This window comes from Sinomonas gamaensis (genome assembly GCF_005876955.1).
Lineage (GTDB): Bacteria > Actinomycetota > Actinomycetes > Actinomycetales > Micrococcaceae > Sinomonas > Sinomonas gamaensis.
The window spans coordinates 1-50,030 of record NZ_SSCL01000021.1; the positions used below are offsets into that span (position 1 = coordinate 1).

Genomic DNA, 50,030 nt, shown 5'->3' on the forward strand with positions numbered 1-50,030 from the left:
GACTCCTACCGCACCCGCCAGCGCCGAGAACTCCTCGCCAAGGAGAACCGCGCATCCAACAGCTAAGCCTCGCGAGGGGTCAAAATTCAGACGTCGCCAGGGGGTCAAAATTCAGAAGTCGTTGACAACCCTGCCTCTCCCCTGGCTCCTGCTGATCAGGTAGCCGTGGATCTCTCCGTGGTGGGTGACGGCGATGATCCGGCATGGCAGCCAGACTCCATCCCAGAGCGCCCCATCTTCAGGGCTGCCGGGACTGTGCTGCGGGGTGCTCTCCATGGTGCCCGGTGACCATCATTGGGCCCTGGCCCGGTCCGCACCTTACCCGGCCGCCGGACGGCGCCAGGCCGCGTAGGCCGTGCGGGTGATGGCCTCCGCCGCGGCCACCACCTCGTCGGCCTCCATGCCCAACGGGAAGTCGAGCTCGATCTGTTCCGCCTGCACGACCAGCCGAGCGAATTCGGGCAGCCGTGCCCGGTCGAGCTTCACCACGAACGCTGCCGGACTCAGGCCCGAAAGGACGTGGACCACCACGCCGAGGTCACCCCTTGCCGCTCTAATCTGCGCCATTGCAGGATCGCGCACCTCGCGTCGGAAACGCACCCGCTCCCCCACCGCGAACAGTGCGCCCTCAGCGGCGCGTTGCTCCTGTGCCATGCAAAGTCCTCCCCCGACTGTTTCCGCCCCCGAGGCCCTGGCCCCAGGCGGTGCACGAGGGCCCAATTTATCCAGCGTCTTGAGTGGGGGTGGAGGGACTTTGGTCCCGACCGGGCATGACAGTTGCGGTCACACAAGACGACGCGGTGCGTTCTCCGTAGCGGGGGAGGTCGACAGCTAGGCTCGTCCTGCTTGGCCCGTGGCGGGTGTTTCCTGCGTTTGCCACCGGGCACTCAGCCCTGCCCCGGTCCTCTGAGCGGGTGCGGGCTCGCCACTGGGGGTTGGGCCCCGCTACTTGCCCGGCGCCCAGGCGAGCCCGCACCAGTCACATTCTCAGCGCAGCACTTCCGCGAGTCTCAGGACCAAAGGCTCTTGATCTGGCGGCGGCTCCGGTCTGCGGCTACGGAATCTCGAAATCCATAACCGGGGTGAAGGGGACACCCTTCTCGGGCTTTCCGAGGTGGCCCCCGCCCAGCCCGAGCGTCACGGTGCCCGGCTCGGGCCGGACGAAGGCCGTCGACCAGCTGCCGAACCGCTCTCCCCCGCCGCCACTCCCTTGAATCATCCGGGCGAAGGACCCGTCCGACAGCTGCAGGGCTGGACGGTCGTGGATCCCTCGGAGCTGGACGTCAATCAGCGCGATGTTGACCCGGACGAAGACGTTCCAGATCTCGTAGCTGGGCACGTAGCCGTGCACGATGACGCCCTCGGGGACGGCGACCCGGAACTCGAGCCGCTGCGGCAGAAGCACCTGCTCGAGCGCCGGCGCGGGCTTGCCCCGCCATTGCCAGCCGCCAAGGATCAAGTTCATCCGGCGTGTCCTGCCTCTCTGAAGGGCAGGGTCTCGACGACGGCGTACTTGGAGGCGGCACGGGCTCGCGTCGTTACTCCCCCGCTACGCGCCGCCTCCTGCTCGCGGAGATGGCGGTAGAGGGTGGAGCGGGACCAGCCGATCGCCTTGGCGGCCTCCTTCGCAGAGGCGTTCTGGGCGAGCATGCTCTTGGCGATGGCGAGCTTGGCGGCGATCGTCTTCGCGTCCGGGCCCTTGCGGCCGAACTTAACCCCGCGGGCGCGGGCAGCGGCCATGCCGGCCTTCGTCCGTTCGGAGTTCAGCTGCCGCTCATGCTCCGCCAGGACGGCCATGAAGTTCAGGATGAGCCGCCCGTTCGGGGTGTCAGGGTCGATCTGCTCGACCAGGGAGCGGAGCTTGACGCCCTTCTCCTGGAGGAGCTCCACGGTGGCGACCATGTCGGCGACGCTGCGCCCGAGCCGATCTATCCTCCACACAAGGAGTTCATCCCCTGGCCGCAGATAGTCCAGCAGCTTCGCCATCGCCGGGCGCGCGGCCGCAGCGGAGGCACCGGTGATCTCGTCGGAGAAGATGTGCTTCTCGTCGACGCCGGCGGCCAGCAGTGCCCGCCGTTGCAGCGCCGCGTCCTGCAATACGCTGGAAACTCGGGTGTAGCCGAAGATCATGTCCTATTCACCCCTAGGGATTGCGGGATTCTCCGATAGGACGAATTCTGGGACAGTCCACCGATATTTCACGTGCACTCCACGAAGTGTCCCAATAGGGGTTCCCCTCTTGGACGGTGTCCGACAGCCACTTCGGACGGCTTTGCGGGGCACCCTGGCGAGGGCAGCTCGGCTACCGTCGCCCGGATTGACCGAGCAACCTCAGCAGGTCAGCGGCCGTTGCCGTCGCCGTCGCTGTCGCCGCCGAACGGTTTGCGTCGGAGACCGCGGCGAGGATCTCCTCGCGCTTGATCGTCACGTCCCGCGGGGCGTCGATGCCGATGCGGATGCCTGCCTGGCCCTTGTCCTCGAGGACGGTGATGACGATGTCATTGCCGATCATGATCTTCTGGCCGGGTTTGCGGGTGAGCACGAGCATGGTTCCTCCTCAGCCCTGGTCGCCGTCGGGCGTTGTGTCGGCGGCGAGGGAGTTCAGCACGTCCTCGAACCGGGGCTCCTCCGTGGACAGGTGGACCTGGCCGAGGCCGGGGGCCTGGTCGGCTGCGTCGGCGTCGGCCAGCAGGGCGGCGATGCCAAGACGCTCGCTGAGCCCATACCCGGGCTCAGCCGGCTTCGGGGGGTCGGGGGCTTCGACCAGGACCTCGACGTGCTGGCGGCCGAGGAGGCCGCGCAGCCCCTTGTCGTAGACCCGCTCGGCCTTCACGATCCGGGCGGTGGGCCCGTACTCGCGCAGCGCCTTCGCCCGGGCTTCCTCGAGGGTGGGGGCATCAAGCTGGAACTGCCGCGGCACAGCGGACCACCCCGATCGTTTCGATGTTCACTTCGGTCGAGGTGACCTCCGCGTAGGACAGGACCGGGATCCCGGCCGGGGCGCGGGGACGAGCCGACGGAGGGCGGGGCGCAGCATCGGGGCGCACACCAGCACGGGGCTCTTGCCGGCCTGCTCGGCGGCGGCGACCGCGCGCTGAGGGAGGCCATCATCCCGTCGAGCTTGGCCTGGTCCATGACCAGCTGGGTGCCGGTCTCGGCAGGCCTGAGGTCCTGGACGAGTGACTGCTCGAGGACCGGGTCGATGGTGATGACCGTGAGCCGGTCTCCGTCCATGAAGCGGCGCACCAGATCGGGCCCGAGCGCGGCGCGGGCGGCCTCGACAAGGCCCTCCGGGTCGGTGGAAGCCTTGGCCCGGAGGGTGAGGGCCTCGTATATGCGGGTGAGGTCGTTGATCGGGACCCGCTCGGCGAGCAGGCCCTGCAGGACCCGGTGGATTTCGGCGAGGGAGAGCTGGGCGGTGGTGAGCTCCTCGACGGCGGCCCGGCTGGTGGCCTTGACGCCTTCGGTGAGGACTCGGACCTCCTCCCGGGAGAGCAGCCGGGCGTCATCGGGTTCACGGCCCCGAGCTGGGGCAGGATCGTGTCCGCGGGGATGGCGAGCGTGGCCGGGGCCGGGGTGTCTCCCACGAAAATGGTGAAGCCGATGACGACCATGAGGTCAGTGGTGGCGGCGGCCTGGGCGAACTGGGAGTTGTACTGGATGCTCTCCACCGCCCTGGTGCCGGTCATGATCCTGGCGAGGGAGTAGGCGAGGTCTTCGAGGGCGGCGTCCATCGTCTGCTTGATGAGGGCGTGCTCCATGGGGGTGAAATTGCGCTCGATGGGGCCCTTGTCCTGGTGGCCGCCGCCCATGCGCGCGACCCAGCCGAGGGCCCGCCGCGGTGGGGAATTGGAAGACCATCTTCGCCCCGATGCCCTCGAGGGCGCACAGGACCATGGAGGTGGTCCCGGGCAGGGAGGAGACGTAGTCGTCGTAGGTTTGCATGATCACCGATTCGACGGTGACGGTGGACTTGACCCGGACTTTGGCGGTGAGCTGGGTTCCCCATTGGCGGGCGAAGGGCTCGAACCCTACTTCGAGAATGCGGGAGTGCTCGCGGGCGAGGGCGGTGTGGCGGCGGAAGTCGTAGAGCTCGACCGCCTTCTGGGATGATTCGGGGGCTTTCGTGCTCACGGCTGCTGCCCCCTGGAGGCAGGGGTGATCGGTGACCGGTTTGTCATGCCACACCATGTGTGCGGACTACCCGAGACCTCTCACCGAAGTCAGTCAGGGTTCTAGCAAAACTGGTCCCTCGGGGAAGAGGGTTGGCGGGATCCACAGCTCCCGCGGGAGCCGTACTACCTGGGTATCGGCCGGCCAGCTGTTGTTTATCCCATCGATGATGGCAAGGAAGGACCGGCGCTTCTCCATGAACTCCTGAGCTATCTGTGTCGACGACAGCGTATTGAGTTGGTTGAGCAACTGCATCCACTCCAGGTATTGGATCCCGGGAATGTCTTGCAAGAGCTTCCGAAGGCGTCCAGCGGCTGTGTGGATGAAGCGGAGGTACTCGATTAGCTCGTCGAGCGGGAGCTTCGGGTAGTCCTCCTCGGGAGTCGTCTCAAACGAACTGCTAGCAAGGTATTTGGAGGCCACAGCCCGAAGCATCACTCCAACATTGGCATCTTCGTACCAAGGAATCTTGACATCGAAACGCCTTCTGAGCGCAGCCTTGACTTCACTGGCGCCAACCGGGGTTGACCTCAACTTTCTATGGAGTTCACGTAGCTGGTGAAGTAAGCGGTTCTGAAGTCCTTGGATTTGAAGAGCTCGGGAAACGAAATCGCCGCTGAACACTTCTGCGAATTTGGGGCGCATGCCAGAGTCCCATTGACGAAGGTCTTCAATGCCGTCCATCTCAATGTTCCACCTCGCGTCATGGACTGGGCGAGCTTCTGACCGCAATCTGCCCAGTACAAGGCGATGAACCGCATGGTGGCCTCAGTCTCGGCTTCGCCTTCAGGATCCTTGTCATCATCCGTCAGTTCAGCGATGGCACACGCCACTGCTGGGCAGGAGCGCTGCGAGATTTCATCGGATCTTTTGAGAAGGCGCAGTGCGTACTTGGGCGCCCCGATTGCGAGAGATAGCCTAGCTGCCATCAAGGCCGCCACCGAGCCGACATCCTGCTCTCCGTTGGCCGAGTACTTGACGGCATTTTCGAAGTGGACCATGGCCTCGTGGCCGTTGTTAAGCGCGAGCGACGAGACAGCGGCTATTAGGTGCGGGGTCGCTCGGAATCGGTAGGCCGCTATGCTCGCTTCTGCCTCCTTCAGCGCATCGTCATACCAGAGTTGCGAGAGGGCGAGAGCGGCGTGTTGGCAGTGTTCTGCTCCGGCAGTCTCCGCAGGCCGCCTAAGGATGTCTGCGATCTCTGATGTCCTTGCACCGAGATCCTCGATAGCGTCAACCACCGGCTGCAGATTGACTACGATCTGTTCCTTGTCGTCCTCTTCATTGAGTCGATCGAGGACGTCTAGGCCGACGTCAGTGACGAAGTCGAAAATCTGAAGAATGGTGTCGAAGTCGAGCATGGCGCACCGCTTCCCGAATCAACCTTGCCGTTAGGGAATTACAGCGCCGAATGGAGTAATAGGCAACGCGGAGAGGACTACGACATCGCAGACACTGTTAGTCACCCTCAGGGGCGGGGAGATCCGGGCGTCGTCGGCCGGGCCTCCCCGGTCTATTTGCCGGCGGCTTCGGCCTTGAGCGCCTCGGGGATGAGGGCCCGGACGGCCTCCGGCTGGTCGGAGAGCACCACGACGTCGACACGGCGGTTCTGCTCGTAGTCGGCGGCGCTGGTGCCGGTGTTCGCAGGCCGGGAGGACCCGTAGCCGGAGGCGCCGATCCGGTTCCCGGGCAGGCCGTCGCTCTCGACCATGTACCTCAGCACCTTCACCGACCGCTTGGCGAGAGCTCCCATCCTGAGGGGTAGTTGGTGCCACGTTGGCGGCGTGGCTCTCGATGGAGACCTGCATCGCGGACCTCACCGTCGAGCAGATCGTTGTCGCAACGCTCGAGGGCTTCGCCTAGGCTCAGGGCGCGCCGAACCAGCGCAAGGCGGCAATGAGGCGAACACGGCGGGATCCGTCAGGGCAGCATGGTCTTCCCCGACTGGCGCAGCCCGAATCCTTGCCCAGGCCTCGCCCCAACCGGGAACAGCTGCAAGAATTCGGTTAGAGCCAAGCCGGCAATTTGGGAGGCATGATAAACATGGCTGGGGAGCAGAACGAGGCCCCACTCCTCCCGCGTCGTCCGGCGAGCAGCTATGACCGGCGCGTGCAGGTAGCCGCTGCTAAGGCTCGGGTGACAATCGACGCGCGGCTAGGTGTCGACACGCCGCAATGGATTCGGGAATTGGCCGAGGAGAAGCCGCAACGGCAGCCGGACGTGCAGAAACCCTAGGCGCAGCCTGCCAACTCGCCTTGGCTTAAGGCCGTCCCCGCGGCGCCCAAGGGCCCTGACTGGCAGGCGGAACCCAAATGAGATGGCTACCGCGGCAGCGCGGTCGTTGAATATGGCCGCGTGCGGATCTGGCGGACCGTCTGATATGCACTCTCGGTGCCGGCGGCGGCACTGTTAGGAGCGCCGCGGTCCTCGTAATGCATTGCGGCAAAGCAGGGAAAATTGGCGCGCCTGAGGCGTAATAAGGCGTTGGACGTGTACAGATGGAGGTCGACCCTGCGGTGCGACGGACCGTCCGGGTCGCACACCTGTTACGCATTCCTAGGGGGAATCTTGAGCAAGAAGACCTTTGTAGCCGCTGCCCTGCTGGCAGTGGCGCTGTCCGGCTGTTCCTCAGCCACCCAGACCGGGGGCGGGAGCAGCACTCAGGCGCCGTCCCAGTCCGCAGCCCAGTCGGCGGCGCCGGCCGCAGAGGTGAAGCCCCTGACGATCGACGATGTCGTCGGCCAGGGCTGGCTGGCCGGGACCGCGAAGCCGCAATTCCCGGCAGGCACGCCCGGGAAGACCGACGTGGTGGCATCTGCGCCGATTGTCCCCGGCCATGGTGGAACGAGCGTGGCTATCGCGGTCAGGAACAACACCTCGAGCCCCGTCCAGAGCGTCGAGGTGACGGCCGCGGCGAAGGACGCCGGCGGGAAGATCGTAGCCTCGGGCCGCAGCCAGGTCATGAGCCCGGAGGTGATCCCCGCCGGGGGAATCGCCCTGGGCTACGTCTACTTTGCGCCGAACACGACTATTGCCGCCGATTCGAAGCTCTCCTTCACGGTCGCGTCGAAGCCGGTGAGCGGAAAGCCGTACAACCAGGACCTGAAGGTCGACCAGGCCAGCCTCTCCGGCGAGAACATCGTCGGCCAGGCCACCAACACATCGAAGGCGACCCTCAAGTCCCCATATCCGGTAGTGGTGACCTGCTTCGACGAGAAAGGCGGACTGCTGGACAGCCAGATGAACTTCGGGAGCCCGGACGCGGACCTCGCGCCCGGCGAGAGCGTCACGTTCCAGACCGGTCTCTACGGCAAGTCCTGCCCATCGTTCCTAGTGGGCGTCTCGGGGCACATGTCGCTCTCTTAGCGGCTGCCGGCACGACCTCGCGGAGGAGGGGCCTCATCCCTGGTGGCCTCTCCTTCGTACTTTATCTTCAGCCTAAAATCGATAGTTGGCTATCTGTATTTCCGTTTCAGGATTGACCGCTGCTGCAGCACCTGGTCGGACATGGTGATGATGCGAGCGTTGGCCCTGGAAGCCGCGCTGGGCGACGACCAGGTTCGTGAATTTCTGCCGCAGGTCCACACGTTGGACGTGCGGGAGCGATCGTTAGCTGTCGGGGCTTCATGCCTCCTCTATGCGCCCCGCCCTCCCACGGGTGGGGGCTCCGTCATGAACGGCGCTGTTGCGCGCGCCGTCGGGCACCGGCCCGTGGCCGGTGGTACAGGAGAAGGGACCGGCCGCGCGGCCGGAGAAGAATGGGGAACCACACCATGCGCAAGCGCGCCATAGCGCTGTGGCTGACGCTGCCCGCCCTGCTCGCAGGGTGCGCCGGCGGCACCGCTGCCGCCCAGCCCACCGTCACCGTCACGCAGACCGTCACCGTGACGGCCACCCCGAGCCCGACGCCCACGCCGACGCCCACGCCGACCCAGTCGGGGCCGCTGCAGCTCGGCACCGCGTACAAGCTCCCCAATGGCGGGACAGTTACGGTGTTCGAGCACCGCAAGAACGTCGAGCCGCAGGACCCGAACCAGGAGGCGATCGACATCCAGGTGTGCGTCCCGGCGGGCGGTTCCGGCGCCAATCCGACGATCAGCGACCGGTTCTGGTCCGTGCGCGATGCCGCCGGGCACAGCTACGGTGCGGCCAGCACGACGTGGCGGCATCCCGGGGCCACCCCAGGGTTCTGGCCGCCGGAGCAGCAGGTCAAATGGGGCGAATGCTACCGGGCGTGGGTAATCATCGAAGGCTCGAAGGACACTCCGATGACGACCGCCCGCTACAACAACGACCAGTCGGGAGTGATCGTCGACTGGGCCCTTCCTCAGTAGCCTTGCTGGCTGAATCAGGGTTGGATCGGCTGCTCAGCTTCGCGCTCACAGAAGGTTCTTCTCGTCGATGATGATTCCCGCGGGAACGCTCATGAGAGAACCCCTTGGCTATTGGCGCATGCCGCGGGGATTCTCCGGGCCGAGGCTGGTGCGCTTGCCCTTCTCGATAGCCCTCGCAGACGCGAGCGAGGGGTAGTTCCTCCTTGGGGGGATGCCCTTCTCGGCGAGGTAGTTGTCGAAGACCTCGGGGTTGCGTAAGGCGAACCGGAGGATCCTGTGCTGGTGGCACTGTGGCGGCCTGCCGAGGTACTCCCAGGCTTGGCGGCCTGCGCGCTTCCGGCGGATCGAAAACGTGCTGAACGCGAAGATGGTCACCAAGAGCAGCACGACAATTGCCACCGTACCCAGGATGCTGAACCAGAGTGGCATCGTCCGCGAGAGCATTGCTGCCACAGCAATGCCAAGCACGATTGCCCAGACTATGAAGAAGAGTCGGATGTACTGGTATGCGCTCTTGAGTGTCCGTGCGGCTTCGCTGCCGATCCGTGGTTCCCAGTCTTCGAAGACCATGGCACTCCTTCCTTCCACTCTCACGTGAGGTAGTTAACCTTCAGGCAGGAGAGCGCGTCTATGGCGAATCCTGCGGTTCCGAATATGCCGCCGCCGACGTCCCAGCCGGCTCTATTGCCTGCGGCCACCTCCTTTGGCCCGAATACTGCTTCTCCCCCCGCTTTTGCGACGGATCCGAGCCCTAGGGTCAGGAGGCCGAGGGTGAATCCGGCACAGGCGGATGTGTCCGTTTCTCCGGGTGACGCGTGGTGCCAGAGACACGCCGCGCCGTCGAGGGCTGTGCTGGCGCCTCCGGCGACCATTGCCACCGTTCCGGCTGTTTCCGCGATCGCTGCTGCACCAGCAACGCCTGCCGCGCCTAGTTCTGCGACGAGGCCTACGCCGGTCGCCGCGAGAGCAACGGCCCCAATGATGACGCCGACTGTCGCAACGACTTTCCAGGTGTCGCTTGCCCAGGTGGCCGGGTTCCACCAGTCGTCGAGCCCTGTTGGGTCGGCGCTGTTCAGCGGGTTGTTGCTGGCGTAGTCGTACATGGCCTTGGTGAGGGCGGCGAGTGGGTCGGTGCTGAGGAATTGGGCGGTTTGGGGGTCGTAGTAGCGAGCGCGGAGGTAGTAGAGGCGAGTGTCGGTGTCCTGGACCTGGCCGTTCCAGCGCAGGACGGTGTCGGCGGTGCCGGTCTTGGCCGCGAGGTTGCCGTACGCGTCGTATGTGTAGGTTGCCACGACTGCCCCGCTGCTGTCTGTGAGGAGCCGCGTCGAGCGGCACTGGTCGTGCTGGTAGTAGAGGGCGCTTCCTGTGGCGTCAAGCTGTTCCACAGGATTGCCTGCGTCGTAGCCCACGGTCTGGCCATTGCCGTTGGTCTGGGCGGTCAGGCGGCCGAGGGAGTCGTAGGTGCTGGCGGTGGTGCCGGTGGCATCGGCCATGGTGGCCTGCTGGTTGTGCGCTGTGTAGGTGTAGCACTCGGCGTGGGTGGTGCCGTCGGAGTAGGTGGTGCCGGTCTTGTTCCCGGCCGGGTCGTATGTGTTAGTGGCGGTCTTCCCCGCAGGGTTGGTGACACCTGTGAGGTGACCGGCCTTGTCGTAGGCGTATGTGGTGGACCGGTTGATTGGGTCCGTCGACGAGGTGATCCGGTCCAGCGGGTCGTACGCGTAGGTGGTCGTGTGGCCGTTCGCGTCGGTCGTGCTCGTGGCGTTCCCGTCCACGTCGTACGCCGTCGTGCTGAAGGTCCCATCGGAGTTGGTGACCTTGGTGGGGTGCCCGTCGGGGTCGTAGGCGGTGGTCGTGGTGTGGCTGTTGGCGTCGGTGACCGTGGTCCGCAGCCCGGTGGGGTCGTACCCGTAACTCGTGACGTGGCCCAGGGGGTCTGTGACCGCGGTGAGCCTCGAGTCGGCGTCGTAGGCGTACGAGGTGGTGTTCCCGCGCGGGGTCTTGGAGGTGAGCATCCGCCAGATCGCGTCATACGTGTAGCTAGTCGTGTCCCCGAGCGGGTCCGCAGCCGTGATGCGATCACCGGCGGCGTCATAGGTGAATTTGCTGGCGCGCCCGTCCGGATCTGTCACTGACGTCACGTCACCGGGGTGAGTGGAGTCACCGTAGCTGTAGGTGGCGATCGCGGTCTGGCTGGTACCGGTCAGGGGGGTGGACTTGGTGACCGGGTTCCCGGCCTTTGGTAGCCGTAGGTGGTAGTGACGCCGAGCGGGTCGGTGGCCGTGGCGACCTCGTTGAACGCGTTGTATACCCAGGTACTTGTGCGGTTGTTCGCGTCGGTGCTGCTGGTCTTGTTCCCGTTCTCGTCAGTAGGCCGCCGTAGGGATCCACGGCCCGGAGGTCCGGCCTATGCCCCCGCTCGTTGCTCTCGGTCTCTTCCGGGTCCCATGCCTGAGCCCCGGCTGGGTAGACATTGGGCGCGACGTAGCGGTCGTCGTTGAACGGCTGGAACCAGTCGTCGAAGGCCATACTGGCCGCCCCGCTCATCTCCAAAGCCTGCTCCAGCGAATGCTCCATGGTCTCTGGCGGCGGTCTCACGGCGCTTGGCCGCCTCCTTCTGAAGGAGGGACGTCAGCTGGGCGTCGTCGAGCTCGACACGGGTCTTGCCGGACTTCTCGCGCGTTTCGATCTCGCCGAGGACATTGCGGACGGTTTGGAGTTCGAGCTTCGCGCCCACGCGCATGTGCGCGACAACGTCCTGCTGCAGCTGGGCCTTGACGGGCATGGTGGGTCTTCCTTCGATCAGGGTGCCGCCGCTGATGACGACGCCCCGGTCATGTGTGCGGAGGAAGCGGAGCCCATATGCCCCTATTGATGGCACATGAGCACTAAAAATGCGATACCTCTTCCATTCAGCTCGCTGGCGTTTGCGTCAATTCCTGCGAATGCACCTCTCGCGAGGCAACGGACAGCACCTCGTTCAATGTGTTCTCGGCACCTTGACTCACAAGTGCTTCAAGTTTCGCTCGGGCATGCTTGACCCGGGCCGCCTCTTCGATGAGCTCCATGAATTCATCGACACCCGAACGATCAGTTCCACAACATGGGCCCGTAATGGGAAACCGTTCCTCAATGCCGAGGGCAAGGATTACATCTTTCGCGAAAAGGCACTTACTAATGTCCAGCGCAGGAGCGAGCAGGGCTTCAGTCGTGCTGAGCCCTAACCCAATGAGCAGCAGGGCAGCACTAAACGCGGTCGCGACAAGGTATGGGCCAAAGGTCAGGCTGGCTTGTTCAGCGCAGTAGTCCCACGCCTGATAGAAGCGCAGACCTCCTTGATTCCAGACGGGGTAGCCGTGGGCCAGGGCTCCACCGCAGATCACCTCCGCACTTCCGTTGGTCCGCACGATCGGCAGTGCGGCGCCTGTACTGAAGGAGATCACAATGGCAAGGAAGCCGAGAGCGCTAAGGAGTTTCCACGAATACCTGAGCATCTGCGCCTCCTCGAGTGCTGATGTGACCTGATGATAAGACGGCTAGGGGCGAGAAGCTAGCTCTCAATTCTTTTACCAGCCTCAGATTTGGACGGTCAATATGTGACAACACTGTCACTGGGCTACCGGACCGCCGGCTGAAATGAAGCGACTCCTTTTCAGAATTCAGCAGAGCAAACTGTCATATCGGGAAACCTCTCGAACCATTTACTCCGGGTCGGAATCGCTCTACCGTTCACCTCACTCCCAGATACATCGCTGGGAGCGGTTTACCCTTTTCGAGGAGCCCCGCCATGTCCGCTCTACCCGTCTCGGAAGAACCTCCCCAACGCCCGCCCGCCAAGGTCATTCCCCTGCGCCCGGTGGCGAGGAAACGCTATCGTCTCCACCGCTTCTTCCGTTTTCTGGTCCGGCTCTTCGTCAGCATGGCTGTCCTCAGCGTCTGCGTGACGATTCCTCTCAACTGGCTCACCCCGTCAACAACGTCGTACATGATCCAGGCCGGTGCGCCGGTCGTGCAGCAAAACGTGTCCGTCGATCACATCAGCCGGTTCCTCATCGCCGCCACGGTCGCTCACGAAGACGAGCAGCTCGGTACTCGCTTCGGCGCATTTGACTTCAACGATTTCTTCTCACGCGCCCAGGCCTACGCGACGAACCAGGCCGACCCCAGTGGCTCGACTATCCCCCAGCAACTGGCCAAGAATCTCTACCTCTGGCCGAGCCAAGACTGGGTCCGTAAGGGTGTCGAAGCGGTGCTGGCCGAGGAGCTGGACTTCGGGCTGCCCAAGAAGCGGATCGTGGAGCTGTACCTCAATTACGCGCAGTTCGGCCCAAAGCTCTTCGGAGTGTGCGGGGCGACCTGGTACTACTTCAACACGCCACCGTCGGCAGTGACCCAATACCAAGCCGCTCAGCTCATGGGAGTCTTGCCAGATCCCGAGAACGTGAGGCGGGCCGCAAACGGCGGCCTCGATCTCAGTTCTGCCGCGGATAAGACGGCGGTGGATCTCATCAACGGTGCCGCGAACGTGTGGGTGCCGCGCCAGCTTGCCGGTATGGGTGGCTGGCAAATGGCCGTCGCGACGATTGGCATCACCGACACGGCGTCGATGCACGCAGACACGCAGAATGCCGCCGACGCCTGCTCGACCATGCCGCAAGCCGTAGCCGACCGGCTGAAGGCCGAGGGCGCTATCAAGTAGCTTCCCCCAAGGACGGAGAGGGTCGTGCAGTAGCGGGTGCGGCCCTCTCCTTCGGGCCATTTAGCCTTTGAGCTTGTCCCAGTGGTACGTCGCGAGCGCCTCGTCAATCGTGGAGCAACCGTTGCCGAAGCCGCGCCGCGTCGGATCGCTCTCGACCCAGGCATCAATGGTGTAGCGGTAGTTGCCATCTGTCAGGCGGTCGTAAATACAGACAGTGATCACTTCACCACGGAGGTAACCGCTGTACTGGCCAATCAGCTTGGCCACCTCCTCAGCACCGCTGTGGCGCGTGATGCTCTCGATGATTGATCCGCTTCCATCTCCCCCGGTGATCCGGACCGCCGACGACCCGCTAGACCCTGACGACTCCTTAGAAGCCGTCCTCCATCTCCAAGTTGCGTTGACTGCGGCTACGGCCGCCTGGACGCGTTGAGCAGATGGCGAGCGAGGCGCTGGGCTCGCGACCCTCGATTGCCATTGACGGAGCTACCTATTGGGCAATCAGGGCATCCGGAACGTAACGTGACTCCCCTGCCCCTTGGCACGGGCGTCGGTGAAAGGTCAGATGGGTCCTGTGGCCGTCCTCGCCTTGCGGGCCCACCCAGCGGAGAGTGGCAGTTCGCGCTCTTGTCGCTAGCTTTGGTCTGCTCCGCTGCACACGGCCGTCACGGGCTAGGACGCATAGAAGCTGGCGTGAAGCATTCCGATAAAGCTCCAGAGAACCCGCAGTCCCGGCCACTGGGAATAGACGAGTACGTCGAACGGCTCATGGCTTCAGCCCCGCCTCTCACGAATGGGCAAGCGACGCTCATAGCGAGGTTGTTCTCAGAAGGGATCGGCGAGAAGGAGACGGCATGATCGAGTGCGCAGCCGGTCAGACCTTTGGGCGGTCGTCGTCGGGGCGAGGAGGGCCTCGTATGCATTTCATGACTGTCGCCGGTGGCCGCGCGCCTTCGCGGACCCTTTGAGGGCTGCGCCCGCGAGGCACGGTCCTGGGATTGCTCGACGCAGACCTCGGAGAGGCGCGGCGCACGACACGCCAAGAATGGCGGGAGAAGGCACGGGGATCGTGGACGCCGCCTTGGAGGTCCTCGCCTACGACAACCTCTACGCGAGGCGATGACTGCCCAGGTCACCTGCGGGCAACGCCAGCTAGACTCAGGCAGCCCTGGCCTTCAGGCTCGCGGACCGTCTCGCATGACGGCCTAGCCTTTCAGGTTCTTTTTCATCACCTTCGCATCCTCGAAGTGGTCGGTATTGACCTGCCCGTCGATCTTCTCGGCCGTGGGACTCGTACTCGTAGCCCTGCCTGCCGTCGGCGGTCGCCTTTCCAATGATCTCGACTGCTCAGGTCCTGACGATGCGCCGTGAAATCAGTAGGGCAAGGTGGACAACCGGCACGGCCTGCTATGCATGTCGGGCGGCCTTAGTCAGACCTCCGCGAAGTTCAGCCCTATTCGGTGCGCCACTCAATGATGATCGACTGGGGATCGAAGCGTACGCCTTTCGCACGCGCCGGCATGACCCGCACCTGCACCAGAGAACGAATGATCTCGCGTTGGTCACGGAGCGGGAGATCATCCCACTGAGCCGCGGTTTCCCCTGGGTTGGGGATCGTTATCCGGCGCGGCGTCCGCAGAGCCCTCAGCTTCTGACGGGCGGCGTCTAGTTTAGCCAGCACCGATTTCTCGACCTGAGCTAATCCCGCCGGGCTCAACGAGCCGTCAGCTGCCTGCTCATAGAGGCCCGCTAGCCGCGATTCAAGCGCAGCGACCTCACCTGCGGCGCCGCTCACGTCCGGTGCTGCATGAGCGTGGATAGCTTCCAGCGCGTCGGACTTCGACAGGCGGGCTTTCAAGACGGCGACCACGAGTTCGTCAGTTTTTGGTTGCGAGCGTGCAACACAGTAGTTTTCGCGACAGATGTAGGTTGGGTATTTCCCACGATTAACCAACCGAACGACATGCTCGTCGCAGACACCGCATCGTGCGATTCCGGTCAGCAGATGGGCAGGCTCACTGCCGTGAAACTTTCCCCTCTTGGGATCTGAGAGGATCCCTTGAAGAACGTCCCACTTCTCGGGATCTATTAGAGCAGGCCATGTGGCCTCGCCAATCACCGCACCGCGATAGACGCGCTTGCCGGCATAGGTTGGGGAACGAAGCAAGCGAGCTATCTGCAAGGGGGTCATCGAAGTGTGACCACGTGCCCGATAGTCCTTGCTGATTGAATAGATTGATTCGCCCGTGATCACGCGGTTTGCAGCTTCAGTGATGAGCGGGCCCCGCTCAGGATCAGGGACCTGCCGGAGTAAGGAACCAGACGAAGGGTCGTATTCCCTCAGGTATCCGTAGGGCAGCCGGCCATGAGGTTTGCCAGCTTGGGCGAGCCTTCGGACCTCGCGTTGGACCCGGTCGGACACCTGGCCCGACTCGCGCTCGGCGACGATCAGATCAAGAGCCGTTGAGAACGCGTCATCTACTCGCGAGAAATCGTAGAGGCGGCCGCTGTAGCACCATTGGACCCCGGCTTCTCGACACGCGGCTCTCATCCGTATGTATACCGCGAGATCACGCGTTGCTCGAGACGCTTCCCAAGTTACGATTACATCGAACTGCGTCAGGTCTCCCAGCAGCCGCTCGAACTCTGGCCGCCCCTTCCGGGCGTACCGCGAAGCGGAACGGTCGTTATCGCTGTAGGTCGAGGTGACGTCCCACCCATTTCGCGCACAGAGCGCGCGGCACTCGGCTTCTTGCGATGTGACGGAGCGCGACTGGCCGGACCTGTCGCGTGAAACTCGAGTGTAAATGGCTGCGCGCACTCTAATAAGTATAGGCCAAACATCACTTCGCCCCGCTGACCGCCGTGAGGTGGCTCAGTCCGGCGGCCCGAAGGTCCGCTTCGAGCTGAGGGTCGAGGACGCTCCGGTCTCCCACGGCGAGGGCGGGAAGCAGGCCGGCGGCATCCGGAGGCAGGCCCGAGGCCTGAGTCCTCAGGGCTTCGCGCAGGGCGGCTGTCGGATACGACTGCGGCGAACTGCCGGTCCGTTTGGGGGTACCCCTCAGCGAGACGAATCCGGTGCCGTCGGAGCGACCGCCCTCGACGCGCGCCGGGGCCTCGACAAGGTCCCCTCGGCGAAGACCATTCAGGGCGACTCCCACGACCACGACCCGAGCCGACCCAGTGAATCGCAGGCCCATGCGGGTGCCGGCAACGAGTCGAGCATCGGCGATGTATCGAGGTGCCGAGGAATACGGTCCACCCGATTGCTGGCGGCGTGGTTCACCGAGCAGTTCCAACACCACCTGGGCGTCTCCTCCCTCTGCGAGGAGCCGACCCGCCGGGCCAGCTGTGTCGTGCGCGAGCCGTGCCGCACCTGCCCCGAAACCTCCAGCCCACGCGAGGGCGGCGACGACGACCGCGAGCTTGACCGCCCTCAGGCGCAACAGCGCCGCGGCGAGCAGGCCGCCCCCAAGAACGCCTCCGGCCCACCCGGCGACGGACGGAAGGGCCAGGCCCGCTGCCGGCCCGATGACTGCCCAGGCGGCGCCGGCCCAGACGGCGACGGCGACTGGCAGGAGGCGTAGGTCACGCCAGCCGAGAAAGCTCTCGGCAGAGGCGGATGAGTCCTGGGCGCCCGCCCTCGCCCACTCCCGCACCGCCTGTCCCGCGCGCTCAGCCGCCGTCCGCCAGCGGGGCACGGGAGTGGATTGCTCGGCTTCCCCGAGCTCCTCCCCCGCCGCTGAACGCCCAGCGCCCAGCGTTGCTGACTCGACATAACGCGCCCAGTTCTCCGAAGCGGGTTCTCCCATTCGCCGCCTCACTTCACGACCACCAGTGGAAGCAGGGACTCGAGCATCTTTGCGCCGACTCCTGGAACGGCATCGAGGTCCTCAGGCGAGGCGAAGCGACCGTGCTGTTGCCGGTACTCCACGATGCGCTGGGCGAGGACGGGACCGACGCGTGGGAGGCCCGCAAGTTCCTCCGCGCTGGCGCTGTTCAGGTTGACCTTGCCACGCGATGATGCGGTCCCGCCAGAACTGCTCGCCGGAGCCGAGGGAGACGTCTCGACCGCGTCGCCCGGACGCGGGACGAGGACTCTGATGCCGTCCTCGAGCGGCGCCGCCAAATTCAGCCGATGAAGGTCAGCCTCGGGAATCGCACCGCCAGCTGCACCGATGGCGTCATGGATCCTGCTGCCGTTCGGCAGGCGATAGACCCCGGGCGACACCACGGCACCGGCAACATGAACCACGAGGACGGGACCGCCGTCGCCCGCAGCCCCGCTCGGCTGTCCGCCGCTGGCCTCTCCCCCGCTGCTCGATGGACGGGGGCCGGGAGCGTCGACCGGCTGGACCTTCGGAGGGGACGAAATGGTGGACCACCACCAGAGGCCGCTCGCGGCACAGAGAACGCAGACCACAACGGCAGCGACAGCCGAGGAAAGCCCGAAGCGAGGTCGTGAGCGGATGCGCTCGACGCCATCGTCCGCATTTTCGCCGCCGGGCCCGTCCAAGAGTCCTGCCATCCCTCCCTCGACGGGGCGGCCCTCGCTGCCGAGAACGTCGGTGAAGTGCTCCCAGCGGTGACGGGCCGCAAGGGATCCTGTGCGCGCTCGTCGTCCCATGCCACCAGCGTCGCAGGAACCATCGGAGAGCCTTGGCCCGCGGACGCGCTATGTGGATAGACGGCCGAAAGGAGCGCCTGTGAGGGGAGAGTCCGAACCGCGGCGGGCTTCGGTGACGACGACTGCCAGGACGCCGACCCCAGTGTGTGCGGCAAGCGAGCCGGGGAGCGGCGAGACCACCACGTCCGCGTCACCGCCAAGGGCCTCCCCGAGCTGCCCGGCAATGGCATCTGCCTCGCTCCGATTGCCGAAGTAATGGACGGCGAGCCGGGGCTGCGCTCGGGTCCGCGCGTCGCGAACTGAGAGGTCGACGAGACGTGGAATGGCGCGCGCAGCGGAGCGGATCCGCTCAATGGGGACAATTTGGCCATCTCGGATGGCAAGCAAGGGCTTGATCGACAGCATGGTCCCTACCCATGAGGCCGCGGCACCGATCCGCCCACCCCTCCGGAGCTGCTCAAGGCTCGGAAGGAAGAACCTCACCTCGGCGCCCGCAAGCGCTTCCCTGGCCACCGCCAGGACGGCGTCGGGCGCCTCCCCCGCCCGCGCGGCTGCTGCGGCGGACTGCACCGCGAAGCCCTGAGCGAGGCCGGCGGTCCGCGTATCCAGAACATGCACCGGAATCCCGACCTTCTCCGCAGCCAACCGTGCCGCGTCGACTGTTCCGGAGAGCGCGCCGGACAGATGGATGGAGGCGATCGCCGCGAAGCCGCGGCGCTCGAGGTCTCGGTAGATCCGTTCGAAAACACCGGGCGCCGGGCGGGACGTCTTGACTGGGCGTCCCGCCGCCAGCGCGATCCCCAATGCCGCTTCTGCCTCCGGGCCGTCGGCGAAGATCTCCTCGCCAGCCAGCACTGACAACGGGACGGTCTCGAACCAGGGCGCGGCCTCCGCTTCGGCCAGCCAATCGGCAGGCAGCCCCGCCGCGCTGTCTGTGACGACGGCGGTGCGCACCTTCGGCTGCGCCGGCTGGCGGGACGCGATCCGGAGCCGCCCCCAACGGTCCCAGATGGGACGGCTCCTGGGCCGCCCGGGCGCCGAAGGACCGGTCATGGCCATGCCGCTCAGGCGGGGACGATGTTCACGAGCTTGGGTGCCCGCACGATCACGGTGCGAATGCCCCGCCCGTCGAGGATGCGCTGGACGTTCGGCGAGGCGAGGGCCAGCTCTCGCAACTCCGCCTCGGCGATGTCCGGCGAGACCTCGAGCCGATCCCTGACCTTGCCCTGGACCTGGACGACCGCCGTGACGGTGTCTTCGACGAGCAGCGCCGGGTCGTACGCGGGCCACGACGCGTTCGCCACCGACGGCTCGTGTCCGAGTGCGGCCCAGAGGTCCTCGGCCGTGTACGGCGCGACGAGGCTCAGGATGATGGCAACGGTCTCCACTGCCTCGCGGACGGCGGGATCGGATCCTCCCGGCCCAGCGTCGATGGCCTTGCGCGTCGCGTTGACGAGCTCCATAGCCTTGGCCACCACCACGTTGAACTTGTGGGCCTCGACGAGCTCACCGGCCTCGGCGATCGTCCGGTGCGTCACGCTGCGCAAGGCGCGGTCACCTTGCGCGGGGTCCACACCGGGTTCGCTCGTGACGTCCTGCCCCAGGCGCCAGGCGCGAGCCAGGAACTTCGCGGAGCCCGACGGCGAGACGTCGGCCCAGTCGACGTCGTCCTCCGGCGGCGACGCAAACACCATCGTGAGGCGCACAGCGTCGACGCCGTACTGATCCAGCTGCTCGCCGAGGTCCACTCCGTTGCCGAGCGACTTGCTCATGGCCTTTCCGCCGTTGAGCACCTGCCCCTGGTTCATGAGGGCGGCGAAGGGCTCGTCGAAGTCGACAAGCTCCATGTCCTTGAGGACCTTGGTGAAGAACCGGCTGTACAGCAGGTGCAGGATCGCGTGCTCGACTCCACCGACGTATTGAGCGACTGGCATCCAGCGCTTCGCTGCAGCAGTGTCGAAAGGGCCCTCCGTGTAGTCGGGCGAGAGGTACCGAAGGTAGTACCAGGACGAATCCACGAACGTGTCCATGGTGTCGGTATCACGGCGCGCGGGCCCGCCGCACTGGGGGCAGGCCACGTTGACCCAGTGCTCTGCCGCGGCGAGCGGTGACGTTCCCTTGGGCGCGAGCTGTTCCCCGCGCAGGTCGTCAGGAAGGCGTACGGGCAGCTGATCGTCCGGTACAGGCACCTCGCCATCCACCTCGCAGTGGATGATCGGGATCGGCGCTCCCCAGAAGCGCTGGCGTGACAGCAGCCAGTCCCGCAGGCGGTAGTTGACGGTCCCCTCACCGGTGCCGGCGGCTTCGACGATCTCGATCGCCTTGGCAATACCCTCCGCCTTCGACAGCCCGTCGAGCGGCCCCGAGTTCACGATGGTGCCCTCGCCCGCCGTCGCCATCCCCGTCGCGGCCGGATCTTCGTCACCCGTGTCCAGCACCGCACGGACCGGGAGTCCGAAGGCGCGGGCGAAGTCCAGGTCGCGCTGGTCGTGGGCTGGGACGGCCATGATCGCGCCCGTGCCGTAGTCGGCGAGGACGTAGTCCGCCGCCCACACGGGGAGCTTCTCGCCGCTGAGCGGATTGACGGCATAACGGCCCAGGAAGACGCCCGTCTTCTCGCGGTCGGTGTTCTGACGCTCGATCTCGGAAAGCGCCTTGACGCGGTCCTGATACTCGGCCAGAGCGGCGGCCTGCTCGGGAGCCACCAGCTCGCTCGCGAGGTCGGCGTCGGCAGCGACCACGAAGAAAGTCGCGCCGTACAGCGTGTCCGGCCGGGTCGTGAAGACGGTGACCTTCTGCTCGGACCTGCTGCCGTCCCCGGTCGCCTCGATGGTGAAGTCCACGTGGGCGCCCTCGGAACGACCGATCCAGTTGCGCTGCATGGCGAGGACACGCTCGGGCCAGTGGCCTTCGAGCTCCTTCATGTCATCGAGCAGCCGGTCAGCGTACTCGGTGATCTTGAAGTACCACTGGTTGAGCGCCTTCTTGGTGACGGGGGTGCCGCAGCGCTCGCACGCGCCGTTCACCACCTGCTCGTTGGCGAGCACCGTCTGGTCCTTGGGGCACCAGTTGACCGGGTGATTCTTGCGGTAGGCGAGCCCGCGCTCGTAGAAGCGCAGGAACAGCCACTGCGTCCAGCGGTAGTACTCGGGGTCCGAAGTGTGCAGGCGCCGAGTCCAGTCCAGGCTCAGGCCGTAGCGCTTGAAGGACGCGGCCTGGGTGTCGATGTTCTTGTACGTCCACTCCGCCGGATGGGCGTTGCGCTTGATCGCCGCGTTCTCAGCGGGAAGGCCGAATGAGTCCCAGCCGATTGGGTGCAGCACGTCGTAGCCCTTGAGCCGCCAGTAGCGCGCCACGACGTCGCCCATGGCAAACGCCTCGGCGTGGCCCATGTGGAGGTCGCCCGAGGGGTACGGGAACATGTCGAGCACGTAGCGACGCTCGCGGCTTCCGTCGTCCTTCGGCGTGAACACGCCGAGTTGATCCCACACCGCAGGCCACTTGGCCTCAATCGCCGCGAAGCTGTAGGCATTCTCTGCCGTGATGGCGGCATCTGCCCCGCTGGCTGTCGCGTTCCCAGCCGTCTGCTGTTCGCTCACCGTGCTTCTCTCCACTGTTCGTCTCGTTCTGGCACCCGTCACCACTCGACTCCTGACACACAAAAGCCCCTCGCAGGGAGGGGCTGCCGCTCAATCCGAGCGGCTATCGACCCCGGAGGATGCCTTGAATACCGCCAATCCTAGCGCAGGCCCGGTACCCACCTCGTTGCGCCGTCACACCCTGCGGACGTGACGGCGCAACGAGGGGGGACGTCGCCTCAGCGCACGTCGTCGTCCACCCAGTCCATCGACTTCGTGACGGCCTTCTTCCACAGGCGCATCTGGCGGTCGCGCTCGGCCTCGTCCATCGTGGGGCTCCAGCGCCGATCCTCGCGCCAATTGGCCGCGAGTTCCCCGAGGTCGCTCCAGAACCCGACCGCCAGGCCCGCGGCGTAGGCGGCGCCGAGCGCGGTTGTCTCGATCACCCTGGGCCGGACCACGTCGACTCCCAGGATGTCCGCTTGAAACTGCATGAGCGCGTCATTGGCGACCATTCCGCCGTCGACCTTGAGCTCGGTCAGCGGCACACCGGCGTCGGCGTTGACCGCCTCGAGGACCTCGCGCGTCTGGAAGGCGGTCGCCTCGAGCGCGGCGCGGGCGATATGCCCCTTGTTGGCAAAGCGCGTGAGTCCCACAATCGCTCCCCGTGCGTCCGGGCGCCAATAGGGCGCGAACAGGCCGGAGAATGCGGGCACCACGTAGACGCCGCCGTTGTCCTTGACCGACCGGGCCAGGTCCTCGACCTCGGGGGCAGTGCGGATCAGGCCCAAGTTGTCGCGCAGCCACTGGATCAGGGAGCCGGTGACGGCGATCGACCCCTCGAGCGCGTAGTGGGGCTTCGCGTCCCCGAGACGGTACCCCACCGTGGTCAGCAGGCCGTTCTTGGAGTGGACGATCTCCTCCCCCGTGTTGAAGATGAGGAAGCAGCCCGTGCCGTAGGTGTTCTTGGCCTCGCCGGGCCCGAAGGCTGCCTGGCCGAAGGTCGCCGCCTGCTGGTCGCCGAGGATCCCGGCGATGGGGACCTCGCGGAGCAGCTGGGACGTATGGACGTGGCCGTAGACCTCCGACGACGACCGGATCTCGGGCATCATCGATTCCGGGACTCGGAAGACCTTGAGGATGTCCCGGTCCCACGTCAATGTCTCAAGGTCCATGAAGAGCGTCCGGGAAGCATTCGTCACGTCGGTGACGTGGATTCCGCCCTCTACCCCGCCCGTCAGATTCCACAGGACCCACGAGTCGGTGTTTCCGAAGAGCAGGTCGCCTGCCTCCGCCCTGTCGCGTGCGCCCGGGACATGGTCGAGGATCCAGCTGATCTTGGTGCCGGAGAAATAGGTTGCGAGCGGGAGGCCGACCGTGCCCTTGAACCGATCTACCCCGCCGTCCGCAGCCAGCTCGTCGACGATCGGCTGCGTGCGGGTGTCCTGCCAGACGATGGCGTTGTACACGGGCTCTCCGGTCGTCCGGTCCCAGACGACCGCGGTCTCCCGCTGGTTGGTGATGCCGACGGCGGCAATATCGTGGCGCGTCAGGTTCGCCTTCGAGAGGGCTTGCCCGATCGCCTCGCGGGTGTTGTCCCAGATCTCCTTGGCGTCGTGCTCCACCCAGCCGGCCTGCGGGAAGAGCTGTCGGTGTTCGAGCTGGCCGGTGGACACGATGGAACCCGCGTGGTCGAAGACGATCGCTCGGGTGCTCGTGGTGCCCTGGTCGATGGCAATGACGTACTTCTCAGACATTCACGGCTCCTTCGGGTCGGACACACCCGAGCGTATCCGCCTGGACCCGGTGAGAGACGGCGAGAGTCCGCAGGGCGTCGTCAACCTCTGCGGACACCCGCTCGCCGTCCCACCCGAGGAGCGGCGCGAGCTCCTGAGCGATCTCGCTAAGGACGTCGGTGGTGACGAGGCCTCGGAAGGCGAGGGAGGTGCGGCGGATCAGCACGTCGAGGAGGTGCCCGATCTGCTCGTGCTCGGCCATGTATGCCAGCTCGCGGACGCTGAGCTCGGCGGTGCTCTCGAGTGGCCGGTCATCGCCCTTGCTGAGGAAGGCCATCACGTCCTGCGCTCGCGTGCCGTAGCGTTCGAGGAGGACTTCTGCGCGAGCTCGGTCCTTCGTGGTCGCGCCGTCACCCGAGGCATGGTAGGCAAGCCACCGTTCCCGCGCCTCGGCGTCGCTGGGGTAGGCGGCGCCCCCTCCGATGGGAAGCTCCGAGGTGCTGATCCTGCGCTCGCGGCCGAGTTCGGCCAGCACGCGGTCTGCCAGATGCTCCGACAGAGCCCGGAAGGTGGTCCACTTCCCGCCGACGAGGCTGAGGACCACGGGACCATTGCCCAGGCGGGCCGAGCGCTCGATCCGATAGTCCCGCGAGACGAAGCCCGGAGCGGTTGCGTCGTGTCGCGGAAGCGGGCGGACGCCCGAGAAGGTGTAGACAATCTGGTCGCTCGAAACGCTGAGTCCCGGGAAGACGTGCTGGATCAGGTCGAAGAAGTACGCGATCTCGTGCTCGGTGCACACCGGTTCGAGGTCTTCGCCCGCATCGATGTCGGTGGTGCCCACGAGCACGCGGTCCCCGATGGGGTAGATGAGGACGATCCGGCCGTCGGTGTGCTCGAAGAAGATCTCGCGCCCACCCGTCGCCGCAAGGAGTTCCGGCGCATCCAGCACGATGTGCGAGCCCTTCGTGCCGCCCATGTATCGCGTCGCTGCGCCGAGGGCCTCGTTGGTGCGATCCGTCCAGGCGCCGGTGGCATTCACGACGACGTCCGCAGCGAAGTCGAATTCCTCGCCGGTGAGCTCATCGCGCAGCCGCGCAACGCCGTCGTGCATTCCAACCGCGCTCACGTAGTTCGCCGCCCGCGCGCCGGCACCAGCCTCGAGCCCGTCGCGCAGCACGTCGAGGGTCAGCCGCTCCGGGTTGTGCACCGAGGCGTCGAAGTAGGTCGCCGTGTATTTGACGTCAGGCCGGAGGCGAGGCAACTCGCGGAGCGAGCGCTTGCGTCCCACGAAGCGGTGCCGCGGAACGCTGCGGCCCTCGCGGGAGAACGCGTCGTAGAGGGAGAGTCCGAGCTTGATGAGGAGTGCGCCGCGCTCTTGGGGCTTCCCCGATCGGTGGGTGAGGAACCGCCGTGGCGCGTTGAGCAGACCGGAGAACGTGCTGAAGACGGGGATGGTGGTCTGGAGCGGCTTGACGTAGTGGGGTGCGATCCGCAGGAGGCGATTGCGCTCGACGACGGACTCGTGGACCAGCCTGAACTCGCCATTCTCGAGGTACCGGATCCCGCCATGGATCATGTGGGAGGACGCCCCGGAGGCTCCTTGGCAGTAGTCTCCGCGCTCGACGAGCGCGACGTCGATTCCCTGCAGCGCGAGATCGCGGAACGTCCCTACACCGTTGATTCCTCCGCCGACGATGAGCACTTGTGCGCGGGGGCGCCCGCGCAGGGATTCGACGGTGGGACGGGTCGCAGGGGCAGCGGGCACGGATTCCTCCTGGAGAAGTCGGGATGGAGCCATTCTGGGAAGGCCTGAGAAGAAAGTTCAAGGCGAGTGCACAAACGTGCAAAAATGGGCTGCATGAGCCTGCCTGCGCCGCTCTCCCCGTCTGCCGAGGACGGAGAATCCGCACAATCTCCCGGTCCTCCCTCCGGTGCGAGGAAGCAGCGCGAGGCCCTTCTGGCGGCCCAGCTCTACTACCTCCAAGACCTCACGATGGACGCAATCGCCCGCGAGCTCCGAACGTCGCGCTCCACCGTCTCGCGGCTCCTGGCCTTCGCGCGGGAATCGGGCCTCGTCCAGATCCAGATCTGGAACCCCCTCGAGTCCTCCGCCGAGCTCGAGTCGGCCATCGCAGAACGCTACGGGATCCGCGCTCACGTGGTCCCGCACGCCTCGAACCTCAACGAGGCGGAGACCCGGGACCGGGTCGCCATGTATGCGGCCCGAACCCTGACACCGTTGGTGACGTCCAATGCCGTGATCGGCGTGGCCTGGGGCTCGACCCTCACGTCGATGAGCCGCTACCTGAATCGGAAGGCGACGCACGGGAGCACCGTTGTCCAGCTCAATGGCGCCGCCAACACCCAGACGATGGGGCTCGGGTACGCGAGCGAGATCATGAGGCGGTTCGCCTCGGCCTACGACGCGGCAGTCGAGGAATTTCCGGTCCCGGCGTTCTTCGACCGCGCCGAGACAAAGCGGCTGATGTGGCAGGAACGGAGCGTTCGCCGCGTGCTCGACGTCCAGGAGCGCATGTCCGTGGCCGTCTTCGGCGTGGGGTCCCTCCACTCGGACATCCCGAGCCACGTGTACACGGGCGGTTATCTCGACGCCGGCGATCTCCGGTCTCTCGCCCGCGAAAGGGTCGTAGGCGACGTTGCGACCGTCTTCTTCCGCGACGACGGAAGCGGCGACGGGATCGCTCTCAATGACCGGTCCACGGGACCCGAGCACCGGCTGATCCGCTCCGTCGAGCACCGCTTCTGCGTCGTCTCGGGCCCGTCGAAGGCCAGGGCGCTCCGAGGAGCACTGAACGCCCGCCTCGTGACAGTACTCATCATCGACGAGTCGACCGCCCGCTCCCTCTTGGCGCTGGAGGCCTGAGCGCCTGAACGGCAAAGTCGACGCCTGCCGGTAGAGTCGAAACCATGACTTCCAAGGCGGCGACCGCTCCCAAGGGGTCCGCGGGCCACCCCGAATTCCTCTCGCCCATGCTGGCGCAGCGAGAACGCCGGACCACCGTAGAGGTACTCGGCTCGCAGACTGCGGTCTTCGCCTACGAGCCCGTCTCAGGCGCCAGAGCGGACGCTCCCACAATCCTCGCGGTGCATGGGTTCCGGGGCACGCATCACGGGCTCCTCCGCATCGTCGACCAGCTCCCGGAGATCCGCGTGATCATGCCCGATCTGCCCGGTTTCGGGGACTCAGGGCCGCTTGCGGGCCGCCACGACATCGACGGCTACGCCGCGTGGCTGGGCGAACTTGCCGAGGCCCTGACGCTTCCCAGCGAGACCGTGCTGCTGGGCCATTCCTTCGGCTCGATCGTCGCGGCCAGCTTCTGCGCGGACAACCCCAAGCGGTTCTCGCGCCTGATCCTCGTCAATCCCATCTCCGCGCCCGCGCTCGAAGGGCCGAAGGGGATGCTCAGCCGACTGGCAGTCGCCTACTACCGAGCAGGAGCCAGCCTTCCCGAAAGGACCGGATCCGCGCTCCTGCGGCATCCCGCCCTCGTGCGCCTGATGAGCGAAGCGATGGCGAAGACCCGGGACGGGGCACTGCGCAGCTTCGTTCACGGCCAGCATGCGGCCTACTTCTCCCGCTTCGCGAACCGGGACCTGCTCCTTGAGGCCTTCAGGGCCTCCGTCTCCCACACCGCCGCCGAAGCCGGAGACCGCCTCATGCTCCCCGTGCTCCTCGTGGCCGGCGACCGAGACGAAGTTGCGCCCCTGCCCGCTGTCCGCGCCTTCCACGACCGCCTGCCGGATTCCCGGCTCACGGTGATCCCCGGCGTCGGGCACCTGATCCACTACGAAACCCCGCAGCCGGCTGCGGACGCGATTCGCGCCTTCCTTGCCGAAGGAGCGGCCGAATGAGACTCCTCGTCGACGCCCGGTTCACCCGCACCGACCACCACGACGGCATCAGCCGGTACGGGGCAAGCCTCATCGAAGCCGTCGCATCGCGGACCGAGACGGCCATGCTCATCAACGACGAGCGGCAGCTCGCGCTGCTCCCCGATGTGCCTCACGTCAAGGTGTCCAGCCCGCTCTCCCCCGCCGAGCTGTTCATCGCGGCCCGCGTCAACGGCCTCGAACCTGATGCCGTCTTCTGCCCCATGCAGACGATGGGAACGTGGGGCCGGCGGTACCCCCTCATCCTGACGCTCCACGACCTCATCTACTACGAGCACCCGGAACCGCCGGGCTTCCTGCCCGCACCGGTCCGCGTCCTCTGGCGGCTCTACCACAAGGCCTACTGGCCGCAGAGGCTCCTCCTTGACCGAGCCGACGTCGTCGCGACGGTGAGCCATACCACCAAATGGCTCATGGCGGAGAAGAAACTCACAAAGCGGCCCGTACGCATCGTGGGCAACGCGCCCCAGGGCGATCGCGACGTGCGGGACCCGTTGGCCGAACCGGCACGAAGCCTCATCTACATGGGCTCGTTCATGCCCTACAAGAACGTCGAAACCGTCATCGCCGGGATGGCCTCGCTGCCTGAGTACACCCTGCACCTCCTCAGCCGCATCTCCCCTGCCCGACGCAGGGAGCTTGAATCCCTGGTTCCCTCGGGGGCGCAGGTCGTCTTCCATGGCGGGGTCAGCGAGGAAGAGTACGAGACGCTGCTGCGGGAGGCCACGGCGCTGGTGAGCCTCTCGCGGTCCGAGGGCTACGGCTTGCCGCTCGTCGAGGCGATGTCCGTCGGGACGCCGGTCATCGCGAGCGATATCCCGATCTTCAGGGAGGTCGGCGGCGACAGCACGCGCTTTGTCGATCCGGACTCCCCCGACGAGTTCGCGGCGGCCGTCCGCGAGCTCGAGCTTCCCGGCAGGTGGGGCGAGGCGTCCCGGGCGGCCGCGCAGCAGGCAGCCAAGTTCAGCTGGGATCAGTCGGCGCAAGCACTCTTGGAAGCGGCGGAAGAGGCCATCGAGCTGTTCGGCCGGCGCCGCCGCTTCGGCAAGCGCCGCATCAGATCAGCTCGGTCCCGTCGAGCCTGAGCTGCACCGGCTCGGAGCCGCGCCGAGCAGCTTGCGCGATGCGCGCCGCGCGGAGGCCCCGGGTCACCTCCGGGCCGTCCGCGACCGGGAAGAAGACCAGCAGCCGCCAGGAAGCCTGCGGCGTCACGCCCGAGAGCGGTACGGGGCCGGCGGTGCGCACGCCGGGGCGCCCGAGTATGTCTGCGCTGGCCTGTGCGAAGGCTTCCACGGCCGTCCGCGTCCCCGTGGCCGCGGCAACCCGAACTGCGGGCGGTAGGCCCAGCGACCGCCGGAGACCGAGCTCCCGCGCCGCGAAACCGGACGGATCCCACCGCACGAATGCCGAAACGGCCTCGTGCTCGCTGGCCGTGATGACCACGCTTCCGCCCTCGGCCGCGGGCCGCACGAGCGCGGCCGCGTTGAGCCATCGCCGGAGCGCTTCCTCGCCGGCCCGCAGGCTCTCGCGGCCCAGCAGGGAGTCGCCGTCGAGCAGCAGGGCCGCGGCATAGCCCGACGCGACAACGGGCTCGGCCCCGACGGTCGCCACCACGAGCGCGGGCGTGTCCGGCACCTCGGACTTGACCTGCTCGCGCGACGAGGTCACCACGACCGCCCCGGGGAAGGCCCGGCCCAGCTCCTCCGCGGTTCGCAGCGCACCCACAGCCGTCCTGCGGAACGTCTGGCCCCCGCAATGCGGGCACGACCAGCTCCCTGCCGGAGTCCCGCACCATCGGCACCCGATGGTCCTTCGCCCGCCGGAAGCGGACTCCGCGAGCGGGCCCGCACACACAGCGCATCTCGCTGGCTCCCGGCACCGCTCGCAGGCCAGCGAGGGCGCATAGCCGGCCCGGGCCACCTGCACAAGGACCGGCCCTCGCTCGAGGGCTTCCCTCGCGAGCTGCCACGCGGCGTGCGGCAGCCTGGCGATGCGCGCATAGGGGTCGCGGGCGCTCTCGAAGCTGTCCGACGTGCTCACTGCGCGAGGCAGTCGGCGCCGGAGCTCGGTCCTCGAGGCGGCGATCCGCTGGAGCCAACCGCTCTCCACCAGCCGCTGGGTCTCCGCCGACACCGCGTGGCCCGCAAGGAGCAGCGCGGCGCCGTCGAGTTCCGAGCGGAGCAGGCATACCTCCCGCGCGTGGAAATAGGGTGCACGAGGCTCGGCGTGCAGGTCGTCGCCGTCGTCCCAGCACACCACGAGTCCGAGATTCCGAACTGGAGCAAGGGCGGCCCCGCGCGTTCCGACCGCCACCTTGGCCCTGCCCGAGAGCAGGTCGAGGTACGCCCGGTAGCGTTTGGTGGGCCCGTCCTCGGCCGAGAGGCGCACGATGGGCTCGCCGGGCAGGGCTTCGGTGAGGGCCGTGAGGGCACGGTCCAGATCACGCCGATCCGGAACGATGACGAGTGCACCGCGGCCGGAACCGTGAACGGTGCGCACGGCCTCGGCGACGAGCACTGGCCAGGCGCTGGGCCCGTAGGCCTCAACCGCCTCGAGCGAGGCTCGCGGGCTCCGCCCGGCGGCGAGGTGCCGGAGGAAGGCGGGCCCAGGATGCAGGCCGGCCCAAGCGGCGGGATCCTCCGCTCCCGTCACTTCGTCCACGGGGCCCGCTTCAAGAATCTCTGGGTCGTGCGACTCGGGAGCCGCGAGCTCATCGAGATACTCGGCTTCCACGCGGGCAGCACGCGGCGGCACCGCGAACCGCAGGACATCCCCGAGGGCGCCCGCCCAGCGTTCGGCCACGGCGCGTGCTACCCGGACGACGGCGGGCGTGAGCACGACGGCGGGCGAGATCACCTTTCCGAGCGGCTGCAGGCCGACCCCGGCGTCCGACGACTCGGTTCGCTCGATGATGAACCCGGCGTGCTCCTGACCCGCGACCCGCACGCGCACGCGCACCCCAGGCTGCGCCGCTTCCGAGAGATCCTCCGGAACGAGGTAGTCGAACAGTCGGTCAAGCTGCGGGAGCGGCGACTCCACGCACACTCGCGCGACCGGAAGCTCTCGCGCGGCCACCGGCGTGCTCCGCGGCAGCTCTGGTTCAGGGAAACCGAGCAGGAGCGACGGCTGGGCGACAGGCTGAGGGCCAGAATCGGAGCCGCTGGCGCCCATCAGTCGTTGAAGAAGTCCTTGAGATCCTGGACCCGGTCGAGCCGCTCCCAGGTGAAGTCGGGCTCGTCCCGGCCGAAGTGGCCGTGGGCCGCGGTCTTGGCGTAGATCGGTCGCTTGAGGTCGAGGGTGTCGATGATGGCCCGCGGCCGCAGGTCGAAGATCTCGTTGATCGCAGCGCTGATGCGGAGGGGGTCCACGCTCTCGGTGCCGAACGTCTCCACGTAGATCCCCACAGGACGCGCTTGGCCGATCGCATAGGCGATCTGGATCTCGGCCCGCCGCGCGAGACCCGCTGCGACCACGTTCTTGGCCACCCACCGCATGGCGTACGCCGCGGAGCGGTCCACCTTCGACGGGTCCTTGCCCGAGAACGCCCCGCCGCCGTGGCGCGAGAACCCGCCATACGTGTCGACGATGATCTTGCGCCCGGTCAGCCCCGCGTCCCCGACCGGCCCTCCGATGATGAACGGTCCGGCGGGATTCAGGATGCTGCGGACATGGGAAGACTCAAGCTGGCTCGCCGCCAGCACCGGCGCGATCACATGGTCCGCGAGGTCCGCCCGCAGCTGCGCGAGCTGAGTCCCCTCGGCGTGCTGGCTCGAGATCACGACTGTCTCGACGGACACCGGCCGATCGCCGTCGTAGCCCACGGTCACCTGTGTCTTGCCGTCGGGCCGGAGGTAGGGCAGTTCGCCGCTCTTGCGCACCTCGGTGAGCTTTTCCGAGAGTCGGTGCGCGAGCCAGATGGGCGTCGGCATGTAGGACGGGGTCTCGTCGCTCGCGTAGCCGAACATGATGCCCTGGTCGCCCGCGCCTTGGCGATCGTATTCGTCCTCGAGCGTCCCCTCGCGGGATTCGAGGGAATTGAAGACGCCGTCGAAGATGTCCGAGGACTGCTGTCCGATCGAGACGGACACCCCGCAGCGGGCCCCGTCGAAGCCGTTCGCCGACGAATCGTAGCCGATGCCGAGGATGGTGTTGCGCACGATCTGCGGGATCTCGACGTACGCGTCCGTGGTCACCTCGCCCGCAACGTGGACAAGCCCCGTGGTCGCCATCGTCTCGACCGCGACCTTCGACTCCGGATCGGCAGCCAGGAGCGCGTCAAGAATCGCGTCGCTGATCTGGTCGCAGATCTTGTCCGGATGCCCTTCGGTGACGGACTCAGAGGTGAAGAGCCGCAGGGCAGTCGTGTCGGCCGGGAGTCCGGCGCCGTGGGGAGCATGGGTCACTGGAATACTCTACTTCCTGCCCGGCAGCTGGCCGGGGCGCGTGGTCACCGAGCGTCAAGCGCGCGGGCGAGACGGAGGACGACGGCGTCAGCCACCTCGTCCTTGCTCCCCGCCACATGCTGTGGCTCGGCACCGTCCTTCGCGAGGATCGTCACGGAGTTCTCGTCCTGGCCGAACACCCGGTCGGTCCCGACTTCGTTCACGACCAGGAGCTCGCAGCCCTTGCGTTCAAGCTTGGCGCGGCCGTACTCGAGGACGTCCGCGCCCTCATCGCCAGTCTCGGCCGCGAACCCGACAATGATCTGGTGCCCGCCCTCGCCGTCGCGCTGGCGCACCAGGTCCACGAGGATGTCCGGATTCCGGACGAGGGCGATCGGCTCGTCGGGGACGTCGTCGCGCTTCTTGATCTTGGACCGCTGAGGCCGGGCTGGACGGAAGTCCGCCACCGCGGCCGCCATGATGACGCCGTCCGCAGCCGAAGCGCGCTCCACCATCTCACCATGCAGCTCGAGGGCGGACTCCACGGAGACGAGCTCGACCCCCGCTGGAGGTGGAACCTCGAGATGGGCCGCCACCAGCGTCACGCTTGCGCCGGCGCGAAGTGCCGCCCGCGCGATGGCCACGCCCTGTTTCCCGGACGAACGGTTGCCGAGGAAGCGCACCGGATCGATCGCCTCGCGAGTCCCGCCCGCGGAGACGAGGACCCGACGCCCGGCGAGCGGCCCCTCCTCAGGTGCGCGGCCGGCGTCGTCCATTGTCTTCGAGCCAGCCGCGACCAGGCGCAGCGCCTCCGCGAAGATCTCCTCTGGCTCCGGAAGCCGCCCAGGGCCGCTGTCCTTGCCGGTGAGGCGCCCCTCCGCAGGGTCCATCACGGCAACGCCACGAGAACGGAGCGTGGCAACGTTCGCCTGGGTGGCAGGGTGGCGCCACATCTCGGTGTGCATGGCGGGCGCCATGAGCACCGGGCACCTTGCCATGAGGAGCGCGTTGGTGAGGAGGTCATCGGCGTGCCCGCCCGCGGCGCGCGCGAGCAGATCCGCCGTGGCAGGAGCGACCACAATGAGCTCGGCCTCATGGCCAAGGCGCACGTGGTTGACCGTCTCGACGGCTTCGAACACGCTCGTCCGTACCGGCTTGCCCGAGAGAGCCTCCCACGTCGCCTTGCCGACGAAAGAGAGCGCAGCCTCGGTGGGGACAGCCGTCACGTCGTGGCCGGCCTCCGTGAAGAGCCGGAGGAGCGAGGCCGCCTTGTAGGCGGCGATCCCGCCCCCGACACCCAGGACGACGCGCACGCGGGGCCGGGCCTCAGTCCTGCTGGGTCTCGGACTCGCCCTCGGCGCGGCGCGCCACCAGAAGGCCGTCGTTGATCTCGCGCAGGGCGATCGACAGAGGCTTCTCGTTGAGCTTCGTGTCCACGAGCGGGCCCACGTATTCGAAGAGGCCCTCGTGGAGCTGGGCGTAGTAGGCGTTGATCTGGCGGGCGCGCTTGGCCCCGAAGATCACGAGCCCGTACTTCGAGTCCGACTTGGTCAGCAGATCATCGATCGGCGGGTTGATGATTCCTTCGGGGTTCGACGTCACGTCATTCTCCAATGCACTGGCGGTTGGCCGGAACAGCCCTCAGCGCGCCGATTGGCGTGCGTGGGGGGTCAGGCCCATAAGTGAAACAAGCTCGTCTGCCGCGCGCCGGACATCGTCGTTGACGACGGTGTGGTCGAACTCCGGCTCGGCAGCGAGTTCTATTTTAGCCGTTTCCAGACGGGCCTGCTGTTCCTCCGGCGATTCCGTGCCGCGGCCCACAAGCCGGCGCACCATTTCCTCCCAGCTGGGGGGCGCGAGGAAGACGAAGCGGGCGTCCGGCATTGCGGCCTTGACCTGCCGTGCGCCCTGCAGATCGATCTCGAGCAATACGGCCTTGCCCTCCGCGATCGCGCTTTCGACCGAGGCACGGAGGGTCCCGTAGCGGTTCTTCCCGTGCACCGCGGCCCATTCGAGGAAGGCTCCTTCTTCGATGAGCCGGTCGAACTCCTCGGCCGACTTGAAGTAGTAGTGCACGCCCTCCTGCTCGCCCGGACGGGGCGGACGGGTCGTGGCGGAGACGGAGAGCCAGACTTCCGGGTAGGTGTCGCGAATGTACGTCGAGACCGTCCCCTTTCCGACGGCGGTAGGGCCTGCGAGGACGGTCAATCCCGTGTGCTTTGTGCTCTCCACGCCTGCCCGTTGCTCCTTCCGGCGGCGCCTTCGCGCCTGAAAATCATTAGTCCGCTTCGAGAAAATCTATCAGCGCTCGCCGCTGGTGCACGCCGAGCCCGCGCAGGCGCCGACTCGCCGCGATGCCCAGCTGTTCGAGGATGGCGATAGAACGCACCGGCCCGATCCCGTGGAACGACTCGAGGAGTTCGGTCACCTTGAGCCGTGCGAGCGCCTCGTCCTGCTCGGCCTGCCGGAACAGCTCGCTGAGGCTCAGCCGGCCTGCCCTGAGCGCCGACTTTGCCTCAGCCCGGCGTGCGCGGGCTGCCGTGGCCTTGGACACTGCCCGGCTGCGTTCTTCAGAGGTCAGGGGGTTGAGTCCCATGCTCGCCTCCCACAATCGCGTCGCGCGCACCCCCACGCGGATACATGCGAACCTAGCCCGCCGAGCCGTTGCGTGGCAATGCCCGGAGCCTTGTGGGACCTTGGGTCAGGAGAGCTCGGCGAGCGTTCGCTCCGCGCGCTCTCGAAGTCCTGCACGGCTCGGTCCACCTGCGAGGATGTCCCGGCTCGAGGTCCCCAGGACGCGGGAATAGGCGTCGCCGAAGGTCGACCGGAGCTGGGCGCCAGAGGCCCCCTGGGCGCCGAGGCCGGGAGCGAGGATGGGGCCACCCATTGAGGCAAGGTCGAGTCCGAGGCGGCCGACGGCGTCACCCACCGTTGCGCCGACCACGAGCCCCACGCTGCCGAGGACTTCCTCCGCGTACCTCGCGTTCTCGGCTGCGGCGGCTTCACACACCCCCTTCGCCACGGAATGCGCGCCGCCCGTGTGCTGGACGGAGGCTCCCTCGGGGTTCGACGTGAGCGCGAGGACGAAGACGCCCCTTCCCGTGACCGCGGCCAAATCCAGGGCCGGCCGCAGCGACTCGAAGCCGAGATAGGGGCTCAGGGTGACGGCATCCGCCGCGAGCGGGGAGCGGTCACCGAGCCAAGCGTCCGCGTACGCGGCCATGGTCGAGCCGATATCTCCCCGCTTCGCGTCGGCAATGCTCAGCACGCCGGCCGCAGCCGACGCCGCCAAGACCTCCTCGAGCACCGCGAGCCCGGCCGCGCCGTGCCGCTCGTAGAGCGCCACTTGCGGCTTGAGCGCTGCGGCGAGATCCGCGACCGCGTCGACGACGGCGAGCGAGAAGCGCCGCACCCCGTCGACGTCGTCCGCGAGTTCCCAGCGCTCCAGAAGCCCGGGGTGGGGGTCGATGCCCACGCATAGAGGGCCCCGCTCCCCCATCGCCTGCGCGAGCCTCGCACCGAACGGTGCACGACTGAGCGCACGACTCAGCGCGCGGCCCGCCGCCTCAGACACCTGCCGGCTCCGCGGCGCCGGCGTCGGCGCCCTCGGCCTGGGGCTCCCGAAGCCGTGCCTCGTGCTCTTGGAGGCTCGTCACGCTCCACTCGAACTGCCGCATCGCCTCGATGGCCAGAACTGCGAAGTTGAACTCGGCCACGGTGGTGATGCAGGGCTTGCCGTTCGACGTCGCTGCGGCGCGGATCTCGTAGCCGTCGCCCCGAGCGGCGCCGCCGGAGGGGGTGTTGAAGACCATGTCGATCTGACCGTCATTGATGAGGTCCACGATGGTGCCCTCGCCGTCGGCCGCACCTTCGCCCACCTTGCGCACGACTGTCGCCTGAATGCCGTTGCGGCGCAGGACGGCCGCGGTGCCGCCGGTGGAGACGATCTCGAAGCCGAGGTCCGCGAGCTTCTTGACGCCGAGGATCACCGAGCGCTTGTCGCGGTTCGCGACCGAGACGAAGACTCGGCCGGACGTGGGCAGCGCGTTGTTGGCGCCGGCCTGGCTCTTCGCGAACGCCGTGTCGAAGTGCTTGTCGATGCCCATGACCTCCCCGGTGGACCGCATCTCCGGGCCGAGCAGGCTGTCGACGACCGTCCCCTCAGGGGTGCGGAACCGGCTGAACGGCAGGACCGCCTCTTTCACGGCCACCGCGGCATTCGGGCTGATCGCCGCGCCATCCCCGCTCTCCGGGAGCATCCGGTACGCCGTCCGGAGCTGATGGATCGTCACGCCCGTGCCGATCAGGGCGGCTGCCTTCGCGAGCTGCACGCCAGTCGCCTTCGAGACGAATGGCACCGTGCGCGAGGCGCGGGGGTTGGCCTCGAGGACGTAGAGCACGTCCGCGGCGAGGGCGAACTGGATGTTGATGAGGCCACGCACGCCCACGCCCTCCGCGATCGCCTGCGTTGCCTTGCGGACCCGCTCGAGGACGTTCTCGCCGAGCGTCACCGGCGGCAGGACGCACGCCGAGTCGCCCGAGTGGATGCCGGCCTCCTCGATGTGCTCCATAACGCCGCCGAGGTACAGCTCGCGGCCGTCGTAGAGCGCGTCGACGTCGATCTCGACGGCGTCCTCGAGGAAGCGGTCGATGAGGACGGGGTGGTCCGGCGTGATCTCCGTCGCGTTCTCGATGTAGCGGTGCAGGTTCGGCTCGTCGTAGACAATCTCCATGCCGCGGCCGCCGAGCACGTACGACGGGCGGACGAGGACCGGGTAGCCGATCTCGTCGGCGATCCGCTTGGCCTCGTCGAACGAGACCGCGGTGCCGTTCTTCGGCGAGATCAGGCCGGCGTCGTCGAGCACCTTCGCGAAGGCGCCGCGGTGCTCGGCGAGGTCGATGGCCTCGGGCGACGTCCCGAGGATCGGCACGCCCGCGTCGGCGAGCTGCTGCGCGAGCTTGAGCGGGGTCTGGCCGCCCAGCTGCACGAAGACGCCCATGACGCCGCCCGTGCGCTCCTCGGCGGCGATGACCTCCAGGACATCCTCGAGCGTGAGCGGCTCGAAGTAGAGGCGAGTCGAGATGTCGTAGTCGGTCGAGACGGTCTCGGGGTTGCAGTTCACCATGACCGTCTCGTAGCCCGCCTTGCGCAGCGCCATCGAGGCGTGGACGCACGAGTAGTCGAACTCGATGCCCTGGCCGATCCGGTTCGGGCCCGAGCCGAGGATCACGATCGACGGCTTCGAGTGCAGGCCGACCTCGTCCTCCTCGTCGTATGACGAGTAGTGGTAGGGCGTGTACGCCGCGAACTCGGCCGCGCAGGTGTCGACGGTCTTGTAGACGGGGCGCACGCCGAGGGCCTGGCGGACGCCGCGGACCACATCCTCGGAATGGTGCGTGAGGGCACCGATCTGCTCGTCGGAGAAGCCGTGCCGCTTCGCGAGGCGCAGGATGTCCTCCGTGAGCGCAGGGGCGGCCTTGATCTCGGCGGCGATCTCGTTGAGCAGCTGGAGCTGGTCGAGGAACCAGGGGTCGATGCCCGTCGCGGCGTACAGGTCCTCGACGCTCGCACCGCCGAGGAGGGCACGCTGGACCTGCTTGAGGCGGTCCGTCGTGGGCCGCTTGGCCTGCTCGATGAGTTCGGGCACCTCGTACTCGGGCACTGCCGCGAAGTCGAGCTGGGCGCCGCGCTGCTCGAGCGAGCGGAGCGCCTTCTGGAGCGCCTCGGTGAAGTTGCGGCCGAGGGCCATGGCCTCGCCCACGCTCTTCATCGTCGTCGTGAGCGTCGGGTCCGCCGCCGGGAACTTCTCGAAGGCAAAGCGCGGAACCTTGACGACCACGTAGTCCAGCGTCGGCTCGAAGCTCGCCGGCGTCTTCTGGGTGATGTCGTTCGGGATCTCGTCGAGCGTGTAGCCGAGTGAGAGCTTCGTGGCGATCTTCGCGATCGCGAAGCCCGTGGCCTTCGACGCAAGGGCCGAGGAGCGCGAGACGCGCGGGTTCATCTCGATGACGATCACGCGGCCGGTCTTCGGGTCGACCGCGAACTGGATGTTACAGCCGCCGGTGTCCACGCCGACCTCGCGGATGACGGCGATCGCAACGTCCCGGAGCTTCTGGTACTCGCGGTCGGTGAGAGTCAGCGCAGGGGCCACCGTGATGGAATCGCCGGTGTGGACGCCGACCGGGTCAAAGTTCTCGATCGAGCACACGACCACGACGTTGTCGTTCTTGTCGCGCATCATCTCGAGCTCGTACTCCTTCCAGCCGAGGATGCTCTCCTCGAGGAGTACTTCGGTGGTCGGGCTGTAGAGGAGTCCCTGGCCGACGATGCGACGGAGGTCCTCTTCCGTGTACGCGAAACCGGAGCCGAGGCCGCCCATCGTGAAGGACGGGCGGACCACGAGCGGGTAGCCCAGCCATTCCGCGGCCGACAGCGCCTCGTCGATCGTGTGCACGATCTGGCTCCGTGCGGACTCGGCGCCGCACCGTTCCACGACGCCCTTGAACTTCTCGCGATCCTCGCCGAGCTCGATCGCGTCGATGTTCGCGCCGATGAGCTCGACACCGTACTTGGTGAGCACGCCGTTCTTGTCGAGGGCGATGGCGGTGTTCAGAGCGGTCTGCCCGCCGAGGGTCGGAAGGATCGCGTCCGGGCGCTCCTTCGCGATGATCTTCTCGACGACCTCCGGGGTGATCGGCTCGACGTAGGTAGCGTCGGCGAACTCGGGATCCGTCATGATCGTCGCGGGGTTCGAGTTGACGAGGATCACGCGGAGGCCTTCGTCCTTCAGGACGCGGAGGGCCTGCGTGCCCGAGTAGTCGAACTCGGCGGCCTGGCCGATGACGATCGGGCCGGAACCGATGACGAGGACGCTCTTGAGATCTGTACGCTTTGGCATTACTTCGCTTCCTCGCTCTGAGAAGTCTTCTGCTGGTCCAGTTGGCGCTGCTCTTCCATCAGCTCGATGAACCGGTCGAACAGGTACGCGGCGTCGTGCGGGCCGGCGGCCGCCTCCGGGTGGTATTGGACGGAGAACGCGGGGATGTCAAGGCACGCGAGGCCCTCGACCACCTGGTCGTTGAGGCTCACGTGGCTCACCTCGACACGCCCATAGCGCGACTCGGGCGCGGGCGTCGGGCCGTCGAGCGGCGCGTCGACCGCGAAGCCGTGGTTCTGCGACGTGATCTCGACCTTGCCGGTGCGGCGGTCCATGACCGGCTGGTTGATCCCGCGGTGGCCGTAGCGCAGCTTGTAGGTCCCGAAGCCGAGGGCGCGGCCCAGGATCTGGTTCCCGAAGCAGATTCCGAAGTAGGGAATCTGCTCGTCGAGCACCGAGCGGAGCAGGTTGACCTGAACGTCTGCGGTGGCCGGGTCGCCGGGGCCGTTGGACATGAAGAACCCGTCGGGATTGACGGCCTTGACGTCCTCGAGCGTCGAGCCGGCGGGCAGGACGTGGACGCGCACGCCGCGTTCGGCGAAACGGTGCGGCGTCATGGACTTGATCCCGAGATCGATGGCGGCGATGGTGAAGCGGGGTTCCCCCTCCCAGCCATGGTCGGACGGCTCCACGACGTAGGCCTCGTCCACGCTCACTTCCTCGGCCAGGCGCGAGCCCTCCATCCCAGCGCTCGCGAGCACTTCGTCGAGGAGCTCCTTGTCGCTGCGCTCGGCGGCCTGCCCAGAGAAGATGCCGGCGCGCATCGTCCGGTGCTCGCGGAGATGGCGGGTGATCGCCCGGGTGTCAACGCCCTGGATGCCCACCACGCCCTGATGGGCGAGCTCGTCGTCGAGGCTGCCCTCGGAACGCCAGTTCGAGGGACGGCGGGCGGGGTCGCGGACCACATACCCGGAGACCCAGATCCGCCGCGACTCGGGATCCTCGTCGTTGACGCCGGTGTTCCCGATATGCGGGGCCGTCTGGACAACGATCTGGCGCGCGTAAGACGGGTCCGTCAGCGTCTCCTGGTAGCCCGTCATGCCTGTCGCGAAGACCGCCTCGCCGAGCGTGGTACCCACGGCACCGTAGCTGCGGCCGCGGAACATCCGCCCGTCTTCGAGCACCAATACAGCCCTGTTCAGCTTGGCCGCCTGGTTCGTCATCTCACTCACTCTTCACTCTTCTTCCTGAGCGCGCCCTGCACTCATGAGGTCTTCGATTGCTGCCACCAGGGAACTCTTGTCGTCGGGCCGCCGGGTCCGGAAGCCGGTGTCCACGGGCTTCTCCCCCAGACGCCACTCGACTACCACTAGCCCGTCCCGCTCCACGAACTTTCCGGCCATCCCGCTCTCGAGACGCACCTCCGCGAGGTCCCCCGCTGGGACCCACAGCGGCCCGGAGCCCGCGCGGTCAAACAGGATGCCGCCGTCGTACACCGCCGCGTCCGCTCGGGTTCGGATACCGAGCCCATGCACGGCGACCCGGTCCAGCCAGTCCCCCGCGGCCGTCGTCGCGACGTACTGGCCCTCCGCGCGGAAGCGCTCGCGGCCCGGAGCCTCGGGGAACGGCCGCGGCGCGGCGATGTCCGACTGTCGTCGCTTCCGCGCCCGCCAGCCCAGCCAGACGAGGAAAACGAGCGCGACGGCGAGGATGACCGAGGTGACCGCCGTCAGCAGGTGGTCCATCAGCGGGTCACCACCGCCGGCTGCGGATACGGCTCGTTGAGGGCACCGTCGAGCACCGTGGGGTGCCCTCGGAAGAACGTCGCCACGACTCGGCCCGGAAGCTCGCGCCCGGCAAATGGCGAGTTCCGGCCCTTCGTAGCCTGAACCGACGGATTGACGACCCAGCGTGCGGCGGGGTCGACGAGCACGAGGTTCGCCGGCTCCCCCTCGGCGAGGGGACGGCCCTGATCGCCGGCGCGCCCGATGTGCGCTGGCACCTCGGACATTGCGCGCGCCACCGCTCGCCAATCCAAGAGGCCGCTCTCGACCATCGTGTGCTGGACCACGGACAGTGCCGTCTCGAGCCCAGTCATGCCCATGGCAGCCTGGGCCCACTCGCATTCCTTGTGCTCGCTCGGGTGGGGGGCGTGATCGGTGCCGACCACATCGATCGTGCCGTCGGCAAGGGCGGTCCGCAGCGCCTCGACGTCGTCCTGCGTGCGCAGCGGCGGGTTCACCTTGTACACGGGGTCGTAGCTGCGCACGAGCTCGTCGGTGAGCCAGAGGTGGTGGGGCGTGACCTCCGCCGTGACGTTGATGCCCCGGGACTTCGCCCACCGGATGATCTCGACCGACCCGGCGGTGGAGACGTGGCACACATGGAGGCGCGAGCCCACGTGCTGGGCGAGCAGGACGTCGCGGGCGATGATGCTCTCCTCGGCGACGGCGGGCCACCCCGGAAGGCCAAGAACCGCCGAGACGGCGCCCTCGTTCATCTGCGCGCCAGCTGTCAGCCGCGGCTCCTGCGCGTGCTGGGCCACGACGCCGTCGAACGCCTTGACGTACTCGAGGGCGCGGCGCATGAGCACGGGATCGTGCACGCACATGCCGTCGTCGGAGAACATCCGCACGCGAGCGGCCGAATCTGCCATTGCGCCGATCTCTGCCAGCTGTTCGCCGGCAAGACCCACCGTCACCGCTCCCACGGGACGCACGTCGACCCAGCCGGCACGGCGACCGAGGCTGTGCACCTGCTCGACGACGCCAGCCGTATCCGCGACCGGATTGCTGTTCGCCATGGCATGGACCGCGGTGTAGCCACCGAGTGCCGCCGCCCGTGACCCGGTCTCGACGGTCTCGGCGTCCTCTCGCCCCGGCTCGCGCAGGTGCGTGTGGACGTCGACGAGGCCAGGCAGGGCCACGAGGCCGTCCGCGTCCACCACCCTGGCGCCAGCTGGGGCGGCGATCGCTCCGACAGCGGCGATCCGTCCGGCTTCGATGAGGAGGTCTGCGCGCTCACCGCCGTACAGGGCCGCGCCCCGAAGGAGATAGCTGGGGGCAGCCTCAGGGCTGGCGTTCGAGGCGGTCATCGCGTGGACTCCTTTGCAGACATGAGCAGGTAGAGGACGGCCATGCGGACGGACACGCCGTTGGCGACCTGGCGGAGCACCTGGGAACGGTCCGAGTCGGCCGCCACCGAGGAGATCTCCAGGCCGCGCACCATGGGACCGGGGTGCAGGATGACAGTGTCCTTCAACTCGGGTTCGGAGAAGCGGGCGAACCGCTCGTCGCCGAGGCCCCAGAGCCTGGAGTATTCAGCCGTGGACGGGAAGTAGGAGGCGTTCATCCGTTCGGCTTGGACGCGCAGCATCATGACGGCGTCCGGGGCGTCGGCGAGGGCCTCGTCCAGGTCGTAGCTCACTGCGCACGGCCACTGCTCGACGCCGAACGGCAACAGAGTGGGCGGCGCCACGAGCGTGACCCGCGCCCCGAGCGTCGTGAGAAGCCAGACGTTGGAACGGGCAACGCGCGAGTGCAGGATGTCGCCCACGATCACGACGTGGGCGCCGGCCAGATCCGCGCCTGTCGACGGCGTCCCGGCCACTTTGGAGAGATGCCGGCGGAGCGTGAACGCGTCGAGGAGCGCCTGTGTAGGGTGCTCGTGGGTGCCGTCGCCGGCATTGACGACTGCCGCGTTGATCCAGTCGGTCATGGCGAGCCGATGCGGCGCGCCGGCCGCCGAATGGCGGATGACGACGGCGTCAGCACCGATCGCTTCGAGCGTCTGCGCGGTGTCCTTGAGGGACTCGCCCTTCGAGACGGAGGAGCCCTTCGCGGCGAAGTTGATGACGTCCGCCGAGAGCCGCTTGGCGGCCGCCTCGAACGAGATGCGCGTTCGCGTCGAGTCCTCGAAGAACAGGTTGACCACGGTCCGGCCGCGGAGTGCGGGGAGCTTGCGAACCTCGCGGTCATTGACCGCGGCCATCTCCTCGGCGGTGTCGAGGATGCGGATCGCGTCTCCCGGGGTGAGGTCCCTTGTCGAGAGAAGGTGCTTCACTGGATCTCCCCCTCGGTCGAGTCCTCATCGCGGGGCGCCTCGATGGCCACGTGGTCCTCGGTGAATTCCGGGTCGCCGCCTTCACCGTCGATCTCCGTGAGCCGCACGCGGACCTTTTCCGCTGCGGAGGTCGGCAGGTTCTTGCCCACATGGTCCGCACGGATGGGAAGTTCGCGGTGCCCGCGGTCCACGAGGACGGCAAGGCGGACGATCCGCGGGCGTCCGAGGTCCACGAGGGCATCGAGAGCTGCACGGATAGTGCGGCCGGAGTAGAGGACGTCATCCACCAGCACCACGACCTTGTTGTCGATTCCCTGGGAGGGAAGCCTGGTGGGCGACGGGGAGCGAGTGGGCTGGCGGGAGAGATCGTCCCGGAACATCGTGATGTCGAGCTGCCCGACGATCTGCTCGGCCACGACCGTCGGATCGGCGGCTGCAAGCTTGCGGGCGAGTCGCACGGCGAGGGGATACCCCCGGCGCGGGATGCCGAGAAGCACAATGTCTTCCGGGCCCTTGTTGGCTTCGAGGATCTCGTGCGCAATGCGCGTCAGGGCGCGGTCGATATCCGCTGCGCTCAGGACAACGCGGCCCGACGGCGCGTGCGCCCGGGCTGCGGTCCGAGTCGCTTCCCCGTCTGCTTCGGCGGATGCCATGGCAGACCCCTTTCCCCGCCTCACAGGACGGAATTAAAAGGAAGTGAAGGCTGAACCGCCTTCAAAGCTATCACAGCCCGCCGGGGCGCCTCGGCCCCGTGTGGTGCGCGCTACACCGGAAAGGGCTTGCGCGCGCGGATATGTTGGTGCCATGACGAGCAACGCTCCGTGGCCGCCGCCAGCAAGCCGCCCGGGCCCGCCTCCGAGCGCAGTCTGGAACGTCCCGGTGCAGCCCCCGCATCGGAGCGACACTCCCGGCCTCCGCGCGCTCCTGCTGTCGGGTGCCGTGCTCGTCCTCGCCGGCCTCGCCCTCGTCGTGCCGTTTCTGCTCTCGTCCACCGGAAGCGGAGGGCTGGCCATCGGCTTCGTCCTCTCGCTTGTTCCCCTCGCCATCGTCCTCGGCACGGTGGCGATTGTGGACCGGTGGGAGCCGGAGCCGAAGCGCCTCCTGGCCTTCGCGCTCGCGTGGGGCGCGGTCGTCGCCGTAGCCACCACGACGCTGGCCCAGCCCGTCTTCATGGCGGCTTTCGCCCCGACCGGGGCAGGCCGGGACGCCACGAGGGAGTTCCTCGCGACCGTCGAGGCGCCGTTCGTCGAGGAGCTCTCCAAGGGAATCGGCCTGCTGGTGCTGTTCCTTGCCGCGCGGAAGTACTTCGATGGCCCCGTGGACGGCGTGGTCTACGGCATGACGATCGCCGCGGGCTTCGCGTTTACCGAGAACATCCTCTACTTCGGCAGAGCCTTCGCGGAGAGCCAAGGCTCGCCGGCGGGCCTCGTGGTGGTCTTCATGCTTCGCGGCATCCTCTCCCCCTTCGCCCACGCGATGTTCACGGGCACTCTCGGGGCGATCGTGGGGTTCGCCGCGCGCCGATGGAACGCGGGCTCGGGGCTCGTTGCGTTCCTCGTGGGCCTCGTCCCCGCCATGCTGCTCCACCACCTGTGGAACAGTGCAGGGAGCAGCTTCTTCCTCGTCTACGCCGCCGTCCAGGTTCCGCTGTTCTGCGTGGCGATCGGCGGCGTCTACCTTCTACGGCGTGCTGATGCGCGGCTCACGCATCGACGCCTCTCCGAATATGCACGCGCGGGCTGGTTCACGGCGCTTGAGGTGGACATGCTCGCAACGCCCAGAGGCCGCAGCGCCGGCCTCCGCTGGGCCGCCTCGCGTGGCCGGGCCTCCGCCATGCGCCAGTTCATCCGGGTCGCGACAGAGCTTGCGTATACACGGCAGAGAGCGGTGAGCGGGCGCGACCTCGCGGGTTACCTCGTGGCGGAACAGGAGCTCCTGCGCGAAGCGGGCCGGCTCAGGGACGTTGTCGTCGCTCCCTGAGCCGGCCCGCTTACTGGGCGGTGCGATCCGGATTCAGGCCAACAGGGTCGGCTTGAGCTCCTGCAGGCGGCCGAGCAGGCCGTTGACGAATCCCGGGGAGTCGTCGGTGGACATGGTGCGGGCGAGGGCGACGGCCTCGCTCACCGCGACGCCGTCGGGGACGTCGTCGTTGAAGAGAAGCTCCCACGTGCCGATCCGGAGAATGACCCGGTCGACGGCGGGCATCCGCTCGAGCGTCCACCCTTGCGCGTAGGTGCGCAGCAGTTCGTCGATCTGGCCCTGCTTGGCGATCACGCCGGACACGATTTCCTCCGTGTACGGGTTGATCTGCTGGTCGGTGCTCTCCAACCGCCGCTGGATGACCTCGGAAGGCGCGACTGAGCGCTGTTCAGCCTCGAAAAGGATGTCGAGGGCCCGGCTCCGGGCCTTGCCGCGGGCGCTCACTAGTCGTTGACACGTCCCAGGTAGCTGCCGTCGCGGGTGTCCACCTTGACCTTGGTGCCCGTCTCGACGAAGAGGGGAACCTGGATCTCATAGCCGGTCTCGAGGGTGGCAGGCTTGGTGCCAGCGGACGAACGGTCGCCCTGCAGGCCCGGCTCTGTGTAGGTGATCTCGAGGGTCACGCTCGGCGGGAGCTCGATGTAGAGCGGAGAGCCCTCGTTGAGCGCAATCAGCACTTCCTGGTTCTCGAGCATGAAGTTGGCGGCATCGCCGACGGCCTCGGCGGAGAGGTGGATCTGGTCGAAGTCCTGCGTGTCCATGAACACGAAGTCCGAGCCGTCCTTGTACAGGTACTGGTAGTCGCGGCGGTCCACGGTGGCGGTGTCGATCTTGGCGCCGGCGTTGAACGTGCGGTCCACCACCTTGCCCGAGGTGATGTTGCGCATCTTGGTGCGCACGAACGCCCCGCCCTTGCCGGGCTTGACGTGCTGGAATTCGATGACGTTCCACAATTGGCCGTCAATCTTCAGCACGGTCCCGTTCTTGATGTCGTTGGTCGTTGCCACGTATCCCTCTCTTGTCTGCTCTTGTCTGCGCGCGTCGGGCGGTTGTCACGCGGAAATCCAATAGTCCAGTCTACCCGCGTGCGTTACGGGGTGCCGTAGCGCTCCTCGCGGGCACGACCCAGGGCCACGGTGCTCGTGTAGATGAGGCTGGCATCGGCGGCAGCGGCGACCCGGAGTTCCAGCGCCTTCGCGAACGCCTCCTCGGCGGCCGCGAACTGTGCGCGCGTGAACTGGATCTTGCCCAGATACTGCTGGACTGTCGCCTCTCGCGGCGTTCCCTTCACCTCGGAGAGGAGCTGGCGCGCGCGCTCGAGCGCACGGTCATTCCGGTTGCCCAGCCGCATGACGTCGAGTTCGAGGATCTTGAGGTGGAACGACTCCGGGTCCTTGTACCGCGCCTCGACGATGAGCTCGGCGGCCTCGCTCACGTGGCCGCGGGCGAGTTCGACGACGGCGCGATCCTCGAGCGATCCGCTCGCCTCGAGCGCGGCCTCGCAGCGCTCCTCGTCCACGACGACGGCGTTGAGCGTCTCGGGATCGACAGCGATGCCGGGGAAGCCCGCGTCGGGCCACTCGCGGCGGTCGATCATCATGCCGAAGTCTCCTGCGCGATCTCCTGATATGCCGCGAACAGGAGCGACGTGTCGGGGACCTCGAGAATCCCGGGGCGTGCTACGTCGTCGAGCACCACGAAGCGCAGGAGGTCTCCGCGGGACTTCTTGTCCCGGCGCATGCCGTCCAGGAGCGCCTGCCAGCGGTCGCCGCGATACGAGGTCGGGAGGCCGAGCCCCTCGAGGATGCTGCGGTGACGGTCGGCCACGGCGTCCTCGAGCCGGCCGACACTTCGAGCCAGTTCGGCAGCGAACATCATGCCCACGCTCACGGCGGCGCCATGCCGCCACTGATACCGTTCGGCAAGCTCGATCGCGTGGCCGAGAGTGTGCCCGTAGTTGAGGATCTCCCGGCGGCCGCTTTCCTTGAGATCGCCCGAGACGACCTCAGCCTTGACCGCAATGGCACGCTCGATGAGCTCGCGCAGCGCCGCGGAGCCCGGATCCGTGCTGCCTGCCGGATCGCGTTCGATCAGCTCGAGGATCGCCGGGTCGGCAATGAACCCGCACTTCACGACTTCGGCGAGGCCGGAGACGAGTTCGTTCCGCGGGAGCGTGGAGAGGGCGTCGAGGTCGGCGAGCACCGCAGCAGGCGGGTGGAAGGCGCCCACGAGATTCTTGCCCTCGGCAGTGTTGATGCCCGTCTTGCCGCCGACCGCGGCATCGACCATTCCCAGCAGGCTTGTCGGCAGGTGTACGACCCGTACCCCGCGCAGCCACGTCGCGGCTACGAAGCCGGCGAGATCGGTCACGGCGCCGCCGCCCACGGACACAACGGCGTCCGAGCGGGTGAAGTCGTTCTGGCCGAGGACCTGCCAGCAGAAGGCCGCGACCTGGATGTGCTTGCCTTCCTCCGCGTCGGGGATCTCCGCCGTCAGCGCGGTGAACCCGTCGGCCGCGAGCGAATCCCGGACTGCATCTCCGGTGGCGCGCAGGGCACGCGGATGGATCACCAGGACGCGCTGGACCCTCTCGCCGAGGATGGGGCCCAGGCGCCCGAGGAGACCATGCCCGACGACAACGTCGTAGTTCTCATGGGGCTGCTCGCCCGTCACCTTGATGACGGTGTCCTGGCTGGGGGTCCGGGTATCAGTGTCGTCGCTCACGCGACAGCTCCTTCTGAACTGGGGACAACTGGTCTGCGACGGTCTGGGCGACTTGGGCGGCCGTCCCTCCCGCCGCGCGAACGCGCAGTGTCGCGACGGATTCGTAGACGGGGCGTCGGCGGTCCATGAGCTCGCGCCAGCTCTTCTCCGCTTCGCCGTGCAGGAGGGGGCGGTCCTCGCTCCCAGCGAGCCGGGGGGCGACATCCTCCCACGCGACCTCGAGGTAGACGACCTGATGGCCGGCAAGACGCGCGCGGGTCTCCTCCCGCAGCACCGCGCCCCCGCCGAGAGCAATGACCAGGCCACGGCGGTGCTCCTCTGCCAGCACGTCGGCAACCGCCTGCGCCTCGAGGTCCCGGAAGCCTTCCTCCCCAAGATCTGCGAAGATCTCTGGGATCGGGCCATGGGCGCTCGTCACGCGAACGTCGATGTCGACGAAATCCGCGCCGAGCAGCCGCGCAAGCTCGGCGCCGACCGACGACTTGCCGGAGGCCATCGGCCCCATCAGGACCACCGTGGACTGGCCGGTTCCGAGGTCCGGAACGCCAGAGGTCATCGGATGACCGAATCCATCGCGGATGGGATGTGCTCGAGGAACGCCTCGAGGTTCCTTCGCGTCTCCTCGACCGAGTCGCCGCCGAACTTCTCGAGCACAGCTTGGGCCAGGACGAGGGCCACCATCGCCTCCGCGACGACCCCTGCGGCCGGGACCGCGCAGACGTCGGACCGCTGGTGATGGGCCTTGGCCGCCTCGCCGGTGCTGATGTCGATCGTGCCCAGAGCGCGGGGAACGGTCGCGATGGGCTTCATGGCCGCGCGAACCCGGAGGACGTCGCCAATGCTCATCCCGCCCTCGATTCCGCCGGCGCGGTTCGTGGAGCGGACGATCTTGCCCGAGTCATCGCGGACGATTTCGTCATGGGCCTGCGAGCCGCGGCGCGCCGCGGTCCGGAAACCGTCGCCCACCTCGACACCCTTGATCGCCTGAATGCCCATGAGGGCGCCCGCGAGGCGTGCGTCCAGCCTGCGGTCCCAGTGCACGTAGCTTCCGAGTCCCGGCGGGAGCCCGTAGGCCAGCACCTCGACAACGCCCCCGAGGGTCTCGCCCTCCTTGTGCGCGCTGTCGACTTCGCCGACCATGGCAGCGGACGTCTCGGGGTGGAAGCAGCGCAGCGGGTCGGCGTCGAGGAGATCAACGTCGGAAGGGAGCGGGAGCGGCGCATCCTCGGGGGCCGCAACTCCCGCGATCTGGGTCGTGTGGCTCACCAGCTCGATCCCGAGCTGGCGGAGGAAGTTCGCGGCCACGGTTCCGAGTGCAACGCGGGCAGCCGTCTCGCGCGCGGAGGCGCGTTCGAGGACGGGACGCGCTTCGTCGAAGCCGTACTTCTGCATGCCGGTGAAGTCTGCGTGCCCGGGGCGTGGACGAGTGAGCGGAGCATTCCGTGCAAGGCCGTCCAGCTCGTCCGCCGGAACGGGATCCGCGGCCATGACCTGCTCCCACTTGGGCCATTCCGTGTTGCCGACCTGAATGGCCACGGGCCCGCCCTGAGTGAGGCCGTGGCGGACACCGCCGATGATCGTGACCTGGTCCTGTTCGAACTTCATGCGCGCGCCGCGGCCGTAGCCGAGCCGCCGCCGGGCGAGGGCACGCCGAACATCCTCACTGGTCAGCTCGACGCCGGCCGGAAGCCCCTCGACGATTCCCACGAGTGCCGGACCATGCGACTCCCCGGCGGTCAACCAACGCAACATGCCATCCATCCTGCCACGGGGCCCCACTAGCGCGTGCGCTGGGGGAGGCCCACTGAGTTACACATCACATCTATGACATCGAGCTGCCGGGCGTCCTGGCGTCCGGTGAAGAGCACGATCTGTTCAACGGCCTGGTAGACGAGCATCTCGAGGCCATGAAGCACGCTGCCGCCCCGGGCTTCCCACGCGAGCCCGAGCTGAGTGGGCCACGGGTCGTAGGCGACGTCAAGGAGGACTCCCTGCACGCCGTCGTCCGTGCCGACGCCACGGGCAGAGAGCTCACCGGCGAGCGTGTCCGCCGCCCTTGGCGGGAGGGTGCTCACCACGACGTCGGCAGCCCGCAAGGCCGCGGCACCGCCGTCGATACCCTCGATCCGGACCGCGAGCCCGAGGCGCGCCGCGAGATCCACTGCCTCACCGGTCCGTTCGGGCGAGCGGACGAGGAAGAGCACCGAGTCTGCGCCCAGGTCGGCGATGGCGGCGACCGCTGCGAGGGCCGTGTTCCCGCTTCCGACGACGACGGGGCGGTGGGCGCGGACGACCCCGGCGTGGCGAAACGCCTCGACGATGCCCGCGACGTCCGTGTTGTGCCCCACGAGCCGCAGGTCAGGGCTCGGCCCCGCATGCTCGAAGGTCACGGTGTTGAGCGCACCGAGGGTGAGCGCGTGGCCCGAAAGTGCGTCGACGTAATGGACGAACGAGGACTTGAGCGGCATCGTGACGGACAGGCCGCACCACCCCCGTTCGGAACGCACTCGAGCCACGAAGTCGCCCAACTGCTCCGGCACCAGATCGAACGCGCCGTACTCGATGTCCTCCCCCAGCACCGCGTAGGCGGCGGCGTGCAGGGCGGGTGAGCGTGAATGACCGATCGGGTGGCCGAGGACGGCAGCCCGACGTCTGGCTGCGGTCACTTGCACTTCCCGGCGTTGGCGTTGCACCACTGCTGGTACTGGGCCACGTACGTCTGGTGCTCGGCGTAGGTCTTGGCGAACTTCGTCTCCCCCGTGTCCAGGTTCACTGTGACCCAGAACAGGTAGTCGTTCGCCGTGGGGTGCGCCGCGGCCGCCACGGCCTTCGCCCCCGGCGAGCCGATCGGACCCGGCGGCAGCCCCTGATGCACGTACGTGTTGTACGCGTTGTTCCCATCCTGCTTCTGCGCATCCGTCAGCTGCACCGTCTTCGTCCCCAGCCCA

The 50,030-nt window shown here is 67.4% G+C and carries 49 protein-coding genes and 2 pseudogenes; 7 read left to right on the forward strand and 44 right to left on the reverse strand.

Annotated elements, in window-relative coordinates; all coding sequences use genetic code 11:
- Window positions 1–318: 318 nt before the first annotated feature.
- The 11 genes and pseudogenes from E5679_RS19025 to E5679_RS19070 all read right to left on the reverse strand — a co-directional run bounded on the left by E5679_RS19025 (window position 319) and on the right by E5679_RS19070 (window position 5,884).
- On the reverse strand, window positions 319–654 hold the full coding sequence (locus E5679_RS19025) for a hypothetical protein (RefSeq protein WP_138418839.1): 336 nt from the start codon (window positions 652–654) through the stop codon (window positions 319–321).
- Window positions 655–1,054: 400 nt separating this feature from the next.
- Window positions 1,055–1,465, reverse strand: coding sequence for a hypothetical protein (locus E5679_RS19030; protein ID WP_138418841.1), 411 nt, complete (start codon window positions 1,463–1,465; stop codon window positions 1,055–1,057).
- Window positions 1,462–2,130 (reverse strand): recombinase family protein, encoded by a 669-nt coding sequence (locus E5679_RS19035; RefSeq protein ID WP_138418843.1) that lies wholly within the window; start codon window positions 2,128–2,130, stop codon window positions 1,462–1,464. Before E5679_RS19035 ends, E5679_RS19030 begins: the two co-directional genes overlap by 4 nt.
- Before the next feature lie 172 nt (window positions 2,131–2,302).
- The gene (locus tag E5679_RS19040) at window positions 2,303–2,548 is read right to left on the reverse strand and encodes a carbon storage regulator (RefSeq protein ID WP_138418845.1); all 246 of its coding nucleotides are present in this window, start codon (window positions 2,546–2,548) and stop codon (window positions 2,303–2,305) included.
- Between the two features lie 9 nt (window positions 2,549–2,557).
- Window positions 2,558–2,920: a hypothetical protein gene (locus E5679_RS19045; RefSeq protein WP_138418847.1), complete on the reverse strand. Its 363-nt coding sequence runs from the start codon at window positions 2,918–2,920 to the stop codon at window positions 2,558–2,560.
- On the reverse strand, window positions 2,830–3,498 hold the full coding sequence (locus E5679_RS19050; RefSeq protein ID WP_338055930.1) for an FHIPEP family type III secretion protein: 669 nt from the start codon (window positions 3,496–3,498) through the stop codon (window positions 2,830–2,832). The genes E5679_RS19045 and E5679_RS19050 overlap by 91 nt, the downstream gene beginning before the upstream one ends.
- 92 nt (window positions 3,499–3,590) lie before the next feature.
- A pseudogene (locus E5679_RS21465) lies at window positions 3,591–3,812 on the reverse strand (hypothetical protein); the annotation flags it as partial.
- 94 nt (window positions 3,813–3,906) lie between these two features.
- Window positions 3,907–4,191 (reverse strand): annotated as a pseudogene (locus E5679_RS21470) (hypothetical protein); the annotation flags it as partial.
- 36 nt (window positions 4,192–4,227) lie between these two features.
- Window positions 4,228–4,596 carry a hypothetical protein gene (locus tag E5679_RS19060; RefSeq protein WP_138418849.1) on the reverse strand — a complete coding sequence of 123 codons (369 nt, stop codon included), beginning with the start codon at window positions 4,594–4,596 and terminating at the stop codon, window positions 4,228–4,230.
- Window positions 4,597–4,703: 107 nt separating this feature from the next.
- On the reverse strand, window positions 4,704–5,534 hold the full coding sequence (locus tag E5679_RS19065; protein ID WP_138418851.1) for a hypothetical protein: 831 nt from the start codon (window positions 5,532–5,534) through the stop codon (window positions 4,704–4,706).
- Between the two features lie 152 nt (window positions 5,535–5,686).
- Entirely contained in the window at window positions 5,687–5,884 is a 198-nt protein-coding gene (locus E5679_RS19070; RefSeq protein WP_171042472.1) for an OmpA family protein, read from the reverse strand.
- Between the two features lie 857 nt (window positions 5,885–6,741).
- Between E5679_RS19070 and E5679_RS19080 the strand changes: the two genes are divergently transcribed.
- Both E5679_RS19080 and E5679_RS19085 read left to right on the forward strand, forming a co-directional pair.
- Window positions 6,742–7,539: a hypothetical protein gene (locus E5679_RS19080; protein WP_138418857.1), complete on the forward strand. Its 798-nt coding sequence runs from the start codon at window positions 6,742–6,744 to the stop codon at window positions 7,537–7,539.
- A 407-nt stretch (window positions 7,540–7,946) separates the two neighbouring features.
- Window positions 7,947–8,507 (forward strand): hypothetical protein, encoded by a 561-nt coding sequence (locus E5679_RS19085; RefSeq protein ID WP_138418858.1) that lies wholly within the window; start codon window positions 7,947–7,949, stop codon window positions 8,505–8,507.
- 108 nt (window positions 8,508–8,615) lie between these two features.
- On the opposite strand, the gene E5679_RS19090 is transcribed toward E5679_RS19085, so the two are convergent.
- From E5679_RS19090 to E5679_RS19110, 4 genes are all read right to left on the reverse strand, one after another.
- A complete protein-coding gene (locus tag E5679_RS19090; protein ID WP_138418859.1) occupies window positions 8,616–9,077 on the reverse strand; it encodes a DUF2207 domain-containing protein in 462 nt (153 codons plus the stop codon).
- Between the two features lie 20 nt (window positions 9,078–9,097).
- Window positions 9,098–10,636, reverse strand: a complete 1,539-nt coding sequence (locus tag E5679_RS19095; protein ID WP_171042473.1) for an RHS repeat-associated core domain-containing protein — start codon at window positions 10,634–10,636, stop codon at window positions 9,098–9,100.
- A 275-nt stretch (window positions 10,637–10,911) separates the two neighbouring features.
- Window positions 10,912–11,289 carry a GatB/YqeY domain-containing protein gene (locus E5679_RS21655; protein ID WP_138418863.1) on the reverse strand — a complete coding sequence of 126 codons (378 nt, stop codon included), beginning with the start codon at window positions 11,287–11,289 and terminating at the stop codon, window positions 10,912–10,914.
- 127 nt (window positions 11,290–11,416) lie between these two features.
- Window positions 11,417–11,998 carry a hypothetical protein gene (locus E5679_RS19110; RefSeq protein ID WP_138418864.1) on the reverse strand — a complete coding sequence of 194 codons (582 nt, stop codon included), beginning with the start codon at window positions 11,996–11,998 and terminating at the stop codon, window positions 11,417–11,419.
- A gap of 293 nt (window positions 11,999–12,291) precedes the next feature.
- On the opposite strand from E5679_RS19110, the gene E5679_RS19115 reads away from it, so the two are divergent.
- Entirely contained in the window at window positions 12,292–13,203 is a 912-nt protein-coding gene (locus E5679_RS19115; RefSeq protein ID WP_138418866.1) for a transglycosylase domain-containing protein, read from the forward strand.
- 60 nt (window positions 13,204–13,263) lie between these two features.
- Here E5679_RS19115 and E5679_RS19120 read toward each other — a convergent pair whose 3' ends face one another.
- The 8 genes from E5679_RS19120 to E5679_RS19155 form a co-directional block, all read right to left on the reverse strand.
- A complete protein-coding gene (locus tag E5679_RS19120; protein ID WP_138418868.1) occupies window positions 13,264–13,470 on the reverse strand; it encodes a hypothetical protein in 207 nt (68 codons plus the stop codon).
- 1,186 nt (window positions 13,471–14,656) lie between these two features.
- Window positions 14,657–16,024, reverse strand: a complete 1,368-nt coding sequence (locus tag E5679_RS21355) for a recombinase family protein (RefSeq protein WP_138418869.1) — start codon at window positions 16,022–16,024, stop codon at window positions 14,657–14,659.
- 22 nt (window positions 16,025–16,046) lie between these two features.
- The gene (locus E5679_RS20995; RefSeq protein WP_171042474.1) at window positions 16,047–17,015 is read right to left on the reverse strand and encodes a hypothetical protein; all 969 of its coding nucleotides are present in this window, start codon (window positions 17,013–17,015) and stop codon (window positions 16,047–16,049) included.
- A gap of 8 nt (window positions 17,016–17,023) precedes the next feature.
- Window positions 17,024–17,830, reverse strand: a complete 807-nt coding sequence (locus tag E5679_RS19135) for a ComEA family DNA-binding protein (RefSeq protein WP_249336237.1) — start codon at window positions 17,828–17,830, stop codon at window positions 17,024–17,026.
- Between the two features lie 48 nt (window positions 17,831–17,878).
- On the reverse strand, window positions 17,879–18,883 hold the full coding sequence (locus E5679_RS19140; protein WP_138418871.1) for a DegV family protein: 1,005 nt from the start codon (window positions 18,881–18,883) through the stop codon (window positions 17,879–17,881).
- Window positions 18,884–18,894: 11 nt separating this feature from the next.
- A complete protein-coding gene (gene leuS, locus E5679_RS19145) occupies window positions 18,895–21,375 on the reverse strand; it encodes a leucine--tRNA ligase (RefSeq protein ID WP_138418926.1) in 2,481 nt (826 codons plus the stop codon).
- 272 nt (window positions 21,376–21,647) lie between these two features.
- Window positions 21,648–23,165, reverse strand: a complete 1,518-nt coding sequence (glpK, locus tag E5679_RS19150; protein WP_138418873.1) for a glycerol kinase GlpK — start codon at window positions 23,163–23,165, stop codon at window positions 21,648–21,650.
- A complete protein-coding gene (locus E5679_RS19155; protein WP_138418875.1) occupies window positions 23,158–24,942 on the reverse strand; it encodes a glycerol-3-phosphate dehydrogenase/oxidase in 1,785 nt (594 codons plus the stop codon). The genes glpK and E5679_RS19155 overlap by 8 nt, the downstream gene beginning before the upstream one ends.
- A 60-nt stretch (window positions 24,943–25,002) precedes the next feature.
- On the opposite strand from E5679_RS19155, the gene E5679_RS19160 reads away from it, so the two are divergent.
- The 3 genes from E5679_RS19160 to E5679_RS19170 are packed head-to-tail and all read left to right on the forward strand — an operon-like array spanning window position 25,003 to window position 28,141.
- Window positions 25,003–26,028 carry a sugar-binding domain-containing protein gene (locus E5679_RS19160; RefSeq protein WP_138418877.1) on the forward strand — a complete coding sequence of 342 codons (1,026 nt, stop codon included), beginning with the start codon at window positions 25,003–25,005 and terminating at the stop codon, window positions 26,026–26,028.
- 44 nt (window positions 26,029–26,072) lie between these two features.
- Entirely contained in the window at window positions 26,073–27,017 is a 945-nt protein-coding gene (locus E5679_RS19165; RefSeq protein WP_138418879.1) for an alpha/beta fold hydrolase, read from the forward strand.
- Window positions 27,014–28,141 (forward strand): glycosyltransferase family 4 protein, encoded by a 1,128-nt coding sequence (locus E5679_RS19170; RefSeq protein WP_138418881.1) that lies wholly within the window; start codon window positions 27,014–27,016, stop codon window positions 28,139–28,141. The genes E5679_RS19165 and E5679_RS19170 overlap by 4 nt, the downstream gene beginning before the upstream one ends.
- Here the strand turns inward: E5679_RS19170 and E5679_RS19175 are convergent.
- The 13 genes from E5679_RS19175 to pyrR form a co-directional block, all read right to left on the reverse strand.
- A complete protein-coding gene (locus tag E5679_RS19175; RefSeq protein WP_138418883.1) occupies window positions 28,113–30,227 on the reverse strand; it encodes a primosomal protein N' family DNA-binding protein in 2,115 nt (704 codons plus the stop codon). The two genes, E5679_RS19170 and E5679_RS19175, sit on opposite strands and share 29 nt — an antisense overlap.
- Entirely contained in the window at window positions 30,227–31,459 is a 1,233-nt protein-coding gene (gene metK / locus E5679_RS19180) for a methionine adenosyltransferase (protein ID WP_249336239.1), read from the reverse strand. Before metK ends, E5679_RS19175 begins: the two co-directional genes overlap by 1 nt.
- Window positions 31,460–31,503: 44 nt before the next feature.
- Entirely contained in the window at window positions 31,504–32,751 is a 1,248-nt protein-coding gene (gene coaBC, locus E5679_RS19185; RefSeq protein ID WP_138418885.1) for a bifunctional phosphopantothenoylcysteine decarboxylase/phosphopantothenate--cysteine ligase CoaBC, read from the reverse strand.
- A gap of 13 nt (window positions 32,752–32,764) precedes the next feature.
- Window positions 32,765–33,040 carry a DNA-directed RNA polymerase subunit omega gene (gene rpoZ, locus E5679_RS19190; RefSeq protein ID WP_138418888.1) on the reverse strand — a complete coding sequence of 92 codons (276 nt, stop codon included), beginning with the start codon at window positions 33,038–33,040 and terminating at the stop codon, window positions 32,765–32,767.
- Between the two features lie 39 nt (window positions 33,041–33,079).
- Complete coding sequence (gmk, locus tag E5679_RS19195; RefSeq protein ID WP_138418890.1) at window positions 33,080–33,670, reverse strand: guanylate kinase; 591 nt, start codon at window positions 33,668–33,670, stop codon at window positions 33,080–33,082.
- A 46-nt stretch (window positions 33,671–33,716) separates the two neighbouring features.
- Window positions 33,717–34,034, reverse strand: coding sequence for an integration host factor, actinobacterial type (gene mihF, locus E5679_RS19200; RefSeq protein WP_138418892.1), 318 nt, complete (start codon window positions 34,032–34,034; stop codon window positions 33,717–33,719).
- Window positions 34,035–34,139: 105 nt separating this feature from the next.
- The gene (gene pyrF / locus E5679_RS19205) at window positions 34,140–35,012 is read right to left on the reverse strand and encodes an orotidine-5'-phosphate decarboxylase (protein ID WP_275092567.1); all 873 of its coding nucleotides are present in this window, start codon (window positions 35,010–35,012) and stop codon (window positions 34,140–34,142) included.
- The gene (carB, locus tag E5679_RS19210) at window positions 35,005–38,337 is read right to left on the reverse strand and encodes a carbamoyl-phosphate synthase large subunit (protein WP_138418894.1); all 3,333 of its coding nucleotides are present in this window, start codon (window positions 38,335–38,337) and stop codon (window positions 35,005–35,007) included. Before carB ends, pyrF begins: the two co-directional genes overlap by 8 nt.
- On the reverse strand, window positions 38,337–39,539 hold the full coding sequence (gene carA, locus E5679_RS19215; protein WP_138418932.1) for a glutamine-hydrolyzing carbamoyl-phosphate synthase small subunit: 1,203 nt from the start codon (window positions 39,537–39,539) through the stop codon (window positions 38,337–38,339). The genes carB and carA overlap by 1 nt, the downstream gene beginning before the upstream one ends.
- Window positions 39,540–39,551: 12 nt before the next feature.
- Window positions 39,552–40,061 (reverse strand): PH-like domain-containing protein, encoded by a 510-nt coding sequence (locus E5679_RS19220; protein ID WP_138418896.1) that lies wholly within the window; start codon window positions 40,059–40,061, stop codon window positions 39,552–39,554.
- Window positions 40,061–41,410, reverse strand: coding sequence for a dihydroorotase (locus E5679_RS19225; RefSeq protein WP_138418898.1), 1,350 nt, complete (start codon window positions 41,408–41,410; stop codon window positions 40,061–40,063). The genes E5679_RS19220 and E5679_RS19225 overlap by 1 nt, the downstream gene beginning before the upstream one ends.
- Window positions 41,407–42,378 carry an aspartate carbamoyltransferase catalytic subunit gene (locus E5679_RS19230; RefSeq protein ID WP_138418900.1) on the reverse strand — a complete coding sequence of 324 codons (972 nt, stop codon included), beginning with the start codon at window positions 42,376–42,378 and terminating at the stop codon, window positions 41,407–41,409. Before E5679_RS19230 ends, E5679_RS19225 begins: the two co-directional genes overlap by 4 nt.
- On the reverse strand, window positions 42,375–43,031 hold the full coding sequence (pyrR, locus tag E5679_RS19235) for a bifunctional pyr operon transcriptional regulator/uracil phosphoribosyltransferase PyrR (protein ID WP_138418902.1): 657 nt from the start codon (window positions 43,029–43,031) through the stop codon (window positions 42,375–42,377). The genes E5679_RS19230 and pyrR overlap by 4 nt, the downstream gene beginning before the upstream one ends.
- 151 nt (window positions 43,032–43,182) lie before the next feature.
- Between pyrR and E5679_RS19240 the strand changes: the two genes are divergently transcribed.
- Window positions 43,183–44,358: a PrsW family intramembrane metalloprotease gene (locus E5679_RS19240; protein ID WP_138418904.1), complete on the forward strand. Its 1,176-nt coding sequence runs from the start codon at window positions 43,183–43,185 to the stop codon at window positions 44,356–44,358.
- Between the two features lie 33 nt (window positions 44,359–44,391).
- Here E5679_RS19240 and nusB read toward each other — a convergent pair whose 3' ends face one another.
- From nusB to E5679_RS19280, 8 genes are all read right to left on the reverse strand, one after another.
- The gene (gene nusB, locus E5679_RS19245) at window positions 44,392–44,802 is read right to left on the reverse strand and encodes a transcription antitermination factor NusB (RefSeq protein ID WP_138418906.1); all 411 of its coding nucleotides are present in this window, start codon (window positions 44,800–44,802) and stop codon (window positions 44,392–44,394) included.
- Window positions 44,802–45,365 carry an elongation factor P gene (gene efp, locus E5679_RS19250; protein WP_138418908.1) on the reverse strand — a complete coding sequence of 188 codons (564 nt, stop codon included), beginning with the start codon at window positions 45,363–45,365 and terminating at the stop codon, window positions 44,802–44,804. Before efp ends, nusB begins: the two co-directional genes overlap by 1 nt.
- Window positions 45,366–45,448: 83 nt before the next feature.
- Window positions 45,449–45,958 carry a tetratricopeptide repeat protein gene (locus E5679_RS19255; protein ID WP_138418910.1) on the reverse strand — a complete coding sequence of 170 codons (510 nt, stop codon included), beginning with the start codon at window positions 45,956–45,958 and terminating at the stop codon, window positions 45,449–45,451.
- Window positions 45,955–47,082: a 3-dehydroquinate synthase gene (gene aroB, locus E5679_RS19260; protein ID WP_138418912.1), complete on the reverse strand. Its 1,128-nt coding sequence runs from the start codon at window positions 47,080–47,082 to the stop codon at window positions 45,955–45,957. The genes E5679_RS19255 and aroB overlap by 4 nt, the downstream gene beginning before the upstream one ends.
- On the reverse strand, window positions 47,066–47,638 hold the full coding sequence (locus E5679_RS19265) for a shikimate kinase (protein WP_138418914.1): 573 nt from the start codon (window positions 47,636–47,638) through the stop codon (window positions 47,066–47,068). The genes aroB and E5679_RS19265 overlap by 17 nt, the downstream gene beginning before the upstream one ends.
- Window positions 47,635–48,834 (reverse strand): chorismate synthase, encoded by a 1,200-nt coding sequence (gene aroC, locus E5679_RS19270; RefSeq protein ID WP_138418916.1) that lies wholly within the window; start codon window positions 48,832–48,834, stop codon window positions 47,635–47,637. Before aroC ends, E5679_RS19265 begins: the two co-directional genes overlap by 4 nt.
- Window positions 48,835–48,860: 26 nt before the next feature.
- Complete coding sequence (locus E5679_RS19275; protein ID WP_249336240.1) at window positions 48,861–49,748, reverse strand: shikimate dehydrogenase; 888 nt, start codon at window positions 49,746–49,748, stop codon at window positions 48,861–48,863.
- A partial coding sequence (locus E5679_RS19280) for an endolytic transglycosylase MltG (protein WP_138418920.1) occupies window positions 49,745–50,030 on the reverse strand: 286 nt, incomplete at its 5' end. The genes E5679_RS19280 and E5679_RS19275, both read right to left, overlap by 4 nt.

What these genes read in the sequence shown, in the direction of transcription:
- E5679_RS19025 (WP_138418839.1), bottom strand. Translation starts at nt 654, where the DNA reads ATGGCACAGGAGCAACGCGCCGCTGAGGGCGCACTGTTCGCGGTGGGG.
- E5679_RS19030 (WP_138418841.1), bottom strand. Translation starts at nt 1,465, where the DNA reads ATGAACTTGATCCTTGGCGGCTGGCAATGGCGGGGCAAGCCCGCGCCG.
- E5679_RS19035 (WP_138418843.1), bottom strand. Translation starts at nt 2,130, where the DNA reads ATGATCTTCGGCTACACCCGAGTTTCCAGCGTATTGCAGGACGCGGCG.
- E5679_RS19040 (WP_138418845.1), bottom strand. Translation starts at nt 2,548, where the DNA reads ATGCTCGTGCTCACCCGCAAACCCGGCCAGAAGATCATGATCGGCAAT.
- E5679_RS19065 (WP_138418851.1), bottom strand. Translation starts at nt 5,534, where the DNA reads ATGCTCGACTTCGACACCATTCTTCAGATTTTCGACTTCGTCACTGAC.
- E5679_RS19070 (WP_171042472.1), bottom strand. Translation starts at nt 5,884, where the DNA reads ATGGTCGAGAGCGACGGCCTGCCCGGGAACCGGATCGGCGCCTCCGGC.
- E5679_RS19085 (WP_138418858.1), top strand. Translation starts at nt 7,947, where the DNA reads ATGCGCAAGCGCGCCATAGCGCTGTGGCTGACGCTGCCCGCCCTGCTC.
- E5679_RS19090 (WP_138418859.1), bottom strand. Translation starts at nt 9,077, where the DNA reads ATGGTCTTCGAAGACTGGGAACCACGGATCGGCAGCGAAGCCGCACGG.
- E5679_RS21655 (WP_138418863.1), bottom strand. Translation starts at nt 11,289, where the DNA reads ATGCCCGTCAAGGCCCAGCTGCAGCAGGACGTTGTCGCGCACATGCGC.
- E5679_RS19110 (WP_138418864.1), bottom strand. Translation starts at nt 11,998, where the DNA reads ATGCTCAGGTATTCGTGGAAACTCCTTAGCGCTCTCGGCTTCCTTGCC.
- E5679_RS19115 (WP_138418866.1), top strand. Translation starts at nt 12,292, where the DNA reads ATGTCCGCTCTACCCGTCTCGGAAGAACCTCCCCAACGCCCGCCCGCC.
- E5679_RS20995 (WP_171042474.1), bottom strand. Translation starts at nt 17,015, where the DNA reads ATGGGAGAACCCGCTTCGGAGAACTGGGCGCGTTATGTCGAGTCAGCA.
- E5679_RS19135 (WP_249336237.1), bottom strand. Translation starts at nt 17,830, where the DNA reads ATGGGACGACGAGCGCGCACAGGATCCCTTGCGGCCCGTCACCGCTGG.
- E5679_RS19140 (WP_138418871.1), bottom strand. Translation starts at nt 18,883, where the DNA reads ATGACCGGTCCTTCGGCGCCCGGGCGGCCCAGGAGCCGTCCCATCTGG.
- glpK (WP_138418873.1), bottom strand. Translation starts at nt 23,165, where the DNA reads ATGTCTGAGAAGTACGTCATTGCCATCGACCAGGGCACCACGAGCACC.
- E5679_RS19155 (WP_138418875.1), bottom strand. Translation starts at nt 24,942, where the DNA reads ATGGCTCCATCCCGACTTCTCCAGGAGGAATCCGTGCCCGCTGCCCCT.
- E5679_RS19160 (WP_138418877.1), top strand. Translation starts at nt 25,003, where the DNA reads ATGAGCCTGCCTGCGCCGCTCTCCCCGTCTGCCGAGGACGGAGAATCC.
- E5679_RS19165 (WP_138418879.1), top strand. Translation starts at nt 26,073, where the DNA reads ATGACTTCCAAGGCGGCGACCGCTCCCAAGGGGTCCGCGGGCCACCCC.
- E5679_RS19170 (WP_138418881.1), top strand. Translation starts at nt 27,014, where the DNA reads ATGAGACTCCTCGTCGACGCCCGGTTCACCCGCACCGACCACCACGAC.
- E5679_RS19175 (WP_138418883.1), bottom strand. Translation starts at nt 30,227, where the DNA reads ATGGGCGCCAGCGGCTCCGATTCTGGCCCTCAGCCTGTCGCCCAGCCG.
- mihF (WP_138418892.1), bottom strand. Translation starts at nt 34,034, where the DNA reads ATGGGACTCAACCCCCTGACCTCTGAAGAACGCAGCCGGGCAGTGTCC.
- carB (WP_138418894.1), bottom strand. Translation starts at nt 38,337, where the DNA reads ATGCCAAAGCGTACAGATCTCAAGAGCGTCCTCGTCATCGGTTCCGGC.
- carA (WP_138418932.1), bottom strand. Translation starts at nt 39,539, where the DNA reads ATGACGAACCAGGCGGCCAAGCTGAACAGGGCTGTATTGGTGCTCGAA.
- E5679_RS19220 (WP_138418896.1), bottom strand. Translation starts at nt 40,061, where the DNA reads ATGGACCACCTGCTGACGGCGGTCACCTCGGTCATCCTCGCCGTCGCG.
- E5679_RS19225 (WP_138418898.1), bottom strand. Translation starts at nt 41,410, where the DNA reads ATGACCGCCTCGAACGCCAGCCCTGAGGCTGCCCCCAGCTATCTCCTT.
- pyrR (WP_138418902.1), bottom strand. Translation starts at nt 43,031, where the DNA reads ATGGCATCCGCCGAAGCAGACGGGGAAGCGACTCGGACCGCAGCCCGG.
- E5679_RS19240 (WP_138418904.1), top strand. Translation starts at nt 43,183, where the DNA reads ATGACGAGCAACGCTCCGTGGCCGCCGCCAGCAAGCCGCCCGGGCCCG.
- E5679_RS19255 (WP_138418910.1), bottom strand. Translation starts at nt 45,958, where the DNA reads ATGATGATCGACCGCCGCGAGTGGCCCGACGCGGGCTTCCCCGGCATC.
- E5679_RS19265 (WP_138418914.1), bottom strand. Translation starts at nt 47,638, where the DNA reads ATGACCTCTGGCGTTCCGGACCTCGGAACCGGCCAGTCCACGGTGGTC.
- aroC (WP_138418916.1), bottom strand. Translation starts at nt 48,834, where the DNA reads ATGTTGCGTTGGTTGACCGCCGGGGAGTCGCATGGTCCGGCACTCGTG.